This window comes from Mesorhizobium sp. 131-3-5 (assembly GCF_016756575.1).
GTDB lineage: Bacteria > Pseudomonadota > Alphaproteobacteria > Rhizobiales > Rhizobiaceae > Mesorhizobium > Mesorhizobium jarvisii.
The window spans coordinates 6280182-6337852 of sequence record NZ_AP023254.1; the positions used below are offsets into that span (position 1 = coordinate 6280182).

48 protein-coding genes and 1 pseudogene (2 of these 49 cut by a window edge) are annotated in these 57671 nt (G+C 62.7%); 23 read left to right on the forward strand and 26 right to left on the reverse strand.

Annotated features, from left to right (window positions below):
• Nucleotides 1-737, forward strand: partial view of a PAS domain S-box protein gene (locus JG747_RS30545; protein ID WP_202360670.1) — the 3' end only. The gene continues 3244 nt to the left of window position 1, outside the view; only the last 737 of its 3981 coding nucleotides appear in the window; the start codon falls outside the window, past its left edge; it ends in the stop codon at nucleotides 735-737.
• A gap of 372 nt (nucleotides 738-1109) precedes the next feature.
• Here the strand turns inward: JG747_RS30545 and JG747_RS30550 are convergent, their stop codons facing one another.
• Entirely contained in the window at nucleotides 1110-3068 is a 1959-nt protein-coding gene (locus JG747_RS30550; RefSeq protein WP_202360671.1) for an acetoacetate--CoA ligase, read from the reverse strand.
• A 197-nt stretch (nucleotides 3069-3265) separates the two neighbouring features.
• Here JG747_RS30550 and JG747_RS30555 point away from each other — a divergent pair, with 197 nt between their 5' ends.
• Complete coding sequence (locus JG747_RS30555) at nucleotides 3266-5119, forward strand: AsmA family protein (RefSeq protein WP_019860322.1); 1854 nt, start codon at nucleotides 3266-3268, stop codon at nucleotides 5117-5119.
• A gap of 139 nt (nucleotides 5120-5258) precedes the next feature.
• Here the strand turns inward: JG747_RS30555 and JG747_RS30560 are convergent, their stop codons facing one another.
• The 6 genes from JG747_RS30560 to JG747_RS30585 form a co-directional block, all read right to left on the reverse strand.
• Nucleotides 5259-6077, reverse strand: coding sequence for an ABC transporter permease (locus JG747_RS30560; protein ID WP_019860323.1), 819 nt, complete (start codon nucleotides 6075-6077; stop codon nucleotides 5259-5261).
• Entirely contained in the window at nucleotides 6074-7039 is a 966-nt protein-coding gene (locus JG747_RS30565; protein WP_202360672.1) for an ABC transporter permease subunit, read from the reverse strand. The genes JG747_RS30560 and JG747_RS30565 overlap by 4 nt, the downstream gene beginning before the upstream one ends.
• Before the next feature lie 9 nt (nucleotides 7040-7048).
• Nucleotides 7049-8191 carry an ABC transporter ATP-binding protein gene (locus JG747_RS30570; protein WP_019860325.1) on the reverse strand — a complete coding sequence of 381 codons (1143 nt, stop codon included), beginning with the start codon at nucleotides 8189-8191 and terminating at the stop codon, nucleotides 7049-7051.
• 81 nt (nucleotides 8192-8272) lie between these two features.
• Nucleotides 8273-9370 carry a polyamine ABC transporter substrate-binding protein gene (locus tag JG747_RS30575; protein ID WP_019860326.1) on the reverse strand — a complete coding sequence of 366 codons (1098 nt, stop codon included), beginning with the start codon at nucleotides 9368-9370 and terminating at the stop codon, nucleotides 8273-8275.
• Between the two features lie 326 nt (nucleotides 9371-9696).
• On the reverse strand, nucleotides 9697-10650 hold the full coding sequence (locus tag JG747_RS30580) for a DMT family transporter (protein ID WP_019860327.1): 954 nt from the start codon (nucleotides 10648-10650) through the stop codon (nucleotides 9697-9699).
• A gap of 136 nt (nucleotides 10651-10786) precedes the next feature.
• Nucleotides 10787-12235: a helix-turn-helix domain-containing protein gene (locus JG747_RS30585; RefSeq protein ID WP_027047235.1), complete on the reverse strand. Its 1449-nt coding sequence runs from the start codon at nucleotides 12233-12235 to the stop codon at nucleotides 10787-10789.
• 237 nt (nucleotides 12236-12472) lie between these two features.
• On the opposite strand from JG747_RS30585, the gene aceA reads away from it, so the two are divergent.
• The 3 genes from aceA (at nucleotide 12473) to JG747_RS30600 (ending at nucleotide 14745) form a co-directional block, all read left to right on the forward strand.
• Nucleotides 12473-13762 carry an isocitrate lyase gene (gene aceA / locus JG747_RS30590; RefSeq protein WP_202360673.1) on the forward strand — a complete coding sequence of 430 codons (1290 nt, stop codon included), beginning with the start codon at nucleotides 12473-12475 and terminating at the stop codon, nucleotides 13760-13762.
• A gap of 56 nt (nucleotides 13763-13818) precedes the next feature.
• On the forward strand, nucleotides 13819-14061 hold the full coding sequence (locus tag JG747_RS30595) for an SMc00767 family acetate metabolism repressor (protein ID WP_006202762.1): 243 nt from the start codon (nucleotides 13819-13821) through the stop codon (nucleotides 14059-14061).
• 240 nt (nucleotides 14062-14301) lie between these two features.
• A complete protein-coding gene (locus JG747_RS30600) occupies nucleotides 14302-14745 on the forward strand; it encodes a response regulator (RefSeq protein ID WP_019860331.1) in 444 nt (147 codons plus the stop codon).
• 89 nt (nucleotides 14746-14834) lie between these two features.
• Here JG747_RS30600 and JG747_RS30605 read toward each other — a convergent pair whose 3' ends face one another.
• Complete coding sequence (locus JG747_RS30605) at nucleotides 14835-15551, reverse strand: HAD family hydrolase (RefSeq protein ID WP_038644635.1); 717 nt, start codon at nucleotides 15549-15551, stop codon at nucleotides 14835-14837.
• Nucleotides 15552-15694: 143 nt separating this feature from the next.
• Here JG747_RS30605 and JG747_RS30610 point away from each other — a divergent pair, with 143 nt between their 5' ends.
• The 4 genes and pseudogenes from JG747_RS30610 to JG747_RS30625 all read left to right on the forward strand — a co-directional run bounded on the left by JG747_RS30610 (nucleotide 15695) and on the right by JG747_RS30625 (nucleotide 20188).
• On the forward strand, nucleotides 15695-17131 hold the full coding sequence (locus JG747_RS30610) for a glutamine synthetase family protein (RefSeq protein ID WP_019860333.1): 1437 nt from the start codon (nucleotides 15695-15697) through the stop codon (nucleotides 17129-17131).
• A 47-nt stretch (nucleotides 17132-17178) separates the two neighbouring features.
• A pseudogene (locus JG747_RS30615) lies at nucleotides 17179-17545 on the forward strand (four helix bundle protein).
• Between the two features lie 121 nt (nucleotides 17546-17666).
• Nucleotides 17667-18953, forward strand: a complete 1287-nt coding sequence (locus tag JG747_RS30620) for an NAD(P)/FAD-dependent oxidoreductase (protein ID WP_019860334.1) — start codon at nucleotides 17667-17669, stop codon at nucleotides 18951-18953.
• Between the two features lie 359 nt (nucleotides 18954-19312).
• Nucleotides 19313-20188 (forward strand): SH3 domain-containing protein, encoded by an 876-nt coding sequence (locus JG747_RS30625; protein ID WP_027047236.1) that lies wholly within the window; start codon nucleotides 19313-19315, stop codon nucleotides 20186-20188.
• 123 nt (nucleotides 20189-20311) lie between these two features.
• Here the strand turns inward: JG747_RS30625 and JG747_RS30630 are convergent, their stop codons facing one another.
• Complete coding sequence (locus tag JG747_RS30630; protein ID WP_020628988.1) at nucleotides 20312-21058, reverse strand: SDR family oxidoreductase; 747 nt, start codon at nucleotides 21056-21058, stop codon at nucleotides 20312-20314.
• Nucleotides 21059-21367: 309 nt separating this feature from the next.
• On the opposite strand from JG747_RS30630, the gene zwf reads away from it, so the two are divergent.
• The 3 genes from zwf (at nucleotide 21368) to edd (ending at nucleotide 25429) form a co-directional block, all read left to right on the forward strand.
• Complete coding sequence (gene zwf, locus JG747_RS30635; protein WP_019860336.1) at nucleotides 21368-22837, forward strand: glucose-6-phosphate dehydrogenase; 1470 nt, start codon at nucleotides 21368-21370, stop codon at nucleotides 22835-22837.
• The gene (pgl, locus tag JG747_RS30640; RefSeq protein ID WP_069091308.1) at nucleotides 22819-23535 is read left to right on the forward strand and encodes a 6-phosphogluconolactonase; all 717 of its coding nucleotides are present in this window, start codon (nucleotides 22819-22821) and stop codon (nucleotides 23533-23535) included. Before zwf ends, pgl begins: the two co-directional genes overlap by 19 nt.
• Nucleotides 23536-23605: 70 nt before the next feature.
• Complete coding sequence (gene edd / locus JG747_RS30645; protein WP_019860338.1) at nucleotides 23606-25429, forward strand: phosphogluconate dehydratase; 1824 nt, start codon at nucleotides 23606-23608, stop codon at nucleotides 25427-25429.
• Between the two features lie 65 nt (nucleotides 25430-25494).
• On the opposite strand, the gene JG747_RS30650 is transcribed toward edd, so the two are convergent.
• From JG747_RS30650 to JG747_RS30665, 4 genes are all read right to left on the reverse strand, one after another.
• A complete protein-coding gene (locus JG747_RS30650) occupies nucleotides 25495-27156 on the reverse strand; it encodes a vWA domain-containing protein (protein WP_202360674.1) in 1662 nt (553 codons plus the stop codon).
• 171 nt (nucleotides 27157-27327) lie between these two features.
• Nucleotides 27328-28347 (reverse strand): GlxA family transcriptional regulator, encoded by a 1020-nt coding sequence (locus tag JG747_RS30655; RefSeq protein ID WP_010914105.1) that lies wholly within the window; start codon nucleotides 28345-28347, stop codon nucleotides 27328-27330.
• A gap of 7 nt (nucleotides 28348-28354) precedes the next feature.
• A complete protein-coding gene (gene folD / locus JG747_RS30660; RefSeq protein ID WP_019860340.1) occupies nucleotides 28355-29254 on the reverse strand; it encodes a bifunctional methylenetetrahydrofolate dehydrogenase/methenyltetrahydrofolate cyclohydrolase FolD in 900 nt (299 codons plus the stop codon).
• A 182-nt stretch (nucleotides 29255-29436) separates the two neighbouring features.
• Nucleotides 29437-31986: a GumC family protein gene (locus JG747_RS30665; RefSeq protein WP_202360675.1), complete on the reverse strand. Its 2550-nt coding sequence runs from the start codon at nucleotides 31984-31986 to the stop codon at nucleotides 29437-29439.
• 199 nt (nucleotides 31987-32185) lie between these two features.
• Between JG747_RS30665 and JG747_RS30670 the strand changes: the two genes are divergently transcribed.
• A complete protein-coding gene (locus JG747_RS30670; protein WP_038644617.1) occupies nucleotides 32186-33481 on the forward strand; it encodes a lipopolysaccharide biosynthesis protein in 1296 nt (431 codons plus the stop codon).
• Between the two features lie 128 nt (nucleotides 33482-33609).
• Here the strand turns inward: JG747_RS30670 and JG747_RS30675 are convergent, their stop codons facing one another.
• The 3 genes from JG747_RS30675 to JG747_RS30685 are packed head-to-tail and all read right to left on the reverse strand — an operon-like array spanning nucleotide 33610 to nucleotide 36493.
• Nucleotides 33610-34533 (reverse strand): DUF6492 family protein, encoded by a 924-nt coding sequence (locus JG747_RS30675; protein WP_202360676.1) that lies wholly within the window; start codon nucleotides 34531-34533, stop codon nucleotides 33610-33612.
• The gene (locus JG747_RS30680; protein ID WP_019860344.1) at nucleotides 34530-35324 is read right to left on the reverse strand and encodes a WecB/TagA/CpsF family glycosyltransferase; all 795 of its coding nucleotides are present in this window, start codon (nucleotides 35322-35324) and stop codon (nucleotides 34530-34532) included. Before JG747_RS30680 ends, JG747_RS30675 begins: the two co-directional genes overlap by 4 nt.
• Nucleotides 35321-36493: a glycosyltransferase family 4 protein gene (locus JG747_RS30685; RefSeq protein WP_069091303.1), complete on the reverse strand. Its 1173-nt coding sequence runs from the start codon at nucleotides 36491-36493 to the stop codon at nucleotides 35321-35323. The genes JG747_RS30680 and JG747_RS30685 overlap by 4 nt, the downstream gene beginning before the upstream one ends.
• Before the next feature lie 171 nt (nucleotides 36494-36664).
• Here JG747_RS30685 and JG747_RS30690 point away from each other — a divergent pair, with 171 nt between their 5' ends.
• The 3 genes from JG747_RS30690 to proC are packed head-to-tail and all read left to right on the forward strand — an operon-like array spanning nucleotide 36665 to nucleotide 39854.
• Entirely contained in the window at nucleotides 36665-37663 is a 999-nt protein-coding gene (locus JG747_RS30690) for a glycosyltransferase family 2 protein (protein ID WP_202360677.1), read from the forward strand.
• The gene (locus tag JG747_RS30695) at nucleotides 37632-38978 is read left to right on the forward strand and encodes an O-antigen ligase family protein (protein WP_202360678.1); all 1347 of its coding nucleotides are present in this window, start codon (nucleotides 37632-37634) and stop codon (nucleotides 38976-38978) included. Before JG747_RS30690 ends, JG747_RS30695 begins: the two co-directional genes overlap by 32 nt.
• Before the next feature lie 60 nt (nucleotides 38979-39038).
• Entirely contained in the window at nucleotides 39039-39854 is an 816-nt protein-coding gene (gene proC / locus JG747_RS30700; protein WP_038652107.1) for a pyrroline-5-carboxylate reductase, read from the forward strand.
• Between the two features lie 4 nt (nucleotides 39855-39858).
• On the opposite strand, the gene JG747_RS30705 is transcribed toward proC, so the two are convergent.
• From JG747_RS30705 to JG747_RS30725, 5 genes are all read right to left on the reverse strand, one after another.
• A complete protein-coding gene (locus tag JG747_RS30705; protein WP_202360679.1) occupies nucleotides 39859-41175 on the reverse strand; it encodes an NAD(P)H-dependent oxidoreductase in 1317 nt (438 codons plus the stop codon).
• 88 nt (nucleotides 41176-41263) lie between these two features.
• Nucleotides 41264-42658 (reverse strand): multicopper oxidase family protein, encoded by a 1395-nt coding sequence (locus tag JG747_RS30710; protein ID WP_202360680.1) that lies wholly within the window; start codon nucleotides 42656-42658, stop codon nucleotides 41264-41266.
• 139 nt (nucleotides 42659-42797) lie between these two features.
• A complete protein-coding gene (locus JG747_RS30715; protein ID WP_202360681.1) occupies nucleotides 42798-44426 on the reverse strand; it encodes a DUF882 domain-containing protein in 1629 nt (542 codons plus the stop codon).
• A gap of 208 nt (nucleotides 44427-44634) precedes the next feature.
• Nucleotides 44635-45777 (reverse strand): hypothetical protein, encoded by a 1143-nt coding sequence (locus JG747_RS30720; RefSeq protein ID WP_202360682.1) that lies wholly within the window; start codon nucleotides 45775-45777, stop codon nucleotides 44635-44637.
• Nucleotides 45778-45947: 170 nt separating this feature from the next.
• Nucleotides 45948-46667, reverse strand: coding sequence for a methyltransferase family protein (locus JG747_RS30725; protein WP_244748276.1), 720 nt, complete (start codon nucleotides 46665-46667; stop codon nucleotides 45948-45950).
• Nucleotides 46668-46837: 170 nt separating this feature from the next.
• Between JG747_RS30725 and JG747_RS30730 the strand changes: the two genes are divergently transcribed.
• Nucleotides 46838-47674, forward strand: coding sequence for a sterol desaturase family protein (locus JG747_RS30730; RefSeq protein WP_202360683.1), 837 nt, complete (start codon nucleotides 46838-46840; stop codon nucleotides 47672-47674).
• Between the two features lie 19 nt (nucleotides 47675-47693).
• On the opposite strand, the gene JG747_RS30735 is transcribed toward JG747_RS30730, so the two are convergent.
• The 5 genes from JG747_RS30735 to JG747_RS30755 are packed head-to-tail and all read right to left on the reverse strand — an operon-like array spanning nucleotide 47694 to nucleotide 52153.
• A complete protein-coding gene (locus tag JG747_RS30735; protein ID WP_019860358.1) occupies nucleotides 47694-48218 on the reverse strand; it encodes a prepilin peptidase in 525 nt (174 codons plus the stop codon).
• A gap of 1 nt (nucleotide 48219) precedes the next feature.
• Nucleotides 48220-48777 carry a tetratricopeptide repeat protein gene (locus tag JG747_RS30740; protein ID WP_069091296.1) on the reverse strand — a complete coding sequence of 186 codons (558 nt, stop codon included), beginning with the start codon at nucleotides 48775-48777 and terminating at the stop codon, nucleotides 48220-48222.
• A gap of 53 nt (nucleotides 48778-48830) precedes the next feature.
• Nucleotides 48831-49748 (reverse strand): type II secretion system F family protein, encoded by a 918-nt coding sequence (locus JG747_RS30745; protein ID WP_244748278.1) that lies wholly within the window; start codon nucleotides 49746-49748, stop codon nucleotides 48831-48833.
• Nucleotides 49749-49796: 48 nt separating this feature from the next.
• Nucleotides 49797-50768, reverse strand: coding sequence for a type II secretion system F family protein (locus tag JG747_RS30750; RefSeq protein ID WP_069091294.1), 972 nt, complete (start codon nucleotides 50766-50768; stop codon nucleotides 49797-49799).
• A complete protein-coding gene (locus JG747_RS30755) occupies nucleotides 50768-52153 on the reverse strand; it encodes a CpaF family protein (RefSeq protein WP_069091293.1) in 1386 nt (461 codons plus the stop codon). The genes JG747_RS30750 and JG747_RS30755 overlap by 1 nt, the downstream gene beginning before the upstream one ends.
• A 541-nt stretch (nucleotides 52154-52694) precedes the next feature.
• Between JG747_RS30755 and JG747_RS30760 the strand changes: the two genes are divergently transcribed.
• The 6 genes from JG747_RS30760 to JG747_RS30785 all read left to right on the forward strand — a co-directional run.
• Nucleotides 52695-52889, forward strand: coding sequence for a Flp family type IVb pilin (locus JG747_RS30760; protein WP_202360684.1), 195 nt, complete (start codon nucleotides 52695-52697; stop codon nucleotides 52887-52889).
• Nucleotides 52890-53046: 157 nt separating this feature from the next.
• Nucleotides 53047-53292, forward strand: coding sequence for a Flp family type IVb pilin (locus JG747_RS30765; protein WP_069091292.1), 246 nt, complete (start codon nucleotides 53047-53049; stop codon nucleotides 53290-53292).
• A 143-nt stretch (nucleotides 53293-53435) separates the two neighbouring features.
• Entirely contained in the window at nucleotides 53436-54500 is a 1065-nt protein-coding gene (gene cpaB, locus JG747_RS30770; RefSeq protein WP_019860366.1) for a Flp pilus assembly protein CpaB, read from the forward strand.
• Between the two features lie 54 nt (nucleotides 54501-54554).
• Nucleotides 54555-56000, forward strand: a complete 1446-nt coding sequence (locus JG747_RS30775) for a type II and III secretion system protein family protein (RefSeq protein WP_038644587.1) — start codon at nucleotides 54555-54557, stop codon at nucleotides 55998-56000.
• 4 nt (nucleotides 56001-56004) lie between these two features.
• Nucleotides 56005-56292, forward strand: a complete 288-nt coding sequence (locus tag JG747_RS30780) for a hypothetical protein (RefSeq protein WP_019860370.1) — start codon at nucleotides 56005-56007, stop codon at nucleotides 56290-56292.
• A 79-nt stretch (nucleotides 56293-56371) separates the two neighbouring features.
• Nucleotides 56372-57671, forward strand: partial view of a TadE/TadG family type IV pilus assembly protein gene (locus JG747_RS30785; protein ID WP_202360685.1) — the 5' portion only. Its footprint extends 203 nt past the window's final position; only the first 1300 of its 1503 coding nucleotides appear in the window; the start codon lies at nucleotides 56372-56374; the stop codon falls past the right edge of the window.

Genomic DNA, 57671 nt, shown 5'->3' on the forward strand with positions numbered 1-57671 from the left:
CCCAGGCGCGCGCGGTGGCCGAACGGGCATCCTCGCAGAAGACCGATTTCCTTGCCCGCATCAGCCACGAGATCCGCACGCCGCTCAATGCCATCATCGGCTTTTCCGAATTGATGGTCGACGAGAAGTTCGGCCCGGTCGCCAATGACCGCTACCGCGACTATCTGCGAGACATCAATCGCTCGGGCAACCATGTGCTCGACCTGGTCAACGACCTGCTCGACATCTCGAAGATCGAGGCCGGCCAGCAGGAAATGGCCTATGAGGCGGTCTCGCTCAACGACACGCTGGCCGAGACCGTGGCGATGATGCAGCCGCAGGCCAACCGCGAACGCGTCATCATCCGCTCCAGCTTCGCCTCGCGGCTGCCGGAGGTGGTGGCCGATTTGCGCAGCGTGCGCCAGATCGCGCTCAACATCCTGTCCAACGCCATCCGCTACACCCAGGCCGGCGGCCAGGTGATCGTCTCGACCGCCTATGAGACTTCAGGCGACGTCGTCATGCGGGTGCGCGACACCGGCATCGGCATGAGCCAGGCCGAGATCGAACAGGCGCTCAAGCCGTTCAAGCAGATCAACGCGCTGAAGCGCGGCCGCGGCGACGGCACCGGCCTTGGCCTGCCGTTGACCAAGGCGATGGTGGAAGCAAACCGCGCCCGCTTCACCATCAATTCGACGCCCGGCGAAGGCACGCTGGTGGAAGTGGCTTTCCCCTCGACCCGGGTGCTGGCGGAGTAGAGCAATTCCAAGAAAAGTGTGAGCGGTTTTCCCGGGAGAAGCGCGTAGCGCTTTCCCTTGGGAATTGCGTCAAAACAATGAGTTAGAGCGGTTCGCCGTTTCCGTGAAATGGCGAACCGCCCTAACAAGCCCAAAAGAAAAGGCGCCCTGGAGGACGCCTTAAGAGATGGGATTGCTGTCACAACGGGGGCTTGAGCGAATTCAGATCCTCCGGGGGCTGAGGAACGGGATTTCTCCCTCAAGTTACATGCGACTATCGGGGCCGGGCCTTAACAAGTCCTTACCGGCTCGCCGAAAAATTTACGAATGTGTACCACTCGTGAAATCTAGGTAAATTCCCGCGACATGTTTCGTTAACCATGCCGGTCGGGATCATTCGGCAAGCTGCGGCAGGTTCCTGAACTGCTCCAGCGCTTCCGGGTTGGCGAGCGCTTCCTTGTTCTTGATGGCGCGACCATGCACGACGTCGCGCACGGCGAGTTCGGTGATCTTGCCCGACTTGGTGCGCGGAATGTCGGTGACGGCGACGATCCTGGCCGGTACGTGACGCGGGCTCGCCCCGCTGCGGATCTTGGCGCGGATGCGTTTCTCCAGATCCTCGTCCAGTTCGGCGCCCGCGGCCAGCCGCACGAACAGCACGACACGCACGTCATTGTCGAAATCCTGGCCGATGCACAGCGCTTCGAGGATTTCCGGCATCTGTTCGACCTGGTTGTAGATCTCCGCCGTGCCGATGCGCACCCCGCCCGGATTGAGCGTGGCATCCGAGCGGCCATGGATGATCATGCCGCCATGCGCCGTCCATTCAGCGAAATCGCCATGGCACCAGACATTGTCGAAACGCTCGAAATAGGCAGCCTGGTATTTCTTGCCGTCGGGGTCGTTCCAGAAGCCGATCGGCATCGACGGAAACGCCTTGGTGCAGACCAGTTCGCCCTTCTCCTGCCGGATCGGCTTGCCGTCGTCGTCCCAGACATCGACGGCCAGGCCAAGGCCAGGTCCCTGGATCTCGCCGGTCCAGACAGCTTGCGTCGGCACGCCGAGCACGAAGCAGGAGACGATGTCGGTGCCCCCGGAAACCGAGGCGAGATGCACGTCCTTCTTGATGCCGTCATAGACGAAGCGGAAATCCTCGGGCGACAGCGGCGAACCGGTGGAGGAGATCGCCCGCACTGTCGACAGGTCATGGCTGCGGATCGGCTTGAGGCCGGCCTTGCGCACGGAATCGATGAACTTGGCCGAGGTTCCGAAGAAGGTCATCTTCTCGGCATCGGCGAAGTCGAACAGCACATTGCCGTCGGGGTAGAAGGGCGAGCCGTCATAGAGCAGCAGCGTCGCCCCGGAAGCCAGGCCCGACACCAGCCAGTTCCACATCATCCAGCCGCAAGTGGTGAAGTAGAAGAAGCGGTCGCCGTCGACAAGACCGGCATGCAGCCGATGTTCCTTGACATGCTGGATCAGCGTCCCGCCGGCCGAGTGGACGATGCATTTGGGGATGCCGGTGGTTCCTGATGAAAACAGGATGTAGAGCGGATGCGAAAACGGCAGAGGCTCGAAGCTGACTGGCTTGGCGGCGAAGGGCGACAGCGCCTCTTCCATCGCCACCGCCTTGTCGATGGTTGCCGCCACATCGGCCGAAGTGCCGAGATAATCGACAAGCAGCACCTTGCGGACACTGCCGAGCTTGGCCGCGACCGCGGCGACCTTGTCGGCGACCTCGATCGCCTTGCCGTTGTACCAATAGCCGTCGGGCGCGATGAAGATGACGGGCTCGATCTGTCCGAACCGGTCGAGCACGCCCTGTTCGCCGAAATCGGGGGAGCAGGACGACCACACCGCGCCGATCGAGGCGGCGGCCAGCATGGCGGCGACGGTCTCGGGCATGTTGGGCATCATCGCCGCGATGCGGTCGCCCTTCTTGACCTTGAGCGACAGGAAAAGCTGCTGCAGGCGCGAGACCAGGCCATGCAGCTGGTTCCAGGACAGCCGCCGCTCCACCTTGTCCTCGCCGCGAAAGACGATCGCCTCGCCCGCGCCGGTTTTCTTCAACAGGTTCTCGGCGAAATTCAACGTCGCGTCGGGAAAGAAGGAGGCACCGGGCATCCTGTCGCCATCGGCCAGCAGGCGCTCGCCCTTTTCACCGACAATGCCGGAAAAGTCCCAGACCAGGCTCCAGAACCCTTCGCGATCCTCGACCGACCAGCGGTGAAGGTCGCCGTAGGAGGCGAATGTGGCGCCGGCTTCCGCCTCCGCCGCCTTCAGGAAAGCAGTTAATGGCGAAGCGTCGATCCGGTCTTGCGTCGGGGTCCAGAGCGGTACTTCGGCAGCCATGATCGATCCTCCCACGGTCGTCATCGCTTATGCATATTGCAGCGCAGCAGAGCAAGATTTTGTTGGGCCGAAGCGCTCAGGTGTGCGCAAATGCCATCGCCGGGCCATAAAGACTTGAAATGCCTCAGTCCTAAGTCGTAGTGACGACTGGGGTTTTACGTCAGGCGATTAATCGGAACGGAAGCATATAGGGCGAGATGCCATCATCCTTGATCCGCCGCGGAGTATGGGCGATCGGCGCTGCCGTGATCGTCATCGCTCTGGTGGTCGCAGCCCTGCCGCTGATCGCCTCGACGCGCATCGTGCGCGATCGCATCGCCTGGGAAATGAGCGCCTGGAGCGGCTTCCGGGTCGCCATCGAAGGCTCGCCGCGCATCGAGGTCTGGCCGAAATTCCGGGCGATCCTGACGGATGTCACGCTTTCGAAATGGACGGACGCCGACGCGCCGCCGGTCGTCGAAGCCGAACGCGTCGAAATCGACCTATCGGCGATGGCGGCGTTGCAGGGCGATGTGGTGTTTTCCACGGCGCGGCTGGTGCGGCCGACGATCCGGGTCCAGCGGACCGCGGACGGCCTGTTCCTGCCCACCGCGCCGACCGGTGGGCGCATCGCGCGCTCCATCGACACGGCACGCGGCGTGGTCAGTGCCGACCCCGCCAAACCCAACCTGGACAAACTGCCGACAGATGCCTTCGGCACGGTTGAATTCAGGGACGGCCGCATGGTGGCTTCCGTCAACGGCAAGGACGTGGAGATCCTGAGCAGCCTTAGCGGCCAGGCGACCTGGGCGGCGATGAACAGCAATGCGACACTGTCGGCAACCGGGATCTGGCGCGGGGAAAGCGTCGCCCTCGACGCCGCCTCGCAGAAGCCGCTTGTGCTGTTTGCCGGCGGTGTGGCGCCGCTCACCCTGTCTTTCAAGGCAGCTCCCGCCACCTTCTCATTCGACGGCACGGCCAGCATGTCGGAGAACGCCTATTTCGACGGCCAGGTGAAGTTCGCGGCACCCTCATTGCGCCGTGTGCTGGAATGGTCGCAGGCCGGTATCGCGCCAAGTGCCGCGATCGGCTCGGTCAGCATTTCGAGCAAGGTCACGGCGTCGGCCGGACGCGTCAAGTTCGAGAACACCGCGCTGACGCTGGACAACAATCCGGGCATGGGCGCGCTCGACCTGTCACTTGGCGACGCCCAACCCGTGATCTCGGGCACGCTCGCCTTCGACACGCTCGACCTCAGATCGTTTCTGTCCGCCTTTACCCCGCTCGGACCAGCGAGCGGGACCGGCCCAGGTGACGTGGAGGCAAGTTTCGCCGACCGGGTCAATCTGGATCTGAGGCTGTCGGCGGCGCACGCCACGGCCGGCACGATCCAGCTTGCCGATGTCGCCGCCACCGCCCAGGTCAAGGACGGTCTTTCCGTCTTCGATATCTCCGACGCCTCGGCCTTTGGCGGCAACATCCAGACCAGTCTTCGTTTCGACCGCAAGCCCGAGGGCACACAGGTAGAGATCCGGCTGCTTGCGTCCGATGTCGATGGCGGCGCGTTCGGCACGGCGGCCGGCATGACCCGGCTGGTGCCGGTCGGCACAGGCACCGTTTCTGTCATCCTCAAGGGACCGGGCAGGACCTGGGATTCGATCTTTGAAAACGCCGACGGCTCGGTCTCGGCGACCTTCGGTCCCGGCGCACTCAGCAAGTTCAACCTGCCGGCCTTTCTCAAGCATACCGAACAGGGCGGCTTCTTCGCGCTCGACGACGTCTCGGACGGCACGCTGCCGATCGACGGCGCCGAAGTGAAAGCGACCATTTCGCGCGGCGTGGCGAGGCTGGACAAGGCCGAGGCCAATTCGGCGAAATACAAGATCTGGCTTTCCGGCATCGCCTCCTATGCGGGGCGCGGGCTGGCGCTGTCCGGCGGCGTTATCCAGCCGGACCAGGCGGCAGCGCAGAAGACCGGCCAGCAAGGCCCCAACCAGTCGTCCTTCTTCGTCGGCGGAACCTGGAGCACGCCGTTCATTTCGCCGATAAGCCGTGGCGTTTCGGGCGAATAGAAGCGCGCTTACGTTTCGCTGGGCATCAAACAGGCTTCACCCTCGGGTCAGGCCCGAGGGCATGCTTTTCGGGATCATGCTTCCGTTCAGTTGAGCATGATCTTGCCCGAAAACCGGCTTCCACTTTTCGGGATCATGCTCAGCCGCGTTGCGCCGCCTGTTCGTCGAGCTGGCGCTGCACCTCACGACGCTTGTTGGCGATCGAAGCGATGATGACGCCGACCGCGACGACGGCGATCAGGATGGTGCAGGCGGCATTGATCTCCGGCGTCACGCCGAGACGGACCTGGCTGTAGATCTTCATCGGCAGCGTCGTGGCGCCCGGTCCCGAGGTGAAGGAGGCGATGACCAGATCGTCGAGCGACAGCGTGAAGGCCAGCATCCAGCCGGATACGATCGCCGGCAGGATGACCGGCAGCGTGATCTGGAAGAAGGTCTTGGCCGGCGTTGCGCCGAGATCCATCGCCGCCTCCTCCAGCGACCGGTCGAAGGAGACCAGGCGCGACTGCACGACGACCGCCACGAAGCACATCGTCAGCGTGATGTGGGCGAGCGTCACCGTGAAGAAGCCGCGGTCGAGGCCGACGGCAACGAAAAGCAGCAGCAGCGACAGGCCGGTGATGACTTCCGGCATGACGAGCGGTGCGAAGACCATGCCGGAAAACAGCACCCTGCCCCGGAACCGCGTGTAGCGCGTCAGGGTGAGCGCCGCCAACGTGCCCAGCACGGTCGCCACGGTGGCCGAAATGACGCCGACACGCGCCGTCACCCAGGTGGCGTCCATCAAGCCCTGATTGTGGAACAGCGACACGTACCATTTGGTCGAGAAGCCGCCCCAGACGGTGACGAGCTTGGATTCGTTGAAGGAGAAGACGATGAGCAGCACGATCGGCAGGTACAGGAAGGCAAAGCCAAGCACGATCGAGGTGACGTTGAAGCGGCTCCAGGTGGCGTTCATTTGCCCTGCTCCTGGGCACGCGCCTGTGCCTGCTGGAAAAGCATGATCGGCACGGTGAGCAGCAGAAGCAGGATGACGGCGACGGCCGACGAGACCGGCCAGTCACGGTTGGCGAAGAACTCGTTCCACAGCGTCTTGCCGATCATCAGCGTCTGCGATCCGCCGAGCAGGTCGGGAATGACGAACTCGCCGACGGCCGGGATGAACACCAACAGGCAGCCGGCTATGACGCCCGGCAGCGACAGCGGGAAGGTGATCTTCCAGAAAGCCGCGGTCGGCGGGCAGCCCAGATCCTTGGCCGCCTCGATCAGCGAGTAATCCATCTTTTCCAGTGACGAATAGAGCGGCAGCACCATGAAGGGCAGGTAGGAATAGACGATGCCGATGAAGATCGCCGTATAGGTGTTGAGGATGACCAGCGGCTGGTTGATGATGTGCAGCGACAAGAGCAGCTGATTGAGCAGGCCCTCGGGCTTCAGAATGCCGATCCAGGCATAGACCCGGATCAGGAACGACGTCCAGAACGGCAGGATGACCAGCATCAGCAAGGTCGGGCGGATGGTCGCCGGCGCGCGTGACATGCCATAGGCGATGGGGTAGCCGACGATCAGCGTCAGCACGGTCGAGATCGCGGCAATGATGACGCTCGTCACATAGGCCTTGAAATAGAGCGCGTCCTGCGTCAACCAGACATAGTTGTCGAAGTTGAGGTCGCGAAACCCGGCGAAGAAGCCGGAGACGCCGTCGCTGAAGTCGAGCACCGGCGTGTAGGGCGGCATGGCGATCGCCGTCTGCGACAATGAAATCTTGAAGACGATGACGAAGGGGATGAGGAAGAAGAACAGCAGCCACAGGTAGGGGACGATGATGACGAGCCGATTGACGAAACCGGCACCCAGCCGCGTCAGGAAAGGCTTGGCAGTCGATGGCGCGGCGGTATCGGCGACAGCGATGTTGGACATATCAGCCCCCTACCGCGCCAGCACGACGCCGGCATCGGGCCGGAATGACACCCAGGCGCGATCGTTCCAGGTCAGCGGATCCTCGGTCACGCGCGCCGCGTTCAAGGCGCTTGCCCGCACGATCTGCCCATCGTCAAGCCTGATGTGGTAGACGGTCATGTCGCCGAGATAAGCAACGTCATAGACCTCGCCTTCCATCGCGTTGACGGCATCGGCCGGCTTCTTCGACGAGACCTTGATCTTCTCCGGCCTGATGGCGAAGACGATATCGGCATTGGGCGCGGCCACGGCACCGCCATTCTCGACGACGATCTGGGCTCCGCTCGCTCCGGTTATGCGGGTGGTATTGGCCGACCGCTCGGCGACCTTGCCCTCGAACATGTTCACATTGCCGACGAAATGGGCGACGAAGCGCGAGGCCGGGGCTTCGTAGACTTCCGCGGGCGTCGCCACCTGCATGACCTCGCCCTTGTCCATGATGGCGATGCGATCTGCCATGGTCATCGCTTCTTCCTGGTCGTGGGTGACGACGACGAAGGTGAGACCAAGCTCCTGCTGCAGGTCCATCAGTTCGAACTGGGTCTCCTCGCGCAGCTTCTTGTCGAGCGCGCCGAGCGGCTCGTCGAGCAGCAGCACCTTCGGCCGCTTGGCGACCGAGCGGGCGAGAGCGACGCGCTGGCGCTGGCCGCCGGAGAGTTGGTGCGGCTTGCGCTTGGCGAACTGCTCGAGCTTGACCAGCTTCAGCATCTCGGCGACGCGCTTTTCGATATCGGGCTTGGGCATGCCTTCCTGCTTGAGGCCGAAGGCGATGTTGTTCTCCACCGTCATATGCGGGAACAGCGCATAGGACTGGAACATCATGTTGACCGGCCGGCGATAGGGCGGGATGCCGCGCAGATCCTGGCCATCGAGCAGGATGCGGCCGGCCGTCGGTTCCTCGAAACCGGCGAGCATCCGCAGCAGCGTCGACTTTCCGCAACCCGAGGCGCCGAGCAGGGCGAAGAACTCGCGCTCGAAGATGGTCAGCGACAGATTGTTGACGGCGGTGAAGTCACCGAACTTCTTGGTGACGTTGTCGAACTGGATGTATGGCTTGGCGTTCGGGTCGTTCCATGGCGCGAAATCCCTGCGGATGCTGCCAAGCGATTTCATATCCCCACTCCGTTCTGTTTCTTGCTTCGTGCCCCAAAAAACGCGACCCCGGCAGCTGTCCGCCGAGGTCGCTTCAGATGATTATTGGCCGGTGACGATCTTGGTCCAGGTGCGCGTGATGACGCGCTGTGCCTTGGGATCGTACGGCTGGACCGTATAGAGCTTCTGCACCGTCGCTTCGTCCGGATAGATTGACGGATCGTCCAGGATCGCCTTGTCGACGAACTGCTGCGAAGCCTTGTTGCCGTTGGCGTAGAGCACGAAGTTTGAAGACTTGGCGATGACTTCGGGCTTCATCATGTAGTTGATGAATTCATGCGCCTCGGCGACATGCGGCGCATCAGCGGGGATCGCCATCTGGTCGAACCATATCTGGGCGCCTTCCTTCGGCACGGAATAGCCGATCTCGACACCCTGCTTGGCCTCCTGGGCGCGGTTGCGGGCCTGGAAGACGTCCCCAGAGAAGCCGATAGCCAGGCAGATGTCGCCGTTGGCCAAGGCGTTGATATATTCGGACGAGTGGAATTTCCTGATAAAGGGGCGGACCTTCATCAGGGCTTCCTCGGCCTTGGCGATATCGTCGGGCGAGGTGCTGTTCGGGTCGAGGCCGACATATTTCAGCGCCGCCGGAATGATGTCGGCCGGCGAATCCAGCACATAGACGCCGCAATCCTTCAACTTGGCGAGACTTTCGGGATTGAAGAACACATCCCAGCTGTCGATCTTGTCGGTGCCGAGCGCGGCCTGCACTTTCTTGACGTTATAGCCGATGCCGACGGTGCCCCACATGTAGTTGACCGAGTATTCGTTGCCGGGATCGTACTTGGCGGTGCGTTCCGAAATGACGTCCCACATGTTGGAGATGTTCGGCAGCTTCGACTTGTCGAGCTTCTGGAAGACGCCGGCCTGGATCTGGCGGGCAAGGAAATTGCCGCTGGGCACGACGACGTCGTAGCCGCTACCGCCGGCAAGCAGCTTCGTTTCCAGGATCTCGTTGGAATCGAAGGTGTCGTAGACGACCTTGATGCCGGTCTGCTTGGTGAAGTCCTCGATGACGGAGCTGTCGATGTAATCCGACCAGTTAAAGACGTTGACGACACGGTCCTCCGCATGGCCGGCAGGTGTGAACAATGTCAGAAATACCGAGGTCGCCGAAAGCCAGAGCGCTTTGCGGATCATGCTATTCTCCTTTGGTGAGTGTTCCATCGCCGGCTCGTCGCGACATGTGCGCGACCGGGCATTTGTTTCAGACTTTTGAGCTTTCCAGGGGACAACAAGCGCCGATTGGCGCGACGGCCGCGGCCGCGCAATCGTCCGAGGCTGGAAGGAATCGCGGTGCCGTCAGAAGCTTTCGCCGCCGCGCGGACAGAAATACAGAAATATGGAGCGGTCTCGATCGGGCCGCCGGGGAGACTTGGCAAGATACGCCTGTCTTGTTGTTGCTGTGGACCCAGCCTGCCCGGGCGGCAGCAACATTGTCAATGGCAAAGCTTCAGCGGCCCGCATCAATTCGGCGACGGCACTCCGGTGACCCCTGCCCGCCGCGGCCGTGCCTGGCGCTTGAATTCGAGCCCGATATGGACGAGCAGCGCCGTGACCACCACGGCGCCGCCGATGATGGTGCGGCCGGACGGCACCTCGGAATGGATGAGCCAGACCCATATCGGCCCAAGGATCGGCTCGAAGGTGCCGAGCAGTGCCGCGACGGCGGCCGGGATCAGCCGCGCGCCAGTTGCGAAGAAGGCGAGACCGATGCCGAGATTGACCACGCCGAAAGCGAAGAGAAAACCCATGTCGCCGGCTGAAACCGTGAAGGTCGACGCCTGCGAGGCGGCAAAGCCCGCGGCCAGGAACGTGCCGAGACAGGTCGCCGGCGTCATCCGCACACTGGCGAACCGCCTTGTGATGACGGTCGCGATCGAGAACATGAACGCGATCAGCAGCGCCAGCCCGTCGCCTATGGGCGAGACGGCGCCATTGAGTGATTCCGACACCATGATGGCAACGCCGGCAATGACGGCGGCAATCGCCACCCAAGTCACGGCACTGACCCGTTCGCGAAACAAGGCCCAGGCCAACAGCGCCGCCAGAAGCGGCACACCGGCTTGCATCAAAAGGATATTGGCGACGGTGGTGTAGGCGAGCGCCACGACGAAGGCGGTCGATGCGATGGCGAAACAGAAGCCGACGGCAAGGCCAGGCAGGCCCATGTCACGAAACGATTTCAGCATGCCGCGCCAGCCGTCACGCCAGGTCATGAACAGGAGCAGGAAGGCGGCGGCCCAGACGGAGCGCCAGAAAATAACCGTCCAGCTGTCGCCAACGGTGATGAAGCGGGCGATGGTGCCGCCGAAACTCCACATCAGCGCCGACAGGAAGACCAGAAGCATGCCGACACGTTCCTCGCGCGGCGAGGAGGTCGATGCAACAAGGCCCGGCGATGATGCTGCGTCTGTCATGGGCGCGACTGTCGAGCTTTTGTGGACGGGACGATGCGCAAGGGACGACAAAAAACTGCTCTGTTCGCGTAACGCAAAGACTAAGGCCGCGGGTGATCCAGACACCGGCGACGATTGTGGCACCTTTGCTCTCGCATTACTGGAAGTCGAAAGCGCTCAGGCCCGTCACCATCTCGTCGAGGCCAAGCGGACGCGTCACCGGCGGTTCGGCCCGCGCCAGGCAGCCGACGCGCTCGCAAAGCCGGCAGGCGGGTCCGACCGGCGTCGCCGCGACGGCGCCTTGTCCAGCCCTTGCACCGACCACGGCGCCGGGCAGCGCCGCGCCATAGACGATGTCGTCGCGAAAGCCGATGTCGCAACCAAGCAGCAGCGCCGTGCGGCGTGGGCGCTCCGCGAACGCGCCCTGCGGCCCTTCCAGCGTGCGGGCGATGCACAGGAACTCGGCGCCGTCAGGCATTTCCACCGCTTCGACGAAAACCTGACCCGGCTGGGTGAAGGCGGCATGCACGGGCAGCTTGGGGCAACCGCCACCAAAGCGGCTGTGCGGAAAGCCCTGGCTGCCGGCCCTGCGAAAACGGTTCCCCGCATTGTCGACCTCCAGCATGAAGAACGGCACGCCCGGTGCGCCCTGCCGCTGCAGCATGGTCAGCCGGTTCGCGGCCTGCTCGAAAGAGACGCCGAAGCGCGAGCGCAGGACATCGATGTCGTAGCGGGCGCGGATGGCGGCGGCATGAAAGGCCTGGTAGGGCATCATCAGCGCATGCGCGGCATAGCGGCCGAGCTCGAAACGTGCGAGGCGGCGAGCTTCGTCGGTGGTCAGCTTGAGCGCCTGGATCTCGCCGGCGACCGCGACCGTCATGCGGATCAGGCAGGCCTCCATCGCCACTTCGCGTAGCTGGTCGAACGGCGACAGCCTCTCGGACAGGAACAGGCGCTGCGAATGGCGGTCGTAGCGACGGCGCCAGTTCGGCATGGTGGCGACCGGCAGCACCTTGACCACGATGCCGTATTCGCGCTTCAGCCATGCCTTCAACGCACCGAACAGATCGTCGCCGGGATCGAGCACCGCGGTGAACGCCTCGGCCTCTTCCTCAAGTGCCGTAAAATGGTTCGGCCGCCGCTCGAAGGTCTCATGCACCTCGTCGATTGGCAGGCGAGCGCCGGATAGCGCGGTCGCCCGCCCTTCGCGCGCCAGGAGTTCATTGAGGTCTGACAGTCGCTCGGCCTGCTCGCGATAGGCGCGAAACAGTTTTATCACCGCCGCGGACGCATTGGGCGCTGCCTCGGCAAGTTCGATCAACTCCTGGTCTCCCGGCAATTCGCCAACCAGCAGCGGATCGGTGAACACTTCCTTCAAGGCCGCGACCGACCCCCTCGCCTCGCCCTGCAGCTCATGCGGGTCGACCTTGTAGACTGAGGCCAGTTTCAGGATCAGCTGCACCGTCAGCGGCCGCTGGTTGCGCTCGATCAGGTTGAGGTAGGACGGCGAGATGCCGAGCCCTTCCGCCATCGCCGTCTGGGTCAGGCCCTTGGCGTTGCGAATGCGGCGGATGCGCGGCCCGGCGAAAATCTTCTGCTCAGCCATCAACTGCTCTTGACAGGAATTTACACGACATTCGCGGCATCCCATTGCCAGTGAGTTTTACAACTATGACAAATTTACAGCAACCCTCTGTCAAACACAACACAGGTTTTCCCTAATCTTCGCCCGTATCGGCTGATTTTTCTGGCTGATTTTGCGCCGCAATGTAAATTCAGTCACATCCCGATGCGCCAAAAGATTGGCGCCCGGAAAAAATCCAGCAATCCTTCGGAGTGACTCATGACCGATTTTTACAATCTCGTTCCCTCGGCGCCGGAAGGCCGCTTCGACGGCATCGACCGTCCCTATTCGCCAGAGGATGTGAAGCGGCTGCGCGGCTCGGTGCAGATCCGTCAGAGTCTCGCCGAAATGGGTGCCAACCGGCTGTGGAAGCTCATCCACGAGGAGGATTTCGTCAACGCGCTCGGCGCCATGTCCGGCAATCAGGCTATGCAGCAGGTGCGCGCCGGACTGAAGGCGATCTATTTGTCGGGCTGGCAGGTCGCCGCCGACGCCAACACCGCCTCGGCAATGTACCCCGACCAGTCGCTTTATCCGGCCAATGCCGCGCCGGAGCTGGTCAAGCGCATCAACCGGACGCTGCAGCGCGCCGACCAGATCGAGACCTCCGAGGGCAACGGGCTTTCGGTCGAGACCTGGTTCGCGCCGATTGTCGCCGACGCCGAAGCCGGCTTCGGCGGGCCGCTCAACGCCTTCGAGATCATGAAGGCGTTCATCGAAGCGGGCGCCGCCGGCGTCCACTACGAGGACCAGTTGGCGTCGGAAAAGAAGTGCGGCCATCTCGGCGGCAAGGTGCTGATCCCGACCGCCGCGCATATCCGCAACCTCAACGCCGCGCGCCTGGCAGCGGATGTGATGGGCACGCCGACCCTGGTCGTGGCACGCACCGACGCCGAAGCCGCGAAGCTTCTGACATCCGACATCGACGAGCGCGACCAGCCCTTCGTCGACTACGATGCCGGACGCACGGTGGAAGGCTTCTACCAGGTCAGGAACGGCATCGAGCCCTGCATCGCGCGGGCCATCGCCTACGCCCCCCACGCGGACCTGATCTGGTGCGAGACCTCGAAGCCGGACCTCGCACAGGCCAAAAAATTCGCCGAGGGCGTGCGCAAGCACCATCCGCGCAAGCTGCTCGCCTACAATTGCTCGCCCTCCTTCAACTGGAAGAAGAATCTCGACGACGCGACGATCGCCAAGTTCCAGAGGGAACTCGGCGCCATGGGCTACAAGTTCCAGTTCATCACGCTCGCCGGCTTCCACCAGCTCAACTACGGCATGTTCGAACTGGCGCGTGGTTACAAGGAACGGCAGATGGCGGCCTATTCCGAATTGCAGGAGGCCGAATTCGCGGCGGAAGCCAATGGCTACACCGCGACCAAGCACCAGCGCGAGGTCGGCACCGGCTATTTCGACGCCGTGTCGATGGCAATCACCGGCGGCAAGTCGTCGACCACCGCCATGCATGAATCGACCGAGCACGCACAGTTCAGGCCGGCCGCCGAATAGCGGATCAGAAACACCGAGGAAACGCCCAACAGGGCTTCACACACAGGAGAAGACCAATGGCATCGATAAGCCGCGTCAAGGAACGGGCAGAAGAACAATCGACCACGATGAGCGTCGACCAGCAGGCGACGATCCGCATGCTGGCCAACGATCTGCACAGGCTCAACCAGTCGGTGATGAAGGCGGTCGAGGCCGGCGTCTCGGTGGAGCTGGTGCGCTCGGCGAGGCACCATGGCGGCGACGGCAATTGGGGCGACCTTCTGATCCCGGTGATCGTCACACAACAGAGCCATGGCTGACCGGAAATCGTTGCAACCGGCCCTTCACCTGCACAGCGTATGCGCAGGTGAATTTTATTTTTACGCAACCAATCCGTGGACAGGGCAGTACAGTACTGTTGCTTGACTCCACTATCGCAGGAGCGTTTTCGGAAGGCTTTTATTTCAACTTGACATGGGCTGCTATCTCACGCCAATTGTCGCCCAGATTCAACTCTGCATTGAAATAGGGGCGAGCTTCTTGGCCGACTTGGGTGCCCAGTGAGAAACGAGGGCGAGACCGCAAAACATCCGAATCTGGTGACCCAGGATTCAAGCACCGAGACGATACGCAGTCCCTCGCAAGTGCTTGTTGTCGGGAAATCGCCGATCAATCGCGTGGTGGTGTCGAAGATCGTCGAGCGATCCGGGCTCAAGCCAATCTCGGAATCGCCCGACATGGCGGCGAAGACCTTGCGGACACTCGTGCCAGGCGTGATCGTGCTGGATGGCGGCGCGGACAACAACGACTGCGACATCCTGATGTCCGGCATCGAAACATTGCGACGGGCTTCGGGAAAATCGTTTCCTCCCGTGATCCTGCTTTCGACCAAGACCGGTACGCCGGAGAGCCTGGGCCTGTCGAACGTGATTGACGTCGTCGTCGCCAAGCCGATCACGCCCGAGCGGCTGCAACCGGTGATCGATCGCCTGATAAGCCGCTAAGCGCGTCACCTGGCGCGCTTCGGGTCGTTGTTCCATGCATATCGTTCTCCCCAAACCGAGGTTACTTTTGGGCGACGTGCAGAGCGCGATCAACTCCCTCTGGCGATGGTTTGGACCAGTTCGGGCAATTGCCCGAGGTTGGATATCTGGCGAAACCGCGGCTCGGCGAGCGGCGCCTCGACATGCTCGAGCACCCAGGTGAGTTCGTGCGGCACATGAACGCCCCAACCGCCGGCCTCGATGGCCGGCACCACGTCCGACTTCAGCGAATTGCCGACCATCATGCTCTTTGCGGGGCCGTCACCGTGGCGACTGAAAAGGCGGGAATAGGTCGCGGCATTCTTGTCGCTGACGATCTCGACCGCGTCGAACAGGTCGCCGAGGCCGGACCCGGCCAGCTTGCGCTCCTGGTCGAAGAGGTCGCCCTTGGTGATCAGCACGAGGCGGTAGGCGCCGGCAAGTTTCTCCACTGTGTCGCGCACATGCGGCAAGACCTCGATCGGGTGGCTCAGCATCTCGCGGCCAGCCTCGAGGATCTCCGCTATGACCGAAGCCGGTACACGCCCGTCGGTGACCTCGATCGCCGTTTCGATCATCGACAGGGTGAACCCCTTGATGCCGAAGCCATAGACGGCAAGGTTGCGCCGCTCGGCCTCGAGCAATCGCGCCGAAATCTGTTTCTCCTCGCCATGATCGGCAAGCATGGTGGCGAAACGCTTCTCCGTCATGCGGAAGAACTGTTCGTTCTGCCAAAGCGTGTCGTCGGCGTCGAAGCCAATGGTCGTCAGTTCGTTGTTGTTTCGCATCGATGCCTTCCGGGTTGGGAGCCGTACGAACCTAGGCCGACCGACGTGATTTTCAACCGGAACGAGGACTGCCGGCGGCACCTCCCCTTCCCTTACACAGTGGGGCACGGCTATACTCGCAAATCCGCAACCCAATCTGGTGAATGATGCCGCCTGCAAAAAAGGAAGTCCGTCCGTCGAGCCGCGGAGGACGAGCGCGTACGCCTGCCTTCGTGAAAAACCTGCGTGGTGTGAAGAACTGGAAGGAAGTCAGCGACTGGCTGGAATGGCGCGGCATCGAGGACATCGAATGCATCACCCCTGATCAGGCGGGCGTGGCGCGCGGCAAGATGATGCCGTCGAAGAAATTCACCTCCAACACCTCGCTGGCGCTGCCTTCGGCCGTCTTCATGACGACGATTTCCGGCGGCTATCCCGAAGACGGCAACGGCTTCCACTATCCGGAAGACGACGGCGACCTCAAGCTGATGCCGGACCTGTCGACGCTGACAGTCGTGCCCTGGGAAGAAGACCCGACGGCCGCCGTCATCTGCGACCTCGTTCACCAGGACGGCCGCTCGGTCGAATTCACGCCGCGCAATGTGTTGAAGCGCGTGCTTGCCGCCTATGACAAGCTCGGGCTGAGGCCGGTGGTGGCGCCCGAGATCGAGTTCTACCTGGTGCGCAAGAACCCGGACCCGGACTATCCGCTCACCCCGCCCGTCGGTCGCTCGGGCCGTGCAATCGGCGGCGGCGCCGGCTATTCGATCGCCGGCGTCAACGAGTTCGACGAACTGATCGACGACATCTACCACTTCTCCGAAAGCCAGGGCCTCGAGATCGACACGCTCATCCATGAAGAGGGCGCCGGCCAGCTCGAGATCAATCTGCGCCACGGCGACCCGATCGAGCTCGCCGACCAGGTGTTCATGTTCAAGCGCACCATCCGCGAAGCCGCGCTCAAGCACGAGATCTACGCCACCTTCATGGCCAAGCCGATCCAGGGCCAGCCGGGTTCTGCCATGCATATCCACCAGTCGATCATCGACAAGAAGACTGGCAAGAACATCTTCTCGGCCGAGGACGGCTCGGAGACCGAGGCGTTCTTCCATTTCATCGGCGGCATGCAGAAACACGTGCCGAACGCGCTGGTGATGTTCGCGCCCTATGTCAATTCCTACCGGCGGCTGACGCAGGCGGCCTCGGCTCCGGTCAACAACAAATGGGGCTATGACAACCGCACCACGGCGTTCCGCGTGCCGCGTTCGGATCCGGCGGCGCGGCGTGTCGAAAACCGCATCCCGTCCTCCGATGCCAATCCCTACCTGGCGCTGGCGGCTTCGCTTGCCTGCGGGCTGATCGGCATCACCAGGAAGATCAAGGCCGAGCCGCCGGTGCTGACGACCGCCAATGCGGACGAGATCGACCTGCCGCGCAGCCTGCTCGAAGCCGTCGACCTGTTCGAGGGCGACGAGGAACTCTGCGCGCTGCTGGGCAAATCCTTCGCCGCCACCTATGCGGCGATCAAGCGGGCGGAATTCGAGACCTTCATGGAAGTGATCAGCCCGTGGGAGCGGGAGTATCTTCTGCTGAATGTTTAGGGGAATAGGGGAGTAAGGCAGTAGGGCAGTAGGGCAGTAGGGCAAGGATGGCGGCCAAGATTGAATCGTACAGAGATTTGATTGTCTGGCAGCAAGCTATGGATCTGGCGGTTTCGATCTACGAAACAACCAGAGCCTGGCCAAAGGATGAGCGCTACGGGCTGACGGCTCAGGTACGTCGTGCAGCTACCTCCGTTCCCGCCAACATTGCCGAGGGTTATGGGCGAGAAAGCCGAGCTTCATATCAGCAGTTTCTCAGAATTGCAGGGATCTCTCAAAGAGTTGGAGACCAATCTGCTGATCGCGCAGCGCGTCGGAATCACCTCCCATCAGGCAACCGAACCATTGATGAACCGAAGCGAGAGCGTGGGAACGCTCTTGCGGCCCCTCGTCCGCAAATTGTCCCCTGAATAGTTCTACCTACTGCCCTACTGCCCTACTGCCCTACTGCCCTACTGCCCTACTGCCCTACTGCCCTACTGCCCTACTGCCCTACTGCCCTACTGCCCTACTGCCCTACTGCCCAGTGAGCACCATGCCTTACCAATCCCCCATTTCTCCCGGCCGCTCGTGGTATGAGGACACGGCCGGACCTAGACCGGAATATCCGGCACTCGATGGCGACCGGAGTTGCGATGTCGTCATCATCGGCGGCGGCTATACCGGGCTGTCGGCGGCGGTCCATCTAGCCAAGGCGGGGACCAATGTCGTCTTGATCGAAGCCTATCGCTTCGGTGACGGCGCCTCGGGGCGCAATGGCGGCCAGCTCGGCACCGGCCAGCGCTCCTGGGCAGAAGATCTGGAGGCCGAATACGGTCTGTCCCGCGCCAAGGCGCTGTTCGATCTCGCCGAAGAGGCGAAGGCGCATCTCATCGAATTCGCCGCCGCCAACCAGATCGATATCGACTACATGCCGGGCCAGCTCTCGGTGGCGCACAAGCCGCGCTATGTCGACGACTACAAGGCGCATGCCGAGATCATGGCCAGCCGTTTCTCCTATCCGCATATTTCCTTCATGGATAAGACCGAGACGGCGGAGCGGCTGGGTTCGACCGCCTATTTCGGCGGCACACGCGACACCGGCACGGGCCATATCCATCCGATGAAGCTGGTGATCGGCACGGCGCGGGTGGCGGCGCATGCCGGCGCGCAGCTGTTCGAAGGGACGCCATCGACCGGCATCGTTTCCGCTGGCGGCAAGGTCAGGGTTTCCACGCCAAGAGGTACCGTGACGGCGCAGAAATGCCTGGTCGCGGTCAACGCCTATGGCGGCACGCTCGAGCCGGTGAGTGCCGCGCACATCATGCCGATCGGCTCCTTCATCGGCGCGACCGTGCCGCTGGGGGCAGATTCGAAAGTGCTGCCCGGCGGCGAGTCCGTCGACGATTCCCGCTTTGTGGTGCGCTATTTCCGCAAATCGCGGGACGGCCGGTTGCTGTTCGGCGGACGCGAGGTCTACGGCGTCAACGACCCGAAGGACATCCACATCCATATCCGCCGCCAGATCGTGGAGCTCTATCCGGCGCTGAAAGACATCGAGATCACCCATGGCTGGGGCGGCTATGTCGGCATCACCGTGCCGAGGAAACCATTCGTGCGCGAAGTGATGCCCAATGTGATCTCGGCCGGGGGCTATTCCGGCCACGGTGTCATGCTGTCGAACTTCTTCGGCAAGCTCTATGCCGAAACCGTTGCCGGCAATCGCGACCGGCTGAAACTGATCGAGGATTTGAAAATTCCGCCATTTCCCGGCGGCCGCCGTTTCCGCACACCGTTGCTTTTCCTGGCGCTCAACTGGTTCGCGCTACGCGACCGGATCTAGGGGCACATTGGCCAGAAATGCCCCCCGCTTAGGGGAAACTATATAGGCCTGAAGTGAGTCGCATGGACCGGTTTCGAGGCGACGCGCCTCGTGCTGGATCCAATCGCCATCACGATCTGATGTAATATTGTAATATTCATTGCCCTTGCGACACATTGCGGAAATGGCGGCAAAGGCGCAGAATCGCTTATAATGGCGTACTGATGCCACAATCGGGGGCGAAAGGTTCGCGCTTCTGGGCGACTATTCGGGGATTGCTGCGGGCTTGCCCGTGTTGATTTTTGGGACCGATGCCGATTAGACGCCGGACTTCCGGCAACGATCGAAAGAACATCGGCCCGCGTATGGAGGTGGCGAGAGTGAGAGAGCCCTTCAGTTTCGGTGTCCCGGAACGTCGGCGCTTTGCCATGCAGTTTGGATACGACATGCGGCCGTCCTTCTGGCAGGGAGTCCGTTCGAACTCGCATCTGGTGATTGCCGCGGTCGGCACCGCCGCACTGCTCGGCGTGGCCGCGGTGGCGCTCTGGCTGGCATTGCCGACGAGCGAGCGGCAAGCAGCCGCCAGCCAGGAACAGAGCATTCCGACCATTCCGGTGAAAACGACGAAGATCGTCCCGGCCGGAACCACGGTGGCCGCGGCGACCGTGCCACAGCCCGCCCGCAAGTCCGACCAGGTCTCACCGACGATGGCGACGGCGAAAGCAACCATACAAACGCTAGCGGCCAATGATCCCCGCTGGACTGGAGCGCAGCCGAAGGCCGCTTCGGCGGCACCCGATCAGGCGGCTGCCCCCAGCCAGGCGGCCAATCAGGCTAAGCCGACGCCAGACAAGCCGGCCGTCGCGGCGGCATTCGCGCCATCGGCGACCGATACTGATGCCGCCAGCGAACTTGCCAAGGTTGCCGCGCCGGCACCAGCGGCAAGCAGCAATCCGGATGGAGCCAAGACCGCCGCGATCCCTGAAGTGCAGCCACAAGCGCCCGAACAGCAGCCGACGGCGAGTGATGATGGCAGCAAGGCCAAGGCCAAGCCACGCAAGGTGGCGGCGGCCGGCAACGGGCGCATCCTGAGACCGGTGACCATGCGCAGCGGCCCGAAGAAGAACGCAGCCGCCATCGGCACTGTGCCGGCAAGAACCTCGGTGCAGGTGATGAACTGCAAGCAATGGTGCCAGATCGTCTACAACGGCAAGACCGGCTGGGTCTACAAGAGCTACATCAAGACCGGCGGCTGATGTACCGGCGCATTTGCGGCTGAGGCCGGACTCGCCACCGCACGATTTGCGCCCTGCCGGTACAAGTCAAACTTGAAGTCACAGGCTCGGTCGAACCGACCTGCGCCACAATGACGATGCGCTTCAGATGCAGCGGCCGCCATCGACCTCCAGCGCCACGCCGGTGATGAAGGCAGCTTCGTCCGACGCCAGCCAGAGTGCGGCATTGGCGATGTCGAGCGGCGTCGAAAGCCGGCCGAGCGGGATCGAGGCGCGGAAAGTCTCGCGAATCTGCGGCGTATCGGCGCCCATGAATTTCTCCAGCATGCCGGTTTCGCCGGCGACCGGGCAGAGGCAATTGACGCGAATGTTCTTCGGCGCGAGTTCCACCGCCATCGACTTGGTGGCGGTGATCGCCCAACCTTTCGAGGCATTGTACCAGGTGAGGCCGGGTCGAGGCCTGAGGCCAGCGGTGGAGGCCGTGGTCAGGATAACGCCGCCACCTTGCCGCTCCATGATCGGCACCACGGCAAGGGCCGCGTGATAGATCGCCTTCATATTGACAGCGGTGATCAGGTCGAAGGTTTCCTCGTCGACCTTCAGCATGTCGCCGTTGCGGTGCGTGTAACCGGCATTGTTGACCATGATGTCGATGCGGCCGAAGGCGCTTTTGGCGGCATAGACCATCTCGTCGAATTCGGAGCGCAGCGAGACATCGGTCTGCGTCCAGATGGCCGCCTCGCCGATCTCACCGGCGACGCGCTCCGCACCCTTGGCGTTGAGGTCGGCCACAACGACCCTGGCGCCTTCCTGCGCGAAGCGCTTGGCCATGCCTTCGCCGAAGCCGGATGCCGCGCCGGTGATGATGGCGACCTTGTTTTCCAGACGCATGCTTTTCCCGCTCATCGATGTCTTCCTGGGACCAATAGAGCGGCTGACCGGCGCGGCCGATGCCGCGACAGACAAGGCGCTATTTCTCCCTTAGCTTTCGTCACATTCACGTTCTATGCTGCAACTGCGAAAGCTTCCGGAGTCTTCGTTCACCGACAAGCCTCCGGCAAGCGCCAGTGTCAAGCGCACATGTGGATCCAATCAATATCCAGCGATTGGTCCTCGATGTGACACCATGGCACTGGAAAATTTAAATCGATTAGAATATATCAGCCGCGTACTCGCGACCGGCGTCAAAGCGGACAGACCATGACCAGCCAAATCATTCCCGTCGACCCTTTCGACTTCATCATTTTCGGCGGCACCGGCGACCTGTCGGAACGCAAGCTTCTGCCGTCGCTCTATTATCGCCAGCGCGACCACCAATTCTCCGAGCCGACACGCATCATCGGCACATCGCGCTCGAAAATGAGCGACGAGGAATTCCGGGCCTTCGCCAGCCAGGCGATCTCCGACCACGTCAAGCCGGCCGATATCGACGCCAAGGAGTTGAAGACCTTTCTGGCGCGGCTTTCCTATGTCTCGGCCGATGCGACGAGCGGCGCCGGCTTCGACAAGCTTAAGAAAGCGATCGGCGAGAGCGAGAGCATCCGCGCCTTCTATCTGGCCGTTGCGCCGGCGCTGTTCGGCGATATCTCGCACAAGCTCAAAGAGCACAAGCTGATCACGCCGAATTCGCGCATCGTGCTGGAGAAGCCGATCGGCCGCGACCTTGCCTCGGCGCAGGCGCTCAACGATCTGGTCGGCGACGACTTCCACGAAAGCCAGATCTTCCGCATCGACCATTATCTCGGCAAGGAGACGGTGCAGAACCTGATGGCGCTGCGCTTTGCCAACGCGCTTTACGAGCCGCTGTGGAATTCCGCGCATATCGACCACGTACAGATCACCGTGGCCGAGACCGTCGGCCTGGAAGACCGCGTCACCTACTACGACAAGGCCGGCGCGCTGCGCGACATGGTGCAGAACCACATGCTGCAGCTGCTCTGCCTCGTCGCCATGGAGGCGCCGTCGTCGATGGACGCCGACGCCGTGCGCGACGAGAAGCTCAAGGTGCTGCGGGCGCTGAAGCGCATCAACGGCAACGAGGCGCCGAAGCACACGGTGCGCGGCCAGTATCGCGCCGGTGCATCGGCCGGCGGGCCGGTAAAGGGCTATGTCGAGGAGCTCGGCAAGGACAGCAACACCGAAACCTTCGTGGCCATCAAGGCCGAGATCGGCACCTGGCGCTGGGCTGGCGTTCCGTTCTACCTCAGGACCGGCAAGCGGCTGGCGACCCGGGTTTCGGAAATCGTTATCGAGTTCAAGCCGATCCCGCATTCGATCTTCGGTGACAGCGCCGGGCCGATCTTCGCCAACCAACTGGTCATCCGGCTGCAGCCCGACGAGGGCGTCAAGCAGTTCATCATGATCAAGGATCCAGGCCCAGGCGGCATGCGGCTGCGCCAGATCTCGCTCGACATGAGCTTCGCGCAGTCCTTCGACGGCCGCGCGCCCGATGCCTATGAACGGCTGATCATGGACGTCATCCGCGGCAACCAGACGCTGTTCATGCGCCGCGACGAGGTCGAGGCGGCGTGGAAATGGATCGACCCGATCCAGAATGCCTGGGAAGGCGCCAAGCAGGAGGCGCAGGGCTATACGGCAGGCACATGGGGGCCGTCGGCCTCGATAGCGCTGATCGAACGTGACGGGCGGACATGGCACGAGAGCAATTGAACGGCGCCAGCTACAACTGGAACGCTTTCCCCGACCGTCCGCAACTGGCAGCGGCGCTGGCCGGCCGCGTGGCCGACCGGCTAACCAAGGCGATCGCCGAGCGCGGCACGGCCGTGCTGGCCGTCTCCGGCGGCACGACGCCGGCAAAATTCTTCGCCGCCCTCTCGGCGATGCCGATCGCCTGGGACAAGGTGATCGTGACGCTGGTCGACGAGCGTTTCGTGCCCGCCTCCTCGCCGCGCTCCAATGCCGGGCTGGTGGCCGCCAATCTCTTGCAGAACGCGGCCAAGGCGGCGCGATTCGTGCCCCTCTACCATGAGGCATCGGGCATCGAGGATGCAGCGGCATCCGACGATGCGGCGCTGCGCTCCCTGCCCTGGCCGCTCGATGTCGTGGTGCTCGGCATGGGGCCGGACGGCCACACCGCCTCGTTCTTTCCCGATGCCGACGATCTGGCCAAGCTGCTCGACCCGGCCTCGGACCGGATCATCCTGCCGGTCCACGCGGCCAGTGCGGGCGAGCCGCGGCTCACCTTGACGCTGGCGCGCATCATCGATGCCGGCTTCATCGCGCTGCACATAGAGGGCGAGGACAAGCGCGCCGCCTTCGACGGCGCGGTCGCGCCCGGACCGCGAAAGCCGATCCGTGCCGTTCTCGACGCCGCGCCCAGGCCAGTAGAGGTTTTCTGGGCGCCCTGATTTTAGATTTAGTGGTCCCGGCAACGGCGGGAGGATGTTTCCGGGACCTCGCCTGAAAGGACCGACCGCCATGACCGCAAGACGCGACATCGAAGCCATCACGGAGCGCATCCGCCAACGTTCGAAGGCGGGCCGCGAGCGCTATCTCGGCCGTATCGCCGAAGCGTCGAACCAGACCGCCAACCGGTCGGTTCTGTCCTGCGGCAACCTCGCCCACGGCTTTGCGGTGTGCAGCCCCTCGGAGAAGCTGGCGCTCGGCGCCGACAAGGTGCCCAATCTCGGCATCATCACCTCCTACAACGACATGCTGTCGGCGCATCAGCCCTTCGAAACCTTCCCTGCCCTGATCAAGGAGGCCGCGCGCGAGGCCGGCGGCATCGCCCAGGTGGCCGGTGGCGTGCCGGCGATGTGCGACGGCGTCACGCAGGGCCAGCCCGGCATGGAATTGTCGCTGTTCTCGCGCGACGTGATCGCCATGTCGGCGGCGGTCGGCCTGTCGCACAACATGTTCGACGCCGCCGTCTTTCTCGGCGTCTGCGACAAGATCGTACCGGGATTGGTGATCGCGGCGCTGACCTTCGGCCATCTGCCGGCGGTGTTCATCCCGGCCGGACCGATGACGACCGGGCTTCCCAACGACGAGAAGGCCAAGGTCCGCCAGCTTTATGCCGAGGGCAAGGCGGGGCGCGCCGAACTGCTGGAAGCCGAGTCCAAATCCTACCACGGGCCGGGCACCTGCACCTTCTACGGCACGGCGAACTCCAACCAGATGCTGATGGAGATCATGGGCCTGCACACGCCCGGCGCCTCCTTCGTCAATCCCGGCACGCCGTTGCGTGATGCGCTAACCCGCGAAGCGACGAAGCGGGCCCTCGCCATCACCGCGCTCGGCAATGCCTATACGCCGGTCGGGCGGATGATCGACGAGCGGTCCATCGTCAACGGCGTCGTCGGCCTGCATGCCACCGGCGGCTCGACCAATCATACCATCCACCTGATCGCCATGGCGGCGGCAGCCGGCATCGCACTGACCTGGCAGGATATTTCCGACCTCTCGGAAGCGGTGCCGCTTCTGGCCCGCGTCTATCCGAACGGGCTTGCCGACGTGAACCATTTCCATGCCGCCGGCGGGCTCGGCTTCCTGATCCGCGAACTGCTTGACGAAGGCGTGTTGCACGAGGATGTGCAGACGGTGTGGGGCGAAGGACTGCGGCCCTATGCGGTCGAGGCAAAGCTCGGTGCCGACGGCTCTGTGGTGCGCGAGGCCTCGCCGCAGGCCAGCGGCGACGAAAAGGTGCTGGCGCCGTTCCACAAGGCGTTCCAGCCGACAGGCGGCCTGAAGGTGCTGGCGGGCAATCTTGGCCATGCCGTCATCAAGACCTCCGCCGTCAAGCCGGAACGACGCCTCATCGAGGCGCCGGCGAAGGTGTTCGACAGCCAGCAGGGCCTGAACGATGCGTTCAAGGCCGGCACGCTCACTGGCGATTTCATCGCCGTCATCCGCTTCCAGGGTCCGAAGGCCAATGGCATGCCGGAACTGCACAAACTGACGACCGTGCTTGGCATCCTGCAGGACCGAGGCCAGCGCGTCGCGCTGGTGACAGACGGGCGCATGTCGGGCGCTTCCGGCAAGGTCCCGGCGGCGATCCATGTGACGCCGGAAGCCGTCGAGGACGGGCCGATCGCCCGGATCCATGACGGCGACATCATCCGCCTCGACGCCGATGCCGGAACGCTGGAGGTGCTGGTGCCGGGAACCGAGTTCGCGCTGCGCCGCACCGCCGAAGCCGACCTCATCGGCAACGAGTTCGGCTTCGGCCGCGAGCTTTTCGCCGGCTTCCGGCAGCTGGTGGGCCGTGCCGACCATGGCGCCAGCGCCTTCGGAACCGCCTGATATTCCTGACTTCCAAAAGAAAAGGGCGGCCTTGAGCCGCCCTTTTTTGTTTGTCCTGCCGGATGCTACTCGACTTTGAGTTCACTCCGCTCGCCGGCCTTGACCGTGAAGGGCGTTTCCTTGTCGGCCTTGTCTGTGGTGAAGTTGGTCACGAGCACGTAGTCGCCCGCCGCCAGCGTGGACTGCATCTTTTCGCCATAGGCGTAGGTCACCTGCTTGCGTTCGCCCTGGATGTTCTTCTTGGCCTCGTAGATCTTGAAGCCATCCGCGCCTGGCGCGTCGACGGCCAGGACGCCCGCGTTCAGCGTCACGTTGACATCGGTCATCTGCCCGACCGTCACGCTGAAAGGCTGTTCCGTGGACACGGCCTGCACGTCGACACCGATCACATAGTCGCCCGGAGGCAGATCGAACTGGCTGTCGGGGCCGTAGGCGTAAGTCACCTGATCGCGGCTGCCATCAAGCTTCTTGGCCGCCTTGTACACCTTCCAACCCACATCGGTTTCGGCCTTCTCGCCGCCCTTTGTGTAGAAGGCGTTTGCCTTGGCCTTGCCGACGCCGACGATCATGTCCTTGTCGACGACCTGGCCGGCGGCAAGCTGCATGGTTTCGCTTGCCTCGCCGGCTCCCAGCTTCACGGTGACCTTGGTCTCGCCGGCCGGAACGACGAACTTGACCTCGCCATAGTTGCTGTCCGACGTGCCGCCGGGATAGGCGATGCTGATCTGCGCATTGCGGTCGACATCGGCGCCTGGCGCCGGCCGGGCGTGGATGGAGAGCTCGGCGGCGTTTAGATTGAGCGCAAGCTCTGTTGCCTTGTCCGCCGTCAGCGTGACCTTCTGCTCGGCCTTGGCGCCGCCGCTCGAGGCGACGACGATGTAGTTGCCAGCGGGAACGTGGAATTTGACAGCATTGTAGCCGTCATTGACATGGTCTCCACCGACACCTTTGGCATCGTCCGGAAAGACTTTATAGTAGACGTCGATCTTCGGCACCTCGCCGCCCTCTTTCAAGAACGCTTGCGGGATGAGGTTGTAGTCGACCTCGGCGGCTTTCGGCGCAGGCGCCGGTGCGGGAGCCGGTTCAGGCGCGGGTGCCGGCGCCGGGGCAGCGACGGTTTCGACCAAGGCTTCCTGCAACGCCTTCTCATCGGAGGCCTGGATGTATTTGCCGCCGGTGTTTTCAGCCAGGCACGCGATCTGCTTGCCCTCGTCGGCTGTCAATCCGAAGCCGACGACATCGGCGGTGAAGTCGACGCCGGATGCCTTGAGTTCCTTGCCCAGTGCACAGGGGTCGCCGCCGCAGGTTTCGAGCCCATCGGTGATCAGGACGACGGTTGCCTTGTCCTCGGTGTATTTCAGCGCTTCCGCCGCCTGCTTGACGGCCGCCGTCAACGGCGTCTTGCCAAGGAATTTCAGACTGTCGGCGGCATCCGTGATGGCGCTTGCCGAGCCTGCCTGAGGCGGCACGATCAGCTGAATGTCCTCGCAGCTGCCTTTTTCGCGATGGCCGTAGGCCATGAAGCCGATCTCGTCGTCGGCGGGAACCGATTGAAGCACGGTCCTCAGAGATTCCCTGGCGATTTCGAGCTTGGGCTTGCCGTCGATCTGCGCCCACATCGAGCCGGAAGCATCAAGAATGATGATGACCTTGTTTGCGGCAAAGCCGAACGTCGTCATCGACAAAAGGAGGATCGCCGCAGCGAAGCTCCGCGCAAATACCGCCATCGAAATCTCCTGAGTTAGCCCCCTAATCCGCACAGGGAAGCTATTTGAGGCGGCGTCAGGACACAAGCCCGGCGCGGCCGTGTCGCTCAGGCCTCTGGGCGGGGAAAAAAGCGTTCATGCGGCAGGATCGCCCGAGCAGCAGGCGTCTTGGAGCCAGACCGAAGCCCCGGCTCAGTAGGTGGTGCGGCGCTCTTCCGAAGGCGGCCTGCCGAACTGCAGCCGGTAGCTCTGGGCGAAATAGGAGTGCGAGGTAAAGCCGGTCGCGATCGCCACGTCGAGGATCGGCATGTTGGTCTGGCGCAGCAATTCGCGCGCCCGCTCCAGCCGCAACCGCATGTAGTAGCGGCCCGGCGTGACGTTGAGGTGGCGCAGGAACAGACGCTCGACCTGGCGCACCGAAAGGCCGGCCGATTTGGCGAGTTGCACCGCCGAGAGCGGCTCGTCGAGATGGTCGGCCATCAGCTCGACGATGCGCCTCAGCTTCTCCGACTTGCCGGTCAGATCGCGTTCCGGCCCGACGCGCTGGCGGTCGCCGGCCGAGCGGATGCGCTCGTGCTGGAACTGGTTGGCGACGCCATTGGCGAGGTTCGAGCCGAAATCGCCGCGCACGATCTCCAGCATCAAATCGATCGAGGTCGTGCCGCCGGCGCAGGTGTAGCGCTTGCGGTCGATCTCGAAGACATTGCCGGTGCAGTTGATGTCGGGGAAGCGCTCCATGAAGCCGGCGCGGTTTTCCCAATGGATGGTGCAGCGGTAACCGTCGAGCTGGCCGGCCTCGGCCAATAGGTAGGACCCGACCGACAGTGCGCCGAGCGCGTTGCCGCGCCGGCCCCAGCTGCGCAACGCCGCCAGAACCTTGCTCTTGCCGGGAAATTCGGTTGTCAGCCCTACCGAAACGAAGAGGATGTCGACCGGCGGCAGGTCGGCGACGGCATAGTCGATCTTGAGAGGCAGGCCGTTGGACGCCATCACCGGATCGCCATCGGCCGACACCGTGGTCCAGCCATAGAAATCGCGGCCGAGCAGACGGTTCGCCGACCGGAACGTGTCGATCGCCGCGGCCAACGAGAACATGGAAAACTTGTCGACCAGCAGGAAGGCGAACTGCCGGCCACCTTGAACGGGATCAGTCGTGACCGGCCGTTCCGGGGAAATGGTGGGGTTCGGCAAAACTGGCGCTTTCAGGGTCAACCCGGGCTCAGAAGGAGGGCCGCTTCAATCCGGCCGCAAGGTAGGCAGAAGCTAACGTATTGGCCATCAGCATGGCAATGGTCATCGGCCCGACACCGCCGGGCACCGGCGTGATGGCGCCGGCTTGCTTGGCCGCCTCGGCATAGGCGACATCGCCGACGAGGCGCGACTTGCCCTCGCCCTTCTCCGGCGCGGGAATGCGGTTGATACCGACATCGATGACGGTGGCGCCCGGCTTCACCCAATCCCCCTTGATCATTTCCGGCCGGCCGACGGCGGCGACCAGGATGTCTGCCGTGCGGGCAAGCGCCGGCAGTTCCTTGGTGCGGCTGTGGGCGATGGTGACGGTGCAGTTGGCGGCAAGCAGCAGATTGGCCATCGGCTTGCCGACAATGTTGGAGCGGCCGACGACGACGGCGTTGAGGCCGGACAGGTCCTTGCCGCGCACGCGCTCGATCAGAAGCATAGAGCCGGCCGGCGTGCAGGGAACGAAGGCCGTGTCGAGCTCGCCCGTGCCGAGCTTGCCGACATTGATGAAATGGAAGCCGTCGACATCCTTCTGAGGCGCAATCGCCTGGATGATCTTGCCGGCGTCGATATGGGCGGGCAGCGGCAGCTGCACCAGGATGCCGTTGATGGCCGGATCGGCGTTGAGGTCAGCGATGATCTTGAGCAACGCCTCTTGGGAAGTCTCGGCCGGCAGCGTGTGCTGGAGCGAATGAAAGCCGCATTCCTTGGCCGTGCGCGACTTGGAAGCGACATAGACCTGGCTGGCCGGATCCTCGCCGACGATGACCACGGCCAGACCAGGCTTGGCGTTGCCCTTGGCGACCAGCTCGGCGGTCAACGCCTTGACCGTCCGCACCACATCCTCGGCAACGCTCTTTCCGTCAATCACTTCGGCCATGAACCATCCTCAACCCTGTTTCGCGCAACGCCGCTTTCGAGACGCGATGTCCCGGCGCCGGCAACATGCAGTGCGGCATTGTCACGAAAATTCCGGCACGCAATCCCGTCAAAGCGCCGTCCAATGCCGTTTACGCGAAAACCGGGAGGGTTTTATTCGGCCTCGGTGATGTATCGTGCGGCTCAGAAGTAGCGGCGGCGGGCGCGGCTCTCGGTGAGTTCGCGGACCGCCTCGCGGAATTCGCGCAGGCTGGCACGAATTTCCTCGATCGGCGCCTGTTCGGCGCCTTCCTCAACCGGCGAAGGCTCCACCGATGGCTGCGGTGGATAGGCCGGTGGTTGCGGCGGCGCGGGCTGCGGCGGATACGGCATGTGCCCGGCATAGGGCGCCATGGCTTGGGTATAGGGGTAACCTGCAGGCGGCGGCGCCTGCCAGGGCTGCATCGAGCCGGCCTGTAATGCAGGGGGATAGGGCGGCGGAGCCGGATAGATCGGCAGTGGCGGCATCAGGGGCGACCGTGACGGCGGTCCCATCGGCTGGGAGTAGGTGGCATCGAAGCCTGGCGGGAAAGGCGGCCGCGAGTAGTCCGACGACCGCGGCATGAAGGCGGCATCCGGATTCGGGAAGCCGGAGGGCATAGCAGCATCCGCCGGCCGCGCCTTGTCGCCAAAGGCGGCGAATCCGCTGTCATCGTCCGCCTCAGTGGATGGCTTGCGGGACAGAGCATTGCGCAATTTCGCCATGAGCGCGGCGACCCGCCCGGGCCGCTTGGCGGGAGCGGCTTCGGCCTGTGCCAAGGGCGGTGGCGGTGCTGGTGGCGGGGGTGGCACCGGCGGCACGGGCGCTGCCGGCATTGGCGACGCGGGCGGCGGTGCTGCCCGGAATGCCTGGTCTTCGACAGGCGCCTTGCGGTCGCGGCGCGAGCGCGATGTGGCGGTCTCGCGCAGGCTTTCATAGGCGCCGCGCATGGCACCGAGACCAACACCGGAGGCAAAGCCCAGGAACAGGCCGGCAAGCGCCATCACGACCCGCGATGGACCGTTCGGCTCGAGCGGAATGGAGGGCGGCGAGATGACGGTCATATTGGCGGTATTGATACCCTTCTGCTCGCCAATCTCCTTGGCGCGCAGAAGATATTGTTCATAGACCGAGCGCTTGGCCGCGGCGTCGCGTTCCAGTTCGCGCATCGAGACCAGGTCGCTGTTGACGTCGCCGCTGCGGACCTTCATCTGCGCCAGTTGGGACGAAAGGTCCTGTTGGACCTGGATCGAGCGTTTCAGGTCAACCTGCAGCGACGAGGCGATGCGGCTGAGTTCCGCGGCAATGCGATCGCGTGCGCCGGCCAGCTGCGCGTTGAGCGCCTGGAGTTCGGGATGGCGCGGACCCAGCCGGACCGCGGCACGATCGGCCTCCTGCTTGAGCGTGGCATATTGCGCGCGCAGATCGCTCATCGTGTTGGAATTGATTTCTTCCGGCAAAGTACCGCCAAGCACCGAATTGACATTGATCGAGCGGGCGGAGGCAGCGCGGGCGTTCAGTTCCGCCGTACGCGCGCGAGCAACCGACAGTTGCTCGTTGACCTTGAGCATCTGATCATCGCTGATCAGGTGGCCCTGCGCGTCGACAAGGTCGTGCGTGGCCCTGAAATCCTCGACCTTGCGCTCGGCCGCCTCGACGCTTTTGCGCATCTCCTCGAGTTTTGCCGTCAATTCGTTGTTGGCCCGGCCGGCGGTGAGGGATTGAAATTCACCCGAGGTCTGCAGAAAGACATCCGTCATCGTTTCCGCGATGCGCGCCGATTTCTGGGCGTTCTGGGTGGTGACGCCGATCATGATCGTGGAGGTCTTGCCCGCGCGCTCGACCGAAAGGCTTTCAGCCAGATTGCCGACGGCAAGCGACAGGCGACGCGGTTCATCGGCACCGCCTGGTCCGTCGTGGCGCAACAGGATCGAGCGGATCAGTAACATGGCGCCCAGGCCGCCCGAGCCTTGGCCATTGAACTCCGGATCGTCGGCGAGATTGAGCTTGTTGACGACCTTGCCCAGCACCGTGCCCGAGGTCAGCAATCTGATCTGGTTTTCGACATTGACGAGTGTCGCGTCGGGAACAACCGCCATCTGGGTGAGGTCACGGTCCGAAAGTTTCAGGTCGCGCGGATCGACGACCAATTCGGTCATCGATTCGTATTTCTTCGGTGTCGACAGCGCGATCGCGATGCCGAGCCCGGCACCTATCAGGGTGGTGGTGATGATCAGCAGTTTCGACCTGGCAATGCCACGCACGACCTGCATCGGATCGATCAGCGGCTTCCACTGTTGATCGTCCCTGCGATCGTCAAAGGATGCATTGGGCTCGCCTGCCTGGCGGGATCCGGCCGTGTCATGCGAGCGAGTGCTGCCGGAAGGTTCTCCAGCGGACTGCCTTGAATCCGGCATGGCCGGCTGCAGATTGTCGGCGTCCTCTTGCGAGCGCCAGGCGTCGTCTTGTGCAGCCGCTTCCCGCTCTGGCCGCAAGCGTTCTGTTCCGGCGGCGGCGGACGGCGTTGGGTTCGTCCGCGCTTCGCGCCGTGAACGGGCAAGGCGATGGCGCGTGGCGGCATCCTCGCGCCATGCCGAATCCGCGCGATCGCCTATCGAGACCAGGGATGCGTCGTCCTCACCGCGCATGGCCTGGCCGAGCGCCAGCAACGAACGCTCGCGCCTCCAGTCTTCACGGTTTTCCCTGTCGACCATTGTCTTGGAGCTTCACTCTTTGGCCGCTGGGCAGCGGCGGTCGGCTATTCGTTAAGCCACGCTAAACAAGCATAGGAAACAAAAGGTTAATTTCGGCAGGCCGGCGTGTAAGCTTTCCATAACCTCAAGTGCCGGAATTTCAGCGCCTTCGGGCCTCAGAACGGCACGTTAAGCTTTCCCGCCTATGGCTTCCCGGCACATGACCGAAGCTCGCGGCATACCGCAAAGGCGCACTTTCGCCCGGATCGGCACTTTCGTGGCCGAGCGACGGGGGCTGGTGCGCGACTATTTTTCGGCGATCAGCGGCGCCGGCGGGCGACTGGTGTTTTCGCTGGCCTATTTCATCGCCCTTGCCAACACTTTGTCGATCTCCGAATTCGGCATGTTCGCCACCGCTTCGGCGGCCGGCGTGATGCTGTCGCGGATCCTGGCCTTCGGTTTCATCTCGGCGCTCTACCGCACCGCCACCATCCGCCCCAATCTGATCGGCACCTTCACGGCCGGCTTCCTGCTGCTCGGCGTCGTTTCGCTGCCGCTCCTGACGCTGGCCTCGTTCGGGGTCTACCTGATCTTCTTCGCCGGCACCGTGCCGCTGTCGGTGTTTTCGGCGATCGTGTTTGCCGAAGCGCTGTTGTGGCGGCCGGTCGAGGTGGCGCTGATCGTCAACAATGGGTTGGGCAAGTTCGGCCGCGCTGCGATCCTGGCGATCATGGCGACGGCACTGCGGGCGCTTGGCGCGGTGCTGTTCATGGTCTCGGCGCAACACAGCATCTGGGCGTGGTCGTGGTTCTATATCGGCGCCAACGCCGCCTCGCTGGTTCTGGCTTTCGGCTGGTTCTATCCGCGCCAAAGACTGCGGCTGCGCATCGAGCTCTATCTCAGGCGGCTTGCCGATTCCATCTACGTCGCCGGCGCGGAAGTGTTGTTCTACCTGCAATCGGAATTCGACAAGCTGCTGGTGCTGGCGATCGGCGGCCCGCATCTGGCCGGCATCTATGCCATCATCATGCGGCTGGTCGACCTGACCGCGATCCCGATCCGCACCTTCTCGATGATGCTGGTGCAACGCATGATGCGCGCGCCGGACCTGTTGTCGCGGCTGGCGGTCAAGAGCGGCATAGAAGGCGGCGTGTTCCTGGTTTCGACGCTGGCGCTGCTGGCGCTCGGCATCGTGCTGCATTTCTTCCCCAACGCCCTCGGCAGGAACGTCTCCGAGGCCGCGCCGCTGGTGGCGCTGGCAATCTGCGTTCCGGGATTGCGCAATCTGGTCGAATACCAGGCGGAGCTTCTGTTCGCGCGCGGCCAGACGGCGGTGCGGGCGCTCAATCTCGGCTTGTTAGCCGCCCTGAAGGCGCTGCTTTTGACCTATGTGCTAACCACCATCACCGATACGTCAACGCTGGTGCTGTCGCTCAACATCGTCTTCCTGCTGCTCTATCTCGCCTCGATGCTGCTTACCTATTCGGCGCTGCGCAGGCCGGCGAAAGCAATCTGAATTCAGGTCAGGCCGGCCTGCAAACAGCGGCTCCCTGCGCTTCCGGTGCTCACGTACAGTAGTACGCTCCGCTCCGGTTCTCGGAAGCCACTGTTTTCGGCTCGTCCTGACCTGAATTCCTGCTCAGGCTAACCCAGCCCGATCAGACGACGGATGCGGCCGATATCGGTGCCGATGAAGGATTGCATGCCGATCGCCACCTGCTGCGGCGCCATGCCGGCAACGAAGCGGCGAAACTCGTCGTCCGATAAGGCCTCTCCCGTCCAGTGGACGCGGCAGAATTCCTCAGAACCGTGGAAGTGGCCGGCACCGTCCTGCAGATCGTCGACATAGCGACCATAGATCATGCATTCGGAGAATCTGCGCGCCGAGCCCACCACCTCGACCCAGGCGCGGCCATGGGCCTTCTCGATCTGGCCGCACATGGCAAGCACGGTGTCGCGGCGCCAGGCGATCAGCGTCGAGATATAGTCGTGGGCCGACGCGCGCGACGGGTCGATGCCGAGCGCGGAACCCGCATTGGTCGACCAGATGCGATGCTCGTCGTGACCGTCATCGGCAAGCACGCCGTCGCGGCGGAACAGCCGCGCCTTGCCGTCGCGCCAGAAGGCGCCGCAGTCAAAGGCCTTCAGGAAAACGACGTCGGAATCGCAGAAGACCAGAACGTCTTCCCGGGCATGCGCCGCGATGGCGATGCGGCGCAGCTGCTGCACGTGCCAGCCACGCAGCGGCTGCGTCTTCAGGCTGAACCAGACACGCCGGCGGAACAGGCTAAGCGGATCGTCGAAAGCGCGCAGCCAGTGCGGCAGCAGGTCACGCTCGTCGACAACTGTGCGCCGGTTGGTCTCCAGCTGCCGGAAAAGCGCGACGTCGCGGTGTTCGACCAGGATGTAGTGGTGCGCGGCGCCGGAAACATGCCGTTCAAGCGTTTCGCACAACAGGCGGCAGCGCTCGAAATCCGGCGCGTAGCTCGCCGTCACCACCGCCGCCGTCGGCGTCTCCGGCAACAGGCCCGGGCCGACGAGAGCGTCTGGAACGAACCTTTTGTTCAACGGAGCTCTCCGGCCGTTTCGGCGCCGCGCGACCATCTCTGCTTGACGACCCGCCACAGGAACACCGGATTGCCGACGACGTAGCGGCGCCAGAGCCGGCCCGGCTCGACCGCCAGCCGGAACAGCCATTCCAGGCGCATGCGGCGCATCCACAGCGGCGCGCGGGGCACCGAGCCACTCAGGAAATCGAGCAGTGCGCCGACCGCGACCGGCATCGTGCAGTGGCGTTCGTCGATGTGGCGGGCGATCCACAGTTCCTGGCGGGGCACGCCCATGGCGACCAGCAGCATATCGGGCCGCAGCGCCGCGATCCGGCCGATGATCTCCGGCTCCTGCGCGGCGGAGAAATAGCCATCATGAATGACCACGAAATTGTGCTGCACGGCAAGGGCCGCGAGCTTGACCGACGCCGCCTCGGCGTTGACACGCGTCGCGCCAAGCAGGCCGACGGTCAGCGGCCGCGTCGAGGCCTGCAGGAAGGCCGGCACGAAATCGGTGCCGTTAAGATTGTCCGGAAAGGGCGCGCCATAGAGAAGCTGCGCGGCGAGATCGACGCCGATGCCGTCCGGCAGGATGAGGAAATCGTCGAGCGCCTCGGCGAAGACCGGGTCTGAATAGGCGATGTTGGCATTGTGGGCGTTGAGGAAACTGACCTTGGTGAAGCGCCGCTCGGCAATCAGGCGGGCAAGCAGGGCGATGGCATCGTCCCAGCGGATGGCGAGCACGGAGATGCCGAGGATCCTCTTCAAGCTGTCGAGCCCGAAGGCCGCGCGGGCGGTGTGCATATTCATGCAAACACCTCCTGCCTGACGGCCCCGAGTTTTTCCAAGCCATGCCGGATGGCGACATCCAGCGCCTTGACCTGCCGATGACGGAACGCGCCGCCATCGACGTCCCTGATATCGGCGGCCGCGGCCTCCAGGGCCCTGGCGAAGCCGGCCGGATCGTCGGTGACGACGCAATTGTCGGGGCGATGGTCGATGCCGCGCAATGAGCGGCTGGTGGCGACCGAAGGCAGGCCGAGTTCGAAGGTCTCGATGGTCTTCAGCTGCACGCCGCTGCCGGCGGTGCTGATCAGCGGGACGACGGCCGCGCCGCACACGAACGCCCTGGCATCCGGGACACGGCCGACAAACTCAACGCCCGGATGCGCCGAGGTGACGCCCGAAGGCACGTGGCCGGCGATGCGGATGCGGAAATCGGGCCGCAGATGCGGCACCACCTTGCCCAGGAACCAGTCAAGGCCAATGCGGTTCGGCTGCCAGGTCCAGGTGCCTATGAGGGCAGCGTCGCATTCAATCCGGCGCGGGCCGTTCCGGGTTGGCGCCTCGGCGCCGGTCACCAGCGGCAGCACCGCCGATCGGTCGGCGGCAGCGACACCGAGTGCCGCCCGGTCTTCCTCGGCCAGCGTGAAGACATAGCGTGCGCGGCGGCAGAGACGCTCTTCCACGACCTTGAGCAGCCTTGCCTCGCGGCGGAACAGCAGGCGCTGGAAGGGGCCGGCGGCAGCAGCCGCGTTCTCCCGCGCCGAGAGATGCTCGACATTGTGGGCGATGAAGATCGAAGGCTTGTCTTCGAAGAGCTTTTCGAAGGCGCCGGCGAACTGGACGGAATTCAGCACATAGCCATCGAACGGCCCGGCCTGTTCGAGAGCGGCCTGCACTTCGTGCTCGGATACCGCACGCAGCTTGACCGAGGCGAAGGTAAGGCCCGACAGCATCGCCTTGCCGACCCAAGCGAGCTTTTGCGGCGCCGAGGCGCTTTCCGTGCGCACGTCGATCGCACCCAGCACAACGGTGTTTTCCGGGTCGGCCGCGGCCTTCCCGGGCCAGGTGAAACCGATGACCGTGACGCGCGCGCCGGCCCGCCGCAACGCAGCGATGATCGCAGCATTGGCGATCTCGTAGCCCGAGGCGAGAGCGCCGTCGGGCACGATCGATGTGGCGAACAGCAGATGCATCTCACCTATCCTGTGGTGTAGCCGGTAGCAAAGCGCGGTGAACCCTTGATTAAGCGAGCACAATCAACGGCCGAAAGCCCCTGCCCGACGGGCCTCTCCGTGCAAGGTGATTAACGAAACCTTATCACCGTGGTGCTACCAGAACGCGACTCACCATGTGGCTGGACACGGATGATCCCTTTGCCATCGGATGGTTCGGTATCGATCGCTGGACGGTCTCCCCGGCTTAACGTCGAGGCTGTCGAAGCGGTCGTCACCTTGCCTACCTTCAAGCGGCCCGAACAGGTGCTGGAAACGCTGGTTTCGCTGCGCGCGCAGCGGACCGGCAGGCGCTTTGCCGTCATCGTCATGGAGAACGAAGCCGAGGCGCGGGAAGGCGCCAAGGCGGTGCTGCCGCTGTTCGAGCGTGGCGGGATGCCGGGCATGGTCATCATCGCGCATGAGCGCGGCAATTGCAGCGCCTACAATGCCGGCTGGCAGACGGCGATGCTGCACTTTCCGAACTTCAGGCATCTGCTGGTCATCGACGATGACGAGATCGCCGATCCGCACTGGCTGGAACGCATGTGCACGGCTGCCGAGACGCTCGGCGCCGATATTGTCGGCGGCCCGCAAGTGCCTGTCTTCGCAGACGCTGTCCATGCAAGATGGGCGGAGCATCCGGTGTTCGCGCCGCCCTACCGGGAAACCGGGCGCGTGCCGGCGCTCTATTCGTCCGGCAATCTTCTGGTCGGGCGCAACGTGCTGATCGCCATGGGGCCGCCCTTCCTCGATCTCAGATTCAACTTCATGGGCGGCGGCGATTCCGACTTTCTCAGCCGTGCGGCGCAGAAGGGCTTTGTGCTCGGCTGGTGTGCCGAGGCCAAGGTTCGCGAGACCGTCCCGGCGCGGCGCGTCGAGCCCGACTGGATCCGGGCCCGCAGCCTGCGCAACGGCGTGATCTCGACGCTGGTCGAGAAGAAGAAGCGCGCCGGCACGCCGCTGGCCGGCGCCAGGGTGCTGGCGAAAAGCCTGGCGCTGCTGGCCGCCGCGCCGTTTCGTGGCCTGGTCCGGCTGGCGCGCACAGGATCGCCGGCGATCGCCATCTACCCCGTCCATGTGGCGCTCGGCCGCGTGCTGGCCGAATTCGGATATGCCAATGAGCAGTATCGCCAGCCCGAGAAAAACTGAGCGCGCCCCGCTCAGCGACGCGTTCACGCGCGACGGCGTGGCGACGGCCGTCGCCGCACTGCTGTTCACCGTCATCATGGTGTCCTTCCGCCCGTTCCAGCCGGCAGGCGCCGAACTCGCCGGCGACGGCGGCGACATCGTCAATCAGCTCGGCTTCGGTTCGCTCGGCGCCATTTCGATCTTTTCGCTGATGGCCTTCGCCGATCCGCGCATCGTGCGCTCGCTGTTCAGCCCGTCCTGGGGGCTGATGCTGGGCTTCTTCTTCCTGTCGGTGGTGCTGGCGACCGACCCGCCCTCGGCGATGCGCGCCGCGTCCTTCACCATGATCGGCATCCTGACCATGGCAACGATCCTGGCGCTGCCGCGCGATGTCGAGTCCTTCTCGAAAGTCATCATATTCACCGCCGTGGTGGTGATGGGCCTCTCCTATGTCGGCCTGATCGTCTTTCCGCACGAAGCGCTGCACACGGCCGATTCCCAGGAGCCCGAACATGCGGGCCTGTGGCGCGGCGTGTTCACCCACAAGAACATCGCAGGCCCGATCATGGCCTGCTTCAGTTTCGCCGGCCTCTACCTCTACCGGCGCGGGCAACGCTGGTGGGGCGCGGGTATCTTCTGCGCCGCGATGATCTTCATGCTGCACACCGGCTCCAAGACCACCGCCGGCCTGGTGCCGTTCTCAATCCTGATCGTCGTTCTGCCGAGCCTGATGGGCATGCGGCTCGGCACGCCGATCCTGTTTACGCTGGCGATCATCGCCACCGCGGTCGGCACGCTGGGCATCGTCTTCCTGCCGCCGGTGAAGCATCTGGCGGCGATCTATTTTCCCGACATGACCTATACCGGCCGCACGACGCTGTGGGAGTTCGCCGGCTCGATGCTGGCGAAGAAACCATGGACCGGCTACGGCTATGAAAGCTTCTGGGGCACGCCGCTGCTGCTCAACCAGGACCAGCCCTTCGACCGGCCATGGGATATCAGGACCATCGTGCACGGCCATGACGGCTATCTCGACATCGCCGTGTTGATGGGCATCCCCGCCCTTTGCGTGGCGGTCTATACTTTCCTGATCGCGCCGCTGCGCGACTACATGCGCATTCCGCTGCGCAAGGAAAACATCTATCTCGGCGACTTCTTCATGATGGTGGTGCTGTTCACCGCGCTCAACGCTTTCCTCGAAAGCTTCTTCTTCCATCGCGGCGACCCGGTCTGGCTGTTCTTCGTGCTCGGCGTGCTTGGCCTGAGACAGGTGTCGCTACGGCCGATCCCAGTGCGTAGCTCCAACCGTAACGTGCGATCGCCCGGTCCGTCCTGACGGGGCTTCCCCCCTGAACCGTGAGCGTCTATGTCAAAGCCTTCCTTCGGAGGGCTTTCGATGACGATCAGGCTTGTTCTCGCCGGCTGCGGCAATATGGGTTACGCCATGCTTTCGGGCTGGCTGAAATCCGGCAAGCTTGCACCCTCGGCGGTTTTCGTGGTCGAACCCAATTCCGAGCTGCGCCAGCGCGCCGCAACGCTTGGCTGCGCCACATCAGCGGATGCCAGTGAGATTCCGGGCGACGCCGTGCCCGACCTTGTCGTCATCGCGGTAAAACCCCAGGTGATCCGCGATGTCACCGCCGCCTACAAGCGTTTCGGCGACGGACGCACCACATTCGTCAGCATCGCCGCCGGCACGCCGGTCGCCACCTTCGAGGACATCCTCGGCGGCCGCGCGCCTGTCGTGCGCTGCATGCCCAACACGCCCGCCTCCATCGGCAAGGGCATGATGGTGGTGTTTTCCAACCCGCTCGTCTCGGATGATACCAAGCGCTTTGTCGCCGACCTGCTGTCGGCCAGCGGCGAAGTGGCCACCATCGACGACGAGGGTCTGATGGATGCGGTGACCGCCGTGTCGGGATCCGGGCCGGCCTACATCTTCCACTTCATCGAAGCGCTGACCGTGGCCGCCGAGAAGGCGGGCCTGCCGAAGGCAACCGCCAGGCTGCTCGCCATGCAGACGGTCTATGGGGCCGCCTCGCTGGCCGCCGAAAGCCAGGAGGAACCGGGCGTGCTGCGCCAGCAGGTGACCAGCCCGAACGGCACGACGGCTGCGGCGCTTGGCGTGCTGATGGGCGAAGACCGGCTGACCAACCTGCTGACGCAGGCCGTGGAAGCGGCGCGGCTGCGATCGATCGAGTTGGGGAAGTAAGCGCTCAGTACGCCCCGTACAGCATCTCGTCCTGCAGCCGGCGCAAGGCGAACAGCCTCGTCGTCTGGTCGGGCGCGGCGTTGTCGGCGGTCAGCAGTTCGCCCTTCCTGACCGGTTTCAGCACCTTGCCGCCCTCGAGCAGGCCGACCGGCACGGCGCGTTGGGCTCGGGCTTCGCCGACGGTCATCGTCCAGGAACGGTAGCAGGTCTCGCCGATCGCATCGAAGGTCTCGCCGCCCGCCAGGTCCCGCTTGGCGACCGCGCAGACCTCGGCGACCGGCCTTGGCAGCGGCACCATGTCGGGCTTGCCGGAAAGCACGATGCGGGCAGCGGTGAGCGGCACTTCCAGCGATGTCAGATGATAGGGCCGGAACAGGCTGTAGTAGGGACCATGGCCGATATGCAGATCGTCCATGCGCTCGATGATGCGCGGATGTGTGGCCTCGACGATGACGAAGACACCGGGCGCCACACCCTTGCCGATCGTGTAGTCGACGACGCCCTTTTTCAACAACAGTCCGCCATCCTCGCGCGGGACGAGCACCTTGACGAGATCGTCGCGGTCGGCCTTCGGGCCATGCATGCCGGGCACATCGGGCACCAGCCCGGTGGCGTTGGCGATGGCGCACATCTCGACCATAGTTTTGGAGCCGTCGACGAACTCGACCAGCATGCGCGGGTTCATGTTGCGGCGGATCGCTTCCTCGCGATAGTCGTCGGGCATGGCGTCGTGGTTGAGCGGGTTGTTCTTGCCCTTGCCGGCCGAGACGATGGTCAGGCCGAGGGCGGACGCGAACTCGATCAGTTCCATGCAGCTCGACGGCTCGTCGCCGGCGCCAACCGAATAGACGACGCCAAGCCGGTCGGCCTGCTGCTTCAGATAGCACCCGATGGTGACGTCGGCCTCGACATTCATCATCACCAGATGCTTGCCATGCTCCATCGCCATCAGGTCGAAATCGGCGGCGACGCCCGGTTTTCCCGTGGCGTCGATGACGACGTCGATCAGTGGATTGGTGACCAGCAGCTCGTTCGAGGTGACGGCGATCTTTCCTGCCTCGATGGCCGCGGTGACTTTCGACGCCGCGTCTGCCTCGACTGCCATCGCCTCGTCGCCATAGGCGATGCGGATGGCATCACGCGCGGTGTGCGGGCGCCGGGTGGAGACGGCGCAGACCGAAATGCCTGGCATCAGCATGCCTTGCGTGACGAGGTCTGTTCCCATCTCGCCCGAACCGATAACACCGATGCGCACCGGACGACCGTCGGCGGCACGGCTGGCGAGATCGCGGGCAAGTCCGGTCAAGGCGACATTGGTCATGCGTGAGATGTCCACAGTTTCTTGATTTTGGATGCGGCAATAGCAGGGAACCACCCGCTTTTGCCAACGAAACCGTTCGAACCTGGCTTCAGACCACCCTGACGTAACTCGTCATGCCCGATTTCTGGTGCTCGATGATGTGGCAGTGCAGCAGCCAGTCGCCGGGATTGTCGGCGACGAAGCCGAGCTGAACCTTCTCGTTGGGCTGGATAAGATAGGTGTCGGAAATCAGCGGCTGCACCGGCCGCGTCGAGGACGACAGCACCTTGAAGCTCATGCCGTGCAGATGCATCGGATGCGATTGCGGCGTCAGGTTCTCCATGTCGATGACATAGCTCTTGCCAAGCTTCAGTTCGGCCAGCGGCGCGGTCGGATCGGATGTATCGCCTGGCCACGGCACCTTGTTGATGGCCCAGAAACTGTAGCCTAGCGAACCGCAGATGCCGTCGCTCGGGACGTTTTCCGCCGTGGCGCTGAGCGCCAGGGAAATGTGCTGGGCGGCGGCGAGATCGACCTCCGCCACCGGATTGACCTCCAGCGGCGCAACGTCGCGAAAATCCCGCTTGAGCGAACTGCCCGTCGCCCGCACGGTCGCCAGGATTTTGGGCCTGGTGCCCCTGACATCGCGCAGGCTCACCACCGCGCCTTCCTGGTCTGGCATGCGGATCGCGAGCTCCATGCGCTGTCCCGGCCCAAGCAGCAAGGCATCGGGTGAAAAACGCTCGGGCACCGGATTGCCGTCCAGCGCCATCACGATCGCCTCGGCGCCGTCGACGCGAAAGGCATAGATGCGGGTGACATCGGTGATGGCCACGCGCAGCCGCACCAGGCCTCCGGCCGGCGCGTCATATTGCGGCTGGTCAAGCCAGTCGGCGGTGCGCACGGTGCCGTAGGTGCCGGTTTTCGCGGCGTCGCGCGGCCGGAACTGGTCGATGAACTGGCCGTCGTCGCCCAGGCGCCAGTCACGCAGATTGAGGACGAACTCGGCTTCGAATTTCGGATCGTTCGGGTTTTCGACAACGATCACGCCGGTCAGGCCGTGGCCCATCTGCTCCAGCGTGTTGCAATGCGGGTGATACCAGAAGGTGCCGGCGTCGGGCGGCGTGAAGGCGTAGTCGAAATGGTCGCCGGTGTAGACGTAAGGCTGCACCAGGAAGGGCACTCCATCCATCTTGTTGGGCAGGCGAATGCCGTGCCAATGGATGGTCGTGGGATCATCGATGGCGTTGACCAGGCGCGCCGCGAAGGGTTCGCCCTTCCTCATCCTCAGCACTGGCGGCATTCCGGCATTGCCATAGGTCAGCACATTGTTGGTCGGGCCGATATCCATCAGCCTGGCCTGGATTTTGGCCGTCTGCAGCACCACCGGTTCCGGGCTGGCGGCGGCGAGGCTGCCAAGCCTGCCGATGGCCGAGAGCCCCACTCCGGTTGCGCCAGCGATGGCGGCCGTTTTCAAGAGCCCGCGGCGTGTCCATCCGGTCATTCAGCGCTCCAAATGCAAAGCCTGGATTTATCGTCGCCTTGGATCACGGGCGAGCCACCAGTGCAAATGCCGATATTGGCACACGGCGTCTGGCCAATGCCATGGCGACGGGTGGCATCCGCTCGGAAGCCTTAGCCCCCTATTTGAAACTGGCGATGGGCAGGAATTTCACGGCGGAACCTGTGAAGCGGCGGTGATCCGACGTCTGTCCCCGCGGCTGGAATCCGTCGAGATAGACCTGCTGCGGGGCCGTGCGGATGAAATTGGCTGCAATGACGGGCGCCGCTGCCGCGCCGGTTCCCCCGGAAATGCCGCGCTCCGCCACGGGCACAATCACGGCGGTGGCCTCGGGATCGAGGCGTGGCTGGACACGATCGGCCTTGGGGCTGGTCCTGACACGATCCTCGGATTTCGGTGCCGGAACGGCAACCCGCTGAGCGGCCGATCCATCAAGGACGACATCGGGATGGTGCATGGCCAGCAAGGCAGCGACGGCATCGGCGGATTTGACCGCTTCCGGCTGACGCGCCAGGCTTGCCTCAGTCTGCGGCCGCCATGTCGGCAAGGGGGCGTTGAGCGCCACCACGTCCGGCGCGCTCGCGGCAGCGGCTTCCGTCTTGCCCAAGGGCATTTCGGCATTGGCCACCACCGGCTTGGTCACGGAGGGTTCGGCCTGCGCCGTGGACGCGCGAGCCATCGCGAACGGCGCGGTTTGCGGGGCCGGAATGCTGGCCGTGGCAACGGCGCGCGGGGCGAAGGCGGGCAACGGCACCGCGCTGGGCGCCATGGCCATGACGATCGCTTCCGGCGTCTTGCCCTTCTGCTCAGCGAGCGGTTCTTCGGCCGCACCGGCGGAAGCCATCTGGATGTCCGCCCGCTGGGCTGCCTGCGGCGGCACGACGGCGATGCCCTGCCCCGCGGTCTTGGGTTCAACGGACTTGGCCGGTTTGCGTGGCGCGGGTGCGGCTTCGACGATATCCCCGGACTCGTCGGCGCCGCGACCGCCCAGAAGCGTCGCCAGCAGGCCGCGCGACTTGCGCTGACCGCCGTCGGCGGTTGCCAGCTCGATGTTGGGCGTGCCGGCGGTCTTGCGCGATTTGTAGGCGGCAAGCGCTTGGTCGTAGCCGGGCAGCGGCCTGCCGTCGCTCGGCACATGCAGCGTGTTGCCGTTCGGGAAGACCCTGGCAAGTTCCTGGCGGCTGATGCCCGGCCAATGCCGCACATTGCCGACGTCCATGTGAATGAAAGGCGAGCCGGAGGTCGGATAATAACCGACGCCGCCGCCCTGCATCCTGAGGCCGATGTCGCGCAGTTTCTTCAGCGGCACATCCGGCAGGAAGAAATCCATGGCGCGGCCGACCATGTGCTGGCTTTCCCGGGCCACGCCCTTCGAGCGGCTGCGCAGCATGGCGTTGGTCGCCGGCGAGCGATAGGCGCTGACGACATGGATATAGCCGCTCGAGCCGCTGGCGCGATAGGCCTGCCAGACGAGGTCGAGCAGGCGCGGATCCATCCTGGTCGGCTCGTTGCGGCGCCAGTCGCGCAGCATGAAATTGATCTTTTTCAATCCCGCCTGATCGTAGCGCCCGTTGCGCTTGAAGACGATCTCGGCCTTCTCGCCGGTATGGAGATGCTGGATCTTCAAGGCGCGCGTCTCGGCGAACGCACTGGTGACGCACAGGCAAAGCAACGCGACGACAATGGCCGGCAACCATGTCCAACGATGGGAGGCGCCGGGCGCGTTCTGTTCGCTTTCAGTCACGTTCATGCCTTGCACATTGTTCTTGTTTCGGGCGATTTGACGACTTCGCCGGAGGCGGAGCCTTCTTTTCGAACCCTGGACACGCAGGCTTCGCCGGCCAGGCGGGCATCCGTCCTACGAACTCGTCCTGTCGATGAACAGCATCTTGGTTAACGAATCGTGTTCGCGCCGGGAACGAACCTTCCCTACCCCGGAGTGACTTCAACCGACCGCTTCAGCGGAACAGATATTTCGAGACTTCCGGATTGCCGCGCCGCCACATCACATTGTCCAGGAAGTAGTGGTGCACGTTGATGAAGATCCAGGCGATGAAGAGGAAGAGCGACGAGCCGAGCACCGCCTTGTTGTAGGGAACCATGGCCGTCAGCGCCATCGGCACCAGCCAGAAACCGAGCGCCCCAAGAATCGCGCCGAAGACGATGAAGGCCAGCACCCGCAGCCTGTACTGCGGTCCGAGAATGGCGAAGACCTTCAACGGCGACTTCTCGACGGCATCCGCACGGTCGCGCTCGACATTGGTCTGGTAGCGCCAGACCACGGCCAGGTACTGCAACGAATGCATCGCCGGCACGACGAGCAGCCAGAGCGGGTTCAGCGTCACGAACAGGATCCAGGCATAGAGGGACACGACGTAGGCGACGACGCCATTATACGGCAGCGCCCCACCATGTTTGCGCCAGCGGTTGATGAACATCACCGCGGTTGCCGCCGAGGAGGCGGCGGCGATCGACATGGCGATGGTGATGAGCCATGGCGGGACCGCGAAGGTGTAATAGTCCAGGCCCCAGAACTGCCTTTGGGTGATCACCACGTTCGTCTGAAGCCAGGCGAACAGCCAGACGGCGTAGCCGTTGAACAGCAACACCTTCTTGTCCTGATCGCTGAAGAATTTGCGCTTCAGCACGGCATCCACCATCAGCATGCCGTAGCCTTGCTTGACGTAATGCCAGCCGACGAAAAAGCCCATCGCGTTTGTCGCATTGCCCAGCAGGCGGGCGTTGCCCGTCAGCGCGCCGTAGGCAAAGAAGGCAATCATCGCCAGCGGCACGACGATGCCCGCGATAATATAGCGTATCTGAAGGCTCCGGCCGTAACCCTCGCCGCGCACCTTGCGCGCGAAATTGCGATAGAAGATCTGGTACGAATGACCGAAATGCGGCTGGTTTATCAGGTGCGAGAGCAAGAACATCGTCAGCGTCACGGTGGCTTCATACCGTAACGGCAGGAAATACAGGACCGGCAGGATGAGAAGCGCGCTTCCGCCAAGCATGAAGAAGTCGATGAACGGCCCGAAGAGATATTTTTGCGGGGCGGTCGCGACTGAAGCCGGGGCATCCGCCGAAAGGTGAAGTGCCATGATGCCTTCTCCCCCTGTGGTGGTCTATTTAGCCATCGACCCGCTTATCCGGCAAGGTCTCGGCGCAGCTATCACGATCGTGACATCATCGAGCGTTCTGGTGCGGAACCATTTCACCAAAATGATCGCTGGGGCTTACCTCTCATTGTTCTGGAAGCGTGGCGGTCTTATCACTGGCCAGGTGCTGGCACTTCCGAACGACGAAAACGCGGCAGAAGCATCGGAACGCGCCGAGCATATTCATCATATTCGGAGAACGTCTGCCGAAGGATACCTTCCTCGTTCCGTGCACGTCGATACTGCAGAAGAAATTGGACCGCGCCTAACGCCACCATCAACACCGACAAGTGCGAAAGGATCATCCCAAGAATGAACGTCGCCTCGCAGATGTAAAGCGGATGGCGAACAATGGAATATGGGCCAGAGGTAACCAACTGCCGGGCCGTAGCCATAATGGAGAACGAGCGGCCGAGCCAGTAGAGGCAAAACACGGAGCCCACCATGCCGACGAAAATCAGGCACAGCGCGACCATTTGCGCTGCCTCGCTTTCCAGTGCTGGGGTCACAAACATTGCAACGATGATCAGGAAAGTTCCGGCTACAGAAGTGACCCTTGGCTCGATTCCCTGCGCGGTTCCTTTTGGCGGGAGGCGACCGACCGTCAGGAAAACCTGCAGGGCGGATATAACAGTCGCCAAGACTTGATTGACGACGGCCAGCGAATTTACCGATCCGTTCTGATGAAAATAGGCGAGCAGAGGAATCGCGCTGAGAACCGCCAGGACCGTCATGATACAGACGATCGCGATCCGGCCGAGAAAATCTTCATTCAACATTTTGGCCCCCTGCAAAGCAGCACTGAAGCATTCCTTGCGTGCGCCGACAAGCAAATGGTTTCCAAAGCGTTAACGGCCAAACTGGCCGCCAATCGAGATGCATCATCAGGCCATCAAAGCCTCCCGGGCAGAAGGTCAGGGCGCACCGGTTAACTGTTTGGAAACCATTGCCTTGTGTGAGGGAGCATGAAGTGGTTCACTCCTCTGGTAAATGACATTGAGAGATGGAGCCGATGGACCTCTTTGGTCTGAAATCGCTGCTCATTTGCGCCCTGATCTTCGTACCGCTGGAGCACATGCTCGCCCTGCGGACGCAACAGAAGATCTTCCGCAAGGGCATCGGCACCGATGTGATCTACGCGGTCGTCAACGGCGCGTTCCTCAAGATCTGCATATTCCTTATGGCGGCGGCGGCAATGAGTGCCTCGGCGTCCTTGGTACCGGCGACGGTAACAACGACGGTGGGCGGTCAAGCAACATGGCTCCAGGTTATAGAAATCATCATCCTGGCCGATCTCGGCGTCTACGCCTCACACCGGGCGTTTCATGCTATCCCGGCGCTCTGGAGATTTCACGCGATCCATCACGGCATTGAAGAGTTGGACTGGATAGTTGCCTTCCGGGCGCATCCGGTGGACCAGATCGTCACCAAGGCTGTCTCGCTTCTGCCTGTATTCTTTCTGGGATTTTCGTCAGAGGCCATCGCGGTGTACGTCATCATTGCTACCGGGCACGCGTTGCTTCTACACGCCAACGTCAGGATGAACTTCGGGCCGCTCAAATGGGTGATCGCAAGCCCTCAATTCCACCATTGGCATCATGCCGATCAACGCGACGCCTATGACAAGAACTTCGCCAGTCACTTGGCCATCATCGACGCGCTGTTCGGTACATTCCATATTCCAGGCTCCAGAATGCCCGAGAAGTATGGAGTCGATGAAGCGATCCCTACGGATTATATCGGCCAGCACGGCTACCCGTTCGTGCGCGGCACTCAACAACGCCGGAATATAGCGGATGCCGTCGTCAAGCCGGCGCCCGAAGAAGTAGCGCGTAGGTAGCCTAGCGCCCGTCAATTGTTCACATCGATAGAGAGCCGGGGACCATAAAGCCGTATCCGACCTGCAAGGCGATTATGCAAATCGACGCCACGGAGATAGGCACGCCAAACGGGACGACACCTTTGCGATCAAGGTGTTGAACGTAGACGCGGAACGCGCCTTGCGGCAGCAAGAACGGATTCTTCACAACCATGGCCGTGGCGAGGGCGAACAGCAGCAGCAAGATGGAAAACCCGACGAGATCATTCCCGCCGACCAGAAACGGCACGACTGCCATCAGCTTGACATCGCCTGCACCGACCTTTCGCAGAACCCAGAACGGAAAGAGCCCCACGAACAGCACAAGCGCTGCGATGGCGCTCAGCCCCATATCCCACCACGATCCCGACTGAAGCGACAAAAGCAGCAGCGACCCCGCCCCCAGGCAGAGCAGCAGCAGAGCGTCGCGATTGGCTATCTTCTGTGTCGTGAAGTCCAGCCACGCAATCCTTGCGAGCAAAGGTATGGCGAGTGCCTTCAGCAGCAGCACTTCGACGAGCAACATGCTAGCGCTCGATGTTCTGCACGCTCGACGACAGCAGCTTCAGATTGTTGGCTACCGTCGGATCGTTGGGCGCCAATTCATAGGCCTTGAGGAAACTGCTGCGTGCGTCCTGCAGCTTGCCGCGCAGCAGGTAGGAATAACCGATATTGTTGTAATATTCGGGTGACGCGCCAACCAGCTTGAAGGCTCGGCCATACGCCCGGTCCGCGAGGTCGAAGCGGTGGATGCGGTCGCACGAAGCGGCCAGCCCCATCCAGGCACCGCCATCATTGGGCGCCAGTTGCGTCGCCTTGAAGAACAAGGCACCAGCATTACCGTAATTTTCGGCGCGAAACTGGTTCGTGGCTTCGGCCACGGCCTGGTCCGAGGCGTAATACTCGACGTTGCCGACTGTCTTCAGCCCGTCGAAGGCATCGCCAAAGGCCGTCACGTCGCCTTTCGACGGCTCGTTGGTGCGCACGACACCATCGGTGCTGTCCGCACCATTCGTTTGGCAACCGGCAAGCGCCATCAAAAGACTGGCTGCGGCTACAACTGCGAGGCGCATTGGCCCTGTCATTTTGTCTCCCAAGAGTCGTCCGACTCCATTTTAGAACCAAAGCATATAAACATTTAGAAGAAAATGCCCTTCATGCGGATGAGCACAGGCAGCATGACGACCATCATCACGACCGGAAAGATGCAGAGGCCCAGCGGGATCATCATCTTGACCGGCAGCGCGTTGGCACGTTCCTCGGCGTTCATGATTCTCTGGGTGCGCATTTCGTCGCTGTAAATGCGCAGTGCATCCGTAAGACTGGTGCCCAATTCTTCCGATTGGCGAAACAGGACGGCCAAGGCGCGCGCCTCCTCAAGCCCGATGCGGTCGGCAAGTTCGCGCAATGCCTCGCGCAACGGTTTGCCCGCACGCAACTGCAGGGTCACGATCGACAGCTGAATGCCCAGCCATTTGTGCGTGCCGGCCAGTTCGGCGCCGACGCGCTCCACGGCCGCTTCCAGGCTCATCCCGGCGTCAGCACAGGTGATCATCATGTCCATGAAATCGGGAAAGCCGCGCCGATAAACCTGCTTTTGCCCCTTCTCGAAGCGGTCGAGAGCAATACTGGGAATGACCATGCAGCCAAGCCCGATCAAGGCTGACCCTGCAAACGCCACGAGCCCCGGCAATTGCGGCGGCAACACCCGCGATAGAACCGCATAACAGGCCAGGAAGCCGATACAGACGGCGCCGAGGCGAGAGAGCGTGTAAATCACTGGTGCGCTTGATTGATAGAACCCTGCCCGGAACAGTTTCGCTTCCAGCGCATTCGGCTCGCCGCGTTCCTTTTCCAGGCCGCGGAAATAGGCATCGACCGGTCGCTGCGCGGAAATCCTGTTGAGCTCCTGCTGGGCATGGAGCGAGCGGCGATTGGTGATCCCCTCGGCCAGAAGGGTTTGTGTGACCAGCTTCCTCGTCTGGAAGACCGGGATGAGGATAAAGGCGGCCAGCAAGAAAAGCGCCACTGCTGCCAGGAAGATAGCGAGCGACAACAGCGTGGCTGAATTTCCTAGATTGCTAAACACGTCCCCTGCCCGCCACTAGAAATCGAAGTTGACCATTCGGTACATTATGAAGTCGCCCAACAACGCCCAAGATCCGAAGATCACAAACACCGGCATGATGATCGGGTTGCCCCAGACGTCACCGTAAAAGCTCGGCGCAGCGATTGACAACACGCCGAGCATCAGAAGCGGAAATAGCGAGATTATCCAAGCCGACATGCGACCCTCGGCGGACAGTGCCCTGATCTTCATGCGCAATTTCCGGCGTTCACGCAATACCGACGACAGGTTTGACAGTATTTCAGTGAGATTGCCGCCAGTCTTGGCCTGGATGGAAAGCGACACCGAAAGCAGATGCAGGCCTTCGAAACCGACCCGCTCCGACAATTTTCGAACAGCCTGCTCCAGACTGAGGCCAAAGCTGATTTCGTCGGAGACAATGCCGAATTCGGTACCGAGCGGATCAGGCATTTCACGTGCAACCAGCCCTATCGCGACGGTGGTTGGGTGGCCGGCGCGCAGAGAACGCACGATCATATCGAGTGCATCGGGAAGCTGGACCGCAAATTTCTTGATCCGCTTGTCCCTGGCACGTCGCAAAACGAGAATCGGCAGGGCAAATCCGACAATCAGGAAGACGATGACGGCGACAATGACGGAAAAGTGCAGAAGCAACGGCAAAAGGAGCGCCAAAACGAGGCCGGCGAGCAGGAAAACTGCCAGGAAAGCCAGTGGATTGCCGGTGATGCCGGATTGCGTATAGAGCCGGTTGAGCGCGATTGCGCCAAAAATGAAGTCCCCCGATGCCGTCAACCCGCGTTCCTGCAGCAGTCCCTGCAAACTCTGCTCGGCCGGCTTTTCTTCTCCCAGTCTCTGCAAGCGTCGATTTATGACGCCTGCCCGCGCTCGCCGACCGGCGATTGAAAGAAAGAAGGATTCGGCAGCGAGAATGACCGATGCCGCCGCCAGCACATAAATGAAGTAGAGGAGGGTCTGACCGGTCGGCATCAGAGTGGAACCTGCGGATTGAATGCGTCCTTTGCGAAATGGTACCCCATTGCCGCGGCTTCAGTGGCAAAACGCGGCCGTACACCGGTGGCGCGAAATTCACCGACAATCGCGCCATCGGCGCGGACATCGCGGCGAACGAAGTGATAGATTTCCTGAAGCTGGACGACATTGCCTTCCATGCCGGTCAGTTCCGATATCGAGGTGACGCGCCTGCCGCCGTCCGAGAGCCGTTGTGTCTGTACGATGATATCGATGGCCGAGGCGATTTGCGCACGGATGGAATCATTGGTCATCGGCATGCCGGCCATGCCGACCATCTGCTCGAGCCGCGAGATCGAATCGCGCGGCGTGTTGGCGTGGATGGTGGTCATCGAGCCTTCATGGCCGGTGTTCATCGCCTGCAGCATGTCGAAGGCCTCCTCGCCGCGCACCTCGCCGACGATGATGCGGTCCGGTCGCATGCGCAGTGCGTTCTTGAGCAGCTCGCGTTGGCGGACCTCGCCCTTGCCCTCGACATTGGGCGGGCGCGTCTCCAGCCGTCCGACATGCGGTTGCTGCAGTTGCAGCTCCGCCGCATCCTCGATGGTGATCAGGCGTTCCCTCGACGGGATGTAGCTCGACAACGCGTTGAGCAAGGTGGTCTTGCCGCTGCCGGTGCCGCCGGAAACCAGGATTGATTTGCGCGACTGTACCGCGATGCGCAGCAGATCGACCATCGGCTGTCGGATCGAGTTGAACGCCATCAGACGCTCTAGAGAATAAGGGTTCTTGGAAAATTTACGGATGGAGACCAGCGGGCCGTCCACCGAGATCGGCCGCACGGCGATGTTAACGCGTGAGCCGTCTGCCAGCCGGGCATCGACCATCGGTGCTGATTCGTCGACACGCCGGCCGATCGCCGAGACGATCTTGTTGATGACGCGCAACAGATGCGCCTCGTCGCGGAAGCGAATCGCGGTTTCCTCGATCACGCCATATCGCTCGATGAAGACACGCTTGTGGGTGTTGATCAGAATGTCGGCAATCGAATCGTCTTTCAGCAATGGCTCGATCGGCCCCAGGCCAAGCATTTCGTCGGCCGTGTCGCTGGTCAGCTGATCGAGTTCGCGCGCGTTTAGCGGAACGTTGCGACCGCGCACGAACTCGCGCACGATGGGGCGGATTTCGTTCAGGATCTCGTCCTTCGACGCAGTTTCGAGTGACGCGAGGTTGAACCGGTCAATCAGATGTCGATGCAGATCGACTTTCAGCGCCAGGAACTCGTCGCCATGCGGTTCGAGATCCGCGACAGGCGAGGCGCCGCTGGCAACTTGGAGAACCGCCGTCGACTCCAGCTTTGGCTCGATCCGCGTCTCGCCACCCTTGATGAACCGCCCCAGCATAACCCCTTATACCCCTCCAGCGCACATTAGCGGAAACTAAACGTTAACCAACCGCCGCACAAGCGCCAGGACGGCTCACGCCCAGGCAATACTTTCAACATAGTTAAGAAGCGGCGCTAGAAAATATCGTTTTTGTATCCGGTCTCTACGCCGTCAGTCATGAGTGAAGCATCAAGCCTCGGAGCGCCCGAGTCCCTTGCGTGCTCAAACACCGATAGCCATCCCATAATTGGCTATAACCCCTTAGATATAAAGGAATATGCCAAACTGCTAAAATAGGGATAGCTCAATTAGCATGGCGACATAATTGTGAACGAATGGTTAAGAGTGCTTGAAAAATTAGACGAATCAAGGTGTTGCTGGAATTTCAGGCCGCGCTCAACTCGAAGGTTCATGTATTGGAAAGTTAAGGAAACATTAATCCCGTTTGACTCCGCAATTTCTCGAGACCTAGGATCGAGATGACGGGGGATGCTTGGGTATGGGGTTCATCCTTGGCTCTGTCTCGTCGGGTTCTAACCTCCAAAAGGGAGAAATTGACATGAAGAAGCTCATGACGATGACCCGGCAGTTCCGCGACGACGAAAACGGCGCTGCTATGGTCGAGTATACGGTCCTGCTCGGCATCATCACCGTTGCGGTCATCGCTACTGTGGTGTTGGTCGGCACTTGGGTCGGCGGAAGGTGGACCGCGCTCAACACCGCCCTCCAGGCTGCTACACCAGCCGCCGCGTGATTCTCTTACAGGGCCAGAGCCGTAAAGTCCTGGTCCTGTCCTCAGAACGAGAGATCGATCGACCTCGGTTGGCAGGCCGGAATACGCGCAAAGACTGGCATGGTTTCGTTCACAATGTCGCCTTTGCGTGTTGGCTGCCGATTTGAAGATGACGGGAATGGGTATGAATTTCATCCCCGTTCGTCTCGTCGGGTTTAAGGGAGAAATTGGCGTGAGGAAGCTTATGACTGTGGCCCGGCAGTTCCGCGACGACGAAAAAGGCGCTGCCATGGTCGAATATACGGTGCTGCTCGGCATCATTACCGTGGCTGTCATAGCCACAGTAATCTTAGTCGGCACATGGGTGGGTGGCCAGTGGACGACACTGAATACCACTCTGCAAGCAGCTACGCCTGCGGCCTAGCCGCCGGCAACTAAACTAAGTGGTTGGAGAGGCACAGACGGGCCACGCCAACCGTAGCTAACATTCAGGCCCGGGTTTTAAACCTGGGCCTGACATCGGTCGCTGCGGGCGAACCCCGCACTATGGACTTGGGGGCTTGGGCTATGCGTGCAAATACTGTCATCATGATCGTCCTCGCCGGCGTGTTCGGCGTGCTTGCAGTGGTGCTCGCCAATATCTGGCTGGCCAATCAGCGCAGCGCGCTGGCTCAGACGAACGATATCCAGCGCGATACTGTCGTGGTAGCGGCTGTTGCGCTGAAGTTCGGCGACACCCTGTCCGCCGACAAATTGCGTGAAGTCGCGTGGCCTGCAGGCGCGGTTCCGGCCGGCGCATTCAGGACCGCAGAGGAACTTCTCACCAAGGACCTTCCGGCTGGCGGCGGCTCCAAGCAGGCGTTGCAGTCGATCGGTGTCAACGAACCGGTTCTTGCCACCAAGATAACCGGCCCGGGCCAGCGCGCCACGCTTTCGGCGGTGCTTGCCGAAGGCATGAAGGCAGTTTCCATCCGCGTCAACGACGTGCTTGGTGTCGCCGGTTTCGTCTTCCCGGGAGACCGGGTCGATGTGCTGCTGACGCGCACCGTGCGTGACAGTGACGGCACGGACCAGAGTTTTGTCGACGTGCTGCTGCAGGGCATGAAGGTGCTCGCCGTCGACCAGGTGGCCGACGAAAGCAAGGACAGCCCGACCGTCGTCAAATCGGTCACGCTCGAGGCCAGCACCAAGGACGCGCAGAAGCTGACGCTGGCGGCAGGCGCCGGCCAGTTGTCGCTGGCGCTTCGCCAGGCCGCCGCCAGCAAGGGCGAGACGACGGAGCGGGTGACGCTTTCCGACCTGACCGGCGAAATGCCGGCCGACGTCGCCAAAAAGCAAGCCGAACTGGCCAGGCAGGCCGCGGCCGACGCTGCTGCGGCAGCCGAACGTCAGCGCGCGGAAGATGCACAGAAGCGCGCCGACGACAAGATCGCAGGATTGGCACAGGCCGTGGACCGGGTGGGCAGCAAGCTCGACGAGTTGGGCAAGGTCAAGCCGACTCCGGCGGTGGCCTCCGCGCCGGAAGCCCGGGAAGTTGTCAAATATGTCACACCTGAGCCGCCGTCGCGTGCCACCGTGGGCGTTTTCCGGGGTGTGAAGCTCGAGACATATGACGTGCCGCGACAACCGTGATAAGCTGCAGCTAATAAAATGGGGTTGCCATAGGCAGCAATCGGGGAGACGGGGATGCAGGGGTTTTGGGTAAGGATGGCGGCGGTCGCGCTGTCCTGTTTCGCGACGCTGCCGACGTGGAGTCTCGTGGCCGAGGCCGCAGACCGCTTCATTGATGTGTCGAATCCCAGCGTCCATCGTGTTTTCCTGCCGATGTCGCAGTCGGTGACGATCGCGGTGAACGCCACACTTGGCGATATCGTCGTCGGTGACGAAAAAATCGCCGACGCGCAGCCGATGACCGACCGCACGCTCTATGTCATCGGCAAGGGGGCCGGCACCACCACGGTCAATCTGTTTTCAACGGACAAGCGTTCACTCGGCGTCATCCAGATCGAGGTCGGCGTCGACGTCAGCGACATGGCGCAGGCGATCCGCCAGGTGGCGCCAAGGTCGCGCATCGAAGTCGCCTCGGTCAACGGCAGGGTCAGGCTTGGCGGTCATGTCAAGGACGGCGCCACGCTGGCGGCGATCATGGCGGTTGCGCAGCAATATGGTCCCGACGCTATCATCAACTCCGTCATCGTCGACGACAGCCAGCAGGTCAATCTGGAAGTACGCGTGCTGGAGGCCAAGCGCAATGCTGGCCGCGACCTGGGCGTGTCGATCAGGAGCACAAACAGCCGGGGTACGACTCAAGTCGGAACCGGTATTACCGCCGTCGACAAGGACAATGTGGTGCTAGGCACCGGCGGTTTTCTCAGCGACCTCCTGTCCACCTCTACTCCCTTCGGAGCGCTGCTCACCCGCGTCATCGACAGCAACATCAAGGTCGATCTGTACATCGAGGCGCTTGAGGCCAAGGGCGCGGTGCGCACGCTTGCCAATCCCAATCTCACCACGCTCTCCGGCGAGCAAGCAAGCTTCAACGCCGGTGGCGAAGTTCCTATCCGAACTCTCGACAAGAACGGCGAGATCAGCATCGTCTACAAGCAATTCGGCGTCAATCTTCTGTTCACGCCGGTCGTACTCGACGACGGCAAGATCCACATGAACCTGGCGCCGGAAGTCAGCGACCTGAACGGCTTCACCACCGCCGGCGACCCGATTTTCACCAACCGCAAACTGTCCACCGTCGTCGAATTGCGCGACGGCCAGAGCTTCGCGGTCGGCGGGCTTTTGTCCAGCAGGACCACCAAGCTGCAGAACCAGGTGCCATGGCTCGGTCAGGTGCCGGTGATCGGAACGCTGTTCCGCAATTCGAGCAACCAGAAGGAAGAGACGGAACTGGTCGTCATCGTCACGCCGCACATCGTGCGGCCGGTGAAGCCCGGCGAACAGCTGGCAACGCCTTTCGACAAGACGCGGCCCGCCAACGACCCGGAATTCTTCGTGCTCGGTCAGCTCGAAGTGAACAAGGACATGATCCGGAAATATGAAACGGGCGACGGCGTCACCGGCCCCTATGGCCACATGCTCAACTTCAAATCGAAGGACAAGATGCTCTATGTCAAAAAATAGCGCCTTGATCCTCGTCCTGAGCGCCGGTCTGCTGACGGGCTGTGCGGCGGACTATTTGAATCACTACGATTCAGTGACCTTGGCCGCGGGCGACTCGCAGAAGTACAATTCGCTTCTGCAGACGGTCGATCCGTTCAACCCGGCCTCCAGGAATACACACATAGGAGGCGATGGTGCGCGCGCAGCCGCAGTTGCCAACAACTACAAATTTCCACCACCACCGCCGCCACCGCCTGCCATCACGGTCAATGTCGGCGGGGCGGGGTCGGGTGTGACGACGACGACGCCGTAAACTGAAACGGAAGGATGCGGTTTCAGCGCGCCAGGCCATACGAGGAAACCTGGCGTCAGGGGAGCAAAGAGTAAGAGCCATGCTGCGAACCATTCGCGCGTTCTGGCACGATCAGAGGGGAATAGCGCTGCTCCTCGTCAGCGTTACGCTGCCGGCGATCATCGGCTTTTCGCTGTTGGCGATCGACATGAGCCGGGTCAACAATTTGCATAACGACCTGCAGAAGGGCGCCGATGCCTTTGCGTTGGCCGGAGCCGCCGAGCTCGATGGCTTGCCCGGCTCATGGGCTAGGGCCGAACGCGCCATGGCGACATTGGTTGCCAACCAGGCCGCATTCTCGACCGTTGGCGCCAATGGTCGGTTCACTTTGACGTCCGGGCAACCGGGCGGCACCGCACAATGCAACAGCGCCGGCAACATTTCGTGGTGTTTCCTCAAGAGCTTACCCGCAACAGACGGAGCCCCGGTCACCAGCGCAAATTATGCCAATGCAACGCAATCCATCGGCGAAGATGAAACTGCATTCATTGAAGTGAAGGTGGCGCCGACCGGTTTCGCCGCAATATTCCCGGCGTCGTTTCTGACGGGCAATTCGGCCAGTAACGGTTTCAACGTTGCAGCCCGGGCGACTGCCGGGTTCACGTCGGGCGTCTGCGATTACACGCCCGTTTTCATGTGCAATCCGTATGAGGACACATCCATCACCGGCGGCGTCACGCTCGAACAGGCGGCACAATCCAGGCAATACCGTCGCCGTCAGATCGTGCTGCGCGGCGACGGATCTTATTTTCCCGGCAACTTCGCTTTCCTGGCTTCACCATTTGGCAATGGCGCCAATCAGCTCGAAAAGATGCTCGCCGACTCCAAGCCGCAGAATTGTTATTCGCGCGACGGCGTTAATACCGAGCCTGGACAGAATGCCGGCCCTGTCGAGAACGGCATCAACTCGCGCTTCGGCATCGATTCTTCAAACTATTCGGACGGACCTGGAGTCAATGTGCGCAAGGGTGCCAAGAACGGCAGCCAGTTCGTCTCGAGCAACAAGGTCGACTACGAAACAGACCCGACAAAGGGTGTCGGGCTTGAGCGTGACTCGTGCCAGATCGCCGGCAACTGCACCTTGATGGGCGGCCGCATGGGCGACGGTAACTGGAATTTCGCGCGCTACTGGGCCGCCAATCATCCCACACGCGCCGTGCCAGCGGCTCTATCCGGAACCGGCGCCAATCTCCCGACACGTTATGAGGTGTACCGCTACGAGATCGACAACAATATCTCTCAGGACGCCGCAGTCGGTGGCGAAACGGGTGTCCCGCCTGCGGCGGCAGGCACCCCAATCTCGATCCCAGACCGCCGGTTGCTTTACGGCGCAATCCTCG

What these genes read in the sequence shown, in the direction of transcription:
- proC (WP_038652107.1), top strand. Translation starts at nt 39,039, where the DNA reads ATGACGATCAGGCTTGTTCTCGCCGGCTGCGGCAATATGGGTTACGCC.
- JG747_RS30755 (WP_069091293.1), bottom strand. Translation starts at nt 52,153, where the DNA reads ATGCTGGGGCGGTTCATCAAGGGTGGCGAGACGCGGATCGAGCCAAAG.
- JG747_RS30715 (WP_202360681.1), bottom strand. Translation starts at nt 44,426, where the DNA reads ATGAACGTGACTGAAAGCGAACAGAACGCGCCCGGCGCCTCCCATCGT.
- aceA (WP_202360673.1), top strand. Translation starts at nt 12,473, where the DNA reads ATGACCGATTTTTACAATCTCGTTCCCTCGGCGCCGGAAGGCCGCTTC.
- edd (WP_019860338.1), top strand. Translation starts at nt 23,606, where the DNA reads ATGACCGCAAGACGCGACATCGAAGCCATCACGGAGCGCATCCGCCAA.
- JG747_RS30710 (WP_202360680.1), bottom strand. Translation starts at nt 42,658, where the DNA reads ATGACCGGATGGACACGCCGCGGGCTCTTGAAAACGGCCGCCATCGCT.
- JG747_RS30570 (WP_019860325.1), bottom strand. Translation starts at nt 8,191, where the DNA reads ATGAAATCGCTTGGCAGCATCCGCAGGGATTTCGCGCCATGGAACGAC.
- JG747_RS30650 (WP_202360674.1), bottom strand. Translation starts at nt 27,156, where the DNA reads ATGGCGGTATTTGCGCGGAGCTTCGCTGCGGCGATCCTCCTTTTGTCG.
- JG747_RS30565 (WP_202360672.1), bottom strand. Translation starts at nt 7,039, where the DNA reads ATGTCCAACATCGCTGTCGCCGATACCGCCGCGCCATCGACTGCCAAG.
- JG747_RS30555 (WP_019860322.1), top strand. Translation starts at nt 3,266, where the DNA reads ATGCCATCATCCTTGATCCGCCGCGGAGTATGGGCGATCGGCGCTGCC.
- JG747_RS30620 (WP_019860334.1), top strand. Translation starts at nt 17,667, where the DNA reads ATGCCTTACCAATCCCCCATTTCTCCCGGCCGCTCGTGGTATGAGGAC.
- JG747_RS30740 (WP_069091296.1), bottom strand. Translation starts at nt 48,777, where the DNA reads ATGACAGGGCCAATGCGCCTCGCAGTTGTAGCCGCAGCCAGTCTTTTG.
- folD (WP_019860340.1), bottom strand. Translation starts at nt 29,254, where the DNA reads ATGGCCGAAGTGATTGACGGAAAGAGCGTTGCCGAGGATGTGGTGCGG.
- JG747_RS30630 (WP_020628988.1), bottom strand. Translation starts at nt 21,058, where the DNA reads ATGCGTCTGGAAAACAAGGTCGCCATCATCACCGGCGCGGCATCCGGC.
- zwf (WP_019860336.1), top strand. Translation starts at nt 21,368, where the DNA reads ATGACCAGCCAAATCATTCCCGTCGACCCTTTCGACTTCATCATTTTC.
- JG747_RS30775 (WP_038644587.1), top strand. Translation starts at nt 54,555, where the DNA reads ATGCAGGGGTTTTGGGTAAGGATGGCGGCGGTCGCGCTGTCCTGTTTC.
- JG747_RS30550 (WP_202360671.1), bottom strand. Translation starts at nt 3,068, where the DNA reads ATGGCTGCCGAAGTACCGCTCTGGACCCCGACGCAAGACCGGATCGAC.
- JG747_RS30690 (WP_202360677.1), top strand. Translation starts at nt 36,665, where the DNA reads ATGATCCCTTTGCCATCGGATGGTTCGGTATCGATCGCTGGACGGTCT.
- JG747_RS30605 (WP_038644635.1), bottom strand. Translation starts at nt 15,551, where the DNA reads ATGCGAAACAACAACGAACTGACGACCATTGGCTTCGACGCCGACGAC.
- JG747_RS30665 (WP_202360675.1), bottom strand. Translation starts at nt 31,986, where the DNA reads ATGGTCGACAGGGAAAACCGTGAAGACTGGAGGCGCGAGCGTTCGTTG.
- JG747_RS30695 (WP_202360678.1), top strand. Translation starts at nt 37,632, where the DNA reads ATGAGCAGTATCGCCAGCCCGAGAAAAACTGAGCGCGCCCCGCTCAGC.
- JG747_RS30760 (WP_202360684.1), top strand. Translation starts at nt 52,695, where the DNA reads ATGAAGAAGCTCATGACGATGACCCGGCAGTTCCGCGACGACGAAAAC.
- JG747_RS30750 (WP_069091294.1), bottom strand. Translation starts at nt 50,768, where the DNA reads ATGCCGACCGGTCAGACCCTCCTCTACTTCATTTATGTGCTGGCGGCG.
- JG747_RS30735 (WP_019860358.1), bottom strand. Translation starts at nt 48,218, where the DNA reads ATGTTGCTCGTCGAAGTGCTGCTGCTGAAGGCACTCGCCATACCTTTG.
- JG747_RS30680 (WP_019860344.1), bottom strand. Translation starts at nt 35,324, where the DNA reads ATGAATATGCACACCGCCCGCGCGGCCTTCGGGCTCGACAGCTTGAAG.
- pgl (WP_069091308.1), top strand. Translation starts at nt 22,819, where the DNA reads ATGGCACGAGAGCAATTGAACGGCGCCAGCTACAACTGGAACGCTTTC.
- JG747_RS30585 (WP_027047235.1), bottom strand. Translation starts at nt 12,235, where the DNA reads ATGGCTGAGCAGAAGATTTTCGCCGGGCCGCGCATCCGCCGCATTCGC.
- JG747_RS30560 (WP_019860323.1), bottom strand. Translation starts at nt 6,077, where the DNA reads ATGAACGCCACCTGGAGCCGCTTCAACGTCACCTCGATCGTGCTTGGC.
- cpaB (WP_019860366.1), top strand. Translation starts at nt 53,436, where the DNA reads ATGCGTGCAAATACTGTCATCATGATCGTCCTCGCCGGCGTGTTCGGC.
- JG747_RS30670 (WP_038644617.1), top strand. Translation starts at nt 32,186, where the DNA reads ATGACCGAAGCTCGCGGCATACCGCAAAGGCGCACTTTCGCCCGGATC.
- JG747_RS30720 (WP_202360682.1), bottom strand. Translation starts at nt 45,777, where the DNA reads ATGGCACTTCACCTTTCGGCGGATGCCCCGGCTTCAGTCGCGACCGCC.
- JG747_RS30595 (WP_006202762.1), top strand. Translation starts at nt 13,819, where the DNA reads ATGGCATCGATAAGCCGCGTCAAGGAACGGGCAGAAGAACAATCGACC.
- JG747_RS30610 (WP_019860333.1), top strand. Translation starts at nt 15,695, where the DNA reads ATGATGCCGCCTGCAAAAAAGGAAGTCCGTCCGTCGAGCCGCGGAGGA.
- JG747_RS30580 (WP_019860327.1), bottom strand. Translation starts at nt 10,650, where the DNA reads ATGACAGACGCAGCATCATCGCCGGGCCTTGTTGCATCGACCTCCTCG.
- JG747_RS30705 (WP_202360679.1), bottom strand. Translation starts at nt 41,175, where the DNA reads ATGACCAATGTCGCCTTGACCGGACTTGCCCGCGATCTCGCCAGCCGT.
- JG747_RS30730 (WP_202360683.1), top strand. Translation starts at nt 46,838, where the DNA reads ATGGAGCCGATGGACCTCTTTGGTCTGAAATCGCTGCTCATTTGCGCC.
- JG747_RS30575 (WP_019860326.1), bottom strand. Translation starts at nt 9,370, where the DNA reads ATGATCCGCAAAGCGCTCTGGCTTTCGGCGACCTCGGTATTTCTGACA.
- JG747_RS30765 (WP_069091292.1), top strand. Translation starts at nt 53,047, where the DNA reads ATGGGTATGAATTTCATCCCCGTTCGTCTCGTCGGGTTTAAGGGAGAA.
- JG747_RS30685 (WP_069091303.1), bottom strand. Translation starts at nt 36,493, where the DNA reads ATGCATCTGCTGTTCGCCACATCGATCGTGCCCGACGGCGCTCTCGCC.